The following is a 57671-nucleotide window of genomic DNA, read 5'->3' on the forward strand; positions in this document are numbered from 1 at the left end:
CGACGGCAGAAGAAGATACCAGCGAGCTGGATGATATGTGGCAGCGCTTCAAGTTCAGCCTGGCGTTGAGCTTGCCGTTATTGGTCATGACCATGGGTGATATGTTGCCTGGGGTTTCTTTCCATGGCATCTTGGGTATGACGGCCTTCAACTGGCTGCAGTTCCTGCTGGCGACACCAGTCGTGCTATGGGCTGGCCTGCCATTTTTTGAACGTGCACTGGCCTCTTTCAAAACCAGGCATTTAAACATGTTCAGCCTGATAGGCGTGGGTACAGCCGCAGCTTATCTGTTCAGCCTGGTGGCGCTGCTACTGCCAAATGTTTTACCTGCGGCCTTCAAGATGAATGGCATGGCACCGCTGTATTTTGAAGCAGCGGCCGTGATCATCAGCCTGGTTTTACTGGGCCAGGTACTGGAACTGCGGGCGCGCTCGCAAACCAATGCGGCGATCAAGGCCTTGCTGGGCTTGACACCGACGACCGCGATACGTATTGCAGCCGATGGTAACGAAGTTGAAATTGCACTGGATGAAGTGCAATCAGGAGATAGTCTGCGCGTCAAACCTGGTGCGCACATTCCCGTCGACGGTGTATTGCTCGATGGCCATAGCAATGTTGATGAAGCTATGCTGACAGGCGAACCGCAACCGGTCAGTAAACAGGCTGGCGATAAAGTCAGCGCTGGCACCATCAACCAGCAAGGCAGTTTCAGCATGCAGGCGCAGCGCATAGGAAAAGATACTTTGCTGGCCAGCATCATCAACCTGGTGAATCAGGCGGGGCGTTCGCGCGCACCGATACAAAAGCTGGCTGACCAGGTATCTGGCTGGTTTGTGCCTGGGGTGATTGCTGCAGCCATACTGGCATTCACCGTATGGGCTATCTGGGGGCCGACACCCGCACTGGTCAATGGTTTGATGGCGGCAGTATCGGTATTGATTATTGCCTGCCCTTGCGCGTTGGGCCTGGCGACACCCATATCAGTGACGGTGGGTATAGGCCGCGGTGCCCGTGACGGAGTCTTGATCAAGGATGCCGAGGCACTGGAGAGATTGGAAAAAATCGATACCCTGCTGATAGACAAGACTGGCACGCTGACCGAAGGCAAGCCGACATTGCAAAACTTTAGCGTTGTCGCTGGCGAGTCTGAAGCTGATTTGCTGGCCTTGGCCATGGCCCTGGAGCGACGCAGCGAACATCCGGTTGCCCAGGCCATCGTCAGCTATGCAGAATCACATGGCAGCAAAGCGGCAGGCGTCAGCAATTTCACTGCCATTACCGGCAAAGGTGTCAGTGCCAGCCAGGATGGCAAAGAAGTCTTGCTGGGCAATCCGGCGCTATTGAAAGAGCATGCGGTAGACATTACGGGCTTTGCCCTACAGGTCAAGGACTTGCAGACGCTGGGCCATACCGTCATGCTGATGGCAGTCAATCAAAAAGCCGTGGCCTTGCTGAGCGTGGCAGACAAGATCAAGAGCAGCAGCAAGGAAGCCATAGCGCAATTGCAACAACAGGGTATGCAGGTCGTCGTCCTGACCGGGGACAATGCGATCACGGCACAAGCGGTGGCAAAGCAGTTGGGCCTGAATGATGTGCGCGCCGATTTGCTGCCAGCAGACAAGTTCCGCATCGTGCAGGAATTGCAGGCACAAGGACGAGTAGTTGCCATGGCAGGTGATGGCATCAATGATGCACCGGCACTGGCGCAGGCCGATGTCGGTATCGCCATGGGCAGTGGCACCGATGTCGCCATGCACAGTGCCCATGTAGTACTGGTGAAGGGGGACTTGCGCGGCATAGTCAAGGCACGATCCCTGAGCAAGCAGGCCATGAAGAATATACGGCAAAACCTGTTTTTTGCCTTTGCCTATAATTTTGTGGGCGTGCCTGTCGCAGCCGGTCTCTTGTATCCGTGGTTTGGAATTTTGCTCAGCCCCATGATTGCCAGCGCAGCGATGAGTTTGAGTTCAGTCTCAGTGATCAGTAATGCGCTGCGTTTGCGGCATGCCAAACTATAGTATGTGCTAGTCAGGAACAGGTAAAATAGGCGCCTGTTTCTGCACCGCCTTTTTAACAAGAAGAATTATGCGCATTTCCTCCGTGCTTATCTGTCTCATCACCTTGCTCACCCTAGCTGCTCACGCTACTGACAAAAATAAGCAATCCGCCAGAAAGGCTCCCGAAAAAAAACTCAATGTCAGTGTCAGTGTCTACGCTGCTGGCGATATCGCTGAATGCAAAAAAAAACCTGCGAAAGAAAGCATGGCCGCAAGGACGGCAGAACTGATCGCTGCCGGCCTCGACAAGGACAGCACAGCCAGGGCCATTACCCTGGGTGACAATACTTACCCCATAGGCAGCCCTGAAGAATTCAGCAGATGTTATGAGCCTACCTGGGGGCGTTTCAAGGACAAGACCCTGCCTGCGCCAGGCAATCATGAATATGGCATGCCCAAGGCGCTGGGCTATTACAATTATTTTGGTGAACTGGCAGGCCCCGACAGACGCGGCTACTATGCGACGCGTTTGGGCAAATGGCTGGTCCTGTCACTCAATAGCAACCTCGACGAGACCCAGATGGAAGTCCAGTTGAGCTGGTTGAAAGAGGAATTGGCGGCCAACAAACTAAAATGCACGCTGGCCTTCTGGCATCATCCTGCCTATAGCTCGGGTGGACATGGGAATAATAAAAACATGCAAGATGTATGGAAGATCTTGAGTGCAGCCAAAGCCGATATCGTGCTGAGTGCCCACGATCACAATTACGAGCGCTTTGCCCCACTCGATGCAAACGGAGACAGGGACGATAAAAATGGCATACGCAGTTTTATCGTCGGCACCGGTGGCGCCAAACTGACCCCCATGTTTATCGCCAAGGGGGTAACAGAAATACGCGACAATTCCACGCATGGTGTATTGAAACTGAGCTTGCATGAGAAGTCCTACGAATGGGAATTTATGCCTGTCCCGGGGCAAAGCTTCAGCGACAAAGGCCAGGCTGCCTGTCATTGATACTCACCGCCAGCGCCAGCTTACAGGGGACGTAATTTAGGCAAGCCATCCGCTGCTTTATCTCCGTCTGCGACTATCTGCTCCAGCAAAGCGCGCATGGCTTTGACTTTGCCTGCGCCGAGCAGCTCACTTAAGCGGCTTTCAAACTCTTGATGAAATGCATGGGCCACGTCCATCAAGGCCAGTGCGCGCGGTGTCAGGTGCAGCAGGCGTACTCGCGCATCATGCGCGTCATCCTCACGCTGGACATAGGCTTTCAACACCATGTCATTAATGATCTTCAGCGCACCTTGTGGCGTCATTGCCAGGCTGTCTGCGACTTGCTTCAGGTTTTGTGGATTATTTTTCAGCAAACGAAAAACATAGCCAAAAGAGCTTCCTATATCGGCATATCCCTGTTGCGCCAGATGCTGGTGTAATTGCTCTTTAAAACTGCCAAAAGCCAGATTCAGCAGCACTCCCAGGTCAGTATTTTCTTGCATGGTAATTTAATTCACCTTAACTTATAATCTTCGGTGAATTATATCACGAGAGAAGATTATGAATCTGATCGAAGCATCATCCGCCAAAATTTTTACCATGCATGACGCCACGTTTACCGGCCTTGCCTCACCCAGCCGTGGCTCTCAGGAAAATTCAGCCTGGATGGTTGAATTGAGTTCCAGCAAACCCGGCACCCCTCATGAACTGACACGAGAAGAGATATTTATCTGTCTAGCAGGTTCTGCCGCAGTGAGCATGGGAGAAGAACATCGCAGCCTGAGTGCCGGGGCCTGCCTGATCGTACCGGCGCATACGCGATTCTCTCTCCGCAAGACCAGTGAAGAGAATTTCCGTGCCGTAGCGATATTGCCCGTGGGTACAGAGGCAATACTGGAGAATGGCCAGGCTTTCGTACCTCCGTGGGCGCTCTGATGCGTCGCCATATACAAAACATATTAGCTTGATAATATCAAGTGCATCCGGGATATGAATTGAATGATACCGCCCATATCAAATTCAGATAATGATCCCGGATTTTTTTGCACTATACTCAAGTACGGCCCAACGACTTGATGGCATTGCTGCGTCATTCGTGATTTCCCGCGCCCGCCAGGCGCATACTGGAGTCGTCATGCATATAGAAGAAACCCTCAGGCTGGATTTCAAGGACGTTTTGATACGTCCCAAGCGTTCCACCCTCACCTCCCGCTCCCAGGTTAATCTGGAACGCGAATTCGTTTTCCATCATTCCCGCAAGACTTATCACGGCATTCCCATTATTGCTGCCAATATGGATTCCACTGGCACCATGGAAATGGCCGCCGCACTGGATGCGCACCAATTATCCGTCGCCTTGCACAAGCACTATGATGAGGACGCGCTGGTCGAGTATTTTTCTGCCTTGCAAAAGAAATCAACTGCCTTCTATTCCATGGGTATCACCCGGTCTGATTTTGAGAAATTCTCGGCTGTCATGGCGCGTGCGCAAAATGCAATCGAATATGTCTGTATCGATGTGGCCAATGGCTATACCGAGGGCTTTATCAATTTTGTCAAAAAGGTACGTACCACTTACCCGCACCTGACCATCATGGCAGGCAATGTGGTGACTGGCGACATTACTGAGGAACTGATACTGGCCGGTGCTGATATCGTCAAGGTCGGCATAGGCCCTGGCTCGGTTTGCACGACCCGTAAGATGACAGGCGTGGGCTACCCACAATTGTCAGCCGTCATAGAATGTGCGGACGCAGCCCATGGACTGGGTGGCCAGATTTGCGCGGACGGTGGTTGCGTTGTTCCAGGTGATCTGGCCAAGGCCTTTGGCGCAGGCGCTGATTTCATCATGCTGGGTGGCATGCTGGCGGGGCACGATGAATGCGCTGGTGATCTGGTAGAGCGCGATGGGCAGCAATTCAAGCGCTTCTACGGCATGAGCAGCCGGGCTGCCATGGACAAGTATGCTGGCGGTGTCGCCAAATATCGTGCCTCGGAAGGCAAGGAAGTATTGATACCCTATCGTGGTGCAGTTGAAACCACCCTGCAAGACATACTTGGTGGCGTGCGCTCGGCATGCACCTATGTGGGCGCGCACAAGCTCAAGGAACTCACCAAGCGCACGACCTTTATCCGGGTAACCCAGCAATTGAATGAAGTGTTCGGAAAATCCTGAATCTTCTTCTCCATAAAATGTAGTTCAACTTCATCAAGTAAAACCAGCTTCGCGAGAAGTTGGTTTTTTTTCATTTATGATGTGATTTAAACGATTTAATTCATATTTGGCACAATTCCTGCATGGTTTTGTACAAACAAAGTATTTTTGATCCCTGAATTTTCATGATTTCATTCTGTTCTGTGATTTGAATATTGCTATGCAGGTATATCCATGGCAGGATAGCCGTTCGGATTTGTGAAAATTTTCGCAGCAGCGAACAAATTGGCAATGCACCAAAATAATGCAGGTTTGCACTGTTTTATGGCGCCTTGATAATTTCGCAGGGTATAGCAGCTTGCTTCGTTTAACTTTAACTTTAGCTTTAAAACGGTTTTTTGCCTGGAGTGATATGAAAACGGTAGTCCTTAACAAAACAGCGAAATTCTCAGCGCTGACATTCAGTCTGCTATCCAGTGCCATGCTGATGACAGCATGCCAAAAAAGTCCTGCACCGGAAGCCGTCGCCAGCGTCCCGGATGCGCCGGCCTCGAATGCAGCCATGCCGACTGGCCTGGTGAAAAACCCGGTGAAACACTCAGATACCGCAGACGTGACCAAGTGGATGGATATGGCATCCAACAAGACTGCAGCCCAGATAGCCAAGGAAGAAAAACTGGCAAAAGACGCGAAAGAAGCCAAGGAAGCAAAAGACGCTAAAGACGCCAAGGATGCAAAACTGGCAGCAGAAGCCAAGGCCCTGGCAGCCAAAACCAAGGAAGCGCCTAAAGTTGCCTCTGCCACGGCAGTTGCTCCTGCACCTGTACCAGTGCCAGTACCAAAACCGGTAGAAGTACCACCACCGGTAGTTGCTGCGGCTCCAAAGCCAGCGCCAGCCCCTGCTCCGGTAGAAAACTTGACACTGAAAGTCGTCTCCAGCGTACAACCTAAATACCCGAGCACGGCTGTCCGTGCTGGCGTCACGTCTGGCGTGGTCAGTGCACGCGTGCATATAGATACAGATGGCAAGGTTTCGCAAGTGGATATCGTCAAAGCCAATCCACCCAAGCATTTTGACAAGGAAGTGATCGCAGCAGCGTCACAATGGAAATATGCACCGATTTCCAAACCGCTGACAACCATGCTGGAATTTAATTTCAAGCTGGATAACTAAACAATAAAAACGATCAGGGGCAGTCTGATTTTGTATCAGACTGCCCCTTTTTTATTGCGCTGAATATTGTTTATCCCAGACGTAAAGCCGGACGCTGCTCCTGATTGGCGGCTTTTGCTTTCTTGAACTGAACAGCCTTGCTGGCAGCCCCCGCTTCTCCCATACCTGTCACCTTGAATACACCTACCACCTGATGCAAATTATCAGCTTGCTCCAGCAAGCTTTGCGCCGCTGCGGCGGCTTCTTCCACCAATGCGGCATTATGCTGGGTCACCTGATCCATCTGGGTGATCGCCACATTCACCTGCTCTATACCACGGCTTTGCTCGCTACCTGCCGCCGCAATTTCACTCATGATGTCGGCCACCTGTTTAACGGATGTCATGATCTGGCCCATGGTGGCACCTGTTTCATCGACCAAAGCAGAACCGGCATCGACCTTGGACACTGAATCATCGATGAGTTGTTTAATTTCCTTGGCAGCGCTGGCAGATCTTTGCGCCAGATTACGTACTTCAGAGGCAACCACGGCAAAGCCGCGCCCCTGCTCACCCGCCCTGGCGGCTTCGACTGCCGCATTCAATGCCAGGATATTGGTCTGAAAAGCAATACCATCAATAACACCTATGATGTCGACGATTTTGCGAGAGCTATCCTTGATCGCCCCCATAGTACTCACCATTTGCCCGACCACATTACCACCCTTGCTGGCAAAATCAGAAGAAGACATGACGAGCTGATTGGCCTGTGCCGCGCTGGCAGCATTGTGTTGCACGGTGGAAGTCAACTCTTCCATCGATGAGGCGGTTTCTTCCAGTGAGCTGGCCTGGTTTTCAGTACGCTCTGACAAGTCCATGTTGCCAGTGGCAATCTCGTTCGAGGCTGTGAAGATGGTGTCGGTGCTGGTCCTGACCTGGCTGACGATGTTGATCAGGCTCTGGTTCATATTCGACAAGGCTTGCAGCAATTCACCCGCTTCATCTTTGGAGCTGATCTTGATATCCTGGCGCAAATCTCCAGCCGCAATATTATTCGCAATCTCGACTGCATAGTTCAAAGGCCGGGAGATGCCTCGCACCAGCCAAATGCCCATGGCGGAAGCAAACAAGACTGACAAGATGATGAAGACAGCAGCAAAAACCTGGAAGCTGCGAAAGAAACTCTGGGAAGAGTCATACTCGGATTTACCCACATTCAATTGCAATTGTATGAGTCCGTCCATGGCTTCTTTCATCCCCACAAACAAGGGCTCGACTTTGCTATGAAATAACTTCGACGCAGCATCGATTTCTTTATTCTTTAGCGCGGCCAAAATCGGATTCAAACCCTCATCAAGGAATTGTTTTCGCCTGGTCGCAAACTGATCTGCCAGTACCTTTTCTTCCGGTGTCAGATATGTCGCCATGTATTCTGCCCAGACCTTGCTGGCTTCAGCCTTGCCCGCTTCGACCGCAGCGATGTGTGCGGGGATTTTTTCCTGGTCGTCGGTCATGGACTTGGCAACGATGACTTGATTTCTCATGATGAGGCGTATGACAGCGTCAAGTTGGCCTAGCGCCACCAGCCTGTCGTCATACACGGTTTTTAGAGAATTGTTGCTGGCATTGAGACTCAGATACCCGGCAGACCCTATGGACAAGACCAGCAAACTCAATAAAATAAAACTGAAAATGAGCTTGGTCTTGATGCGTATATCCTGAAACATAAAGCCTCCATAAACTTCGGATGAAACCTGGCTAGCCGAGACAAGTGTATTTCACTTTTGCATGAGCCCTGATATTCGGACAATACTGGCAATCAAGGCAGCATGAGTGGAAAGCGGATCAGGCTGGGCTAATCCGTGATTTGACTTTAAATGCTAAACGGCAATAACTCAAGGCCGGGCGAATAATTCCGCCGGGCTTAGGTTATTTTCCCCACAAAGTATAAAAGATTGTTTCCAGACAAAAATACTTCTATGCATACGCAAAAATTGCGAGAAATATGCGAAGAATTATGGAGTTTGATTTTCGGTATCCTGTGCCGCCAGCTTGCGCAGCACCTGGGCGGCAGCCATCAGGCCAAAGGACGCCGTGACGACGATGGAGGACCCGAAACCGGCGCAGTTCAAGCCTGTTATGCCATTAAGAGCAGCACCAGTCTCAGCACCGACTTCGCAGACTTCGGCAGTTTCTGGCGTGCTTAATGCTTCCATGGAAAACACGGCATCAATCCCAAATTTACTTTTTGCGCCGCGCGGGAAGCCATGGTTTTGTCGCAATCGCTTGCGCACCAGTGCCAGCAGAGGTTCTTGCTCGGTGCGTGAGAGATCACGTATTTCTATCTTGCCCGGATCAGTTTGCCCGCCTGCAGCACCTATGGTGATGAGGGGGATGGCATGCTGACGGCAATAAGCAATCAGGGCGGTCTTGGCTTTGACATTGTCGATAGCGTCAATCACATAGTCAAAACCGGGCTGGCCCAGCATGGCATCAAGATTGTCTGGCGTCACAAAGTCTTCTACTTGGTTGACTTTGCAATAAGGATTGATGAGTGCAATACGTTCAGCCAGTGCCGTGACCTTGGCTTTGCCTACAGTGTCGGTATTGGCCTGTATCTGGCGATTGATATTTGATTCGGCCACATTGTCGAGATCTATCATGCTGATCTGTCCTATCGCACTGCGGGCCAGTGCTTCTACTACCCAGGAGCCGACGCCACCTACGCCGATGACACAGACGTGCGCACCCTTGAAACGCTCCAGTGCAGCTGCACCATATAAACGGGCGATGCCACCAAAACGGCGGTCAAAATCGATATCGACTACTTCTTGCATAAGAAAATTGTGCCCGCAGGCTGTACATGAATAAGCAGGCGCTATTTTACTTGATGCAGCGTCAGACTGAATTTTAACGGCCAATTTGACGCTGCAAATCAGAAAACAGGGAAAATACCCAGGGTCGCGTCGCCATCAACAAGGCCACGCCCTGTCGTTGCTCAGATGACAGACTGGCATCAATATCAGCCAACTCATTGAACTCGGTCAGCAAGCGCCCCATTTTTCTTTGCAGGACAGCAATCGAAGCAGTACTGAGTTCGCGGGTTTCAAAGCGCAAGACTGCCTGCTCATTCTCAAAATCACTTTGCAAGAATTCTTCCATGACCTGGGCCTGGTATTTTTTGCGTATAGGGCCGTCTGCGCGCCATTGCAGAGTGGTATGGGTCAGTAATTTGATACGGTTTTGGGGATGCAGTTCGATCAACTCCAGTCTCTCCAGGCCCATCAATAACTGCAAAAGTTCAGTTTCTACAATATCAAATTTCTTGGAAATCTCTTTGACTTGCCATTGATTGAGCAAGAGATAAAACACGCCCAACAGCTTGGGTTGATCTGCCAGCGTTTGCTCTTGCTTCTCCGACAGCTCGGCCTTTAATTCTTGCTGCCCACGCGCCAATCGGGCCAGTTCCAGGAAATCCAGTTCCAGTAACTGGCATATCGCTTCCAGCCTGCGCACGGTAAATGTCGATTCCGAAAACAGGCGTTTCACACTGGCTTCGCTGATTTGCAAATGCGCCGCCAGTTGTGCATAGGTCAGACCCTTTTGTTTCAAGTGCTTTTTCAGGGCTGTCGTAATTTGCTGGGTCAGGTTCATGTAGCCCTTAATGTTTACATTGGTTTACGTTGGATTATGCTGGTCTATGCTGAAAGATAAATGACGTTGAGTATTAAAATATAATACTAATTTTTATTAGATTGTATATCAATACCTTAAATAACAAAATGCAGTCTTCAGCCACCAGGAGAAAACTGCATGTCTACACAACACCCCTCACCCATTGTCAACGATATTCATTCCGCCATGAACCTCACCAGTGTGAGCAAAATAGTCGAAGTACGCGATCTTGCCCATCTTGCGGCAACTCTGGCTGAGGCAAGAAGTAGTGGCAAAAAAGTCGCCATCAGTGCTGGCCGCCACGCCATGGGTGGGCAGCAGTTTGCCCAGGATGCCGTCTTGCTGGATATGCGTTGCATGGACAAAGTATTGGCCTTCGACCGCAGCTTGGGCATAATCACGGTCGAAGCTGGCATACAGTGGCCCGCCCTGATCGACTATCTGGAGGCGGCGCAAAAAGACGGCCTGAGACAATGGAGCATACGGCAGAAACAAACGGGGGCAGACAATCTCAGTCTAGGAGGCTGCCTGTCGGCCAATGTGCATGGACGTGGCTTGCAAATGTGCCCTTTCATCGATGATGTAGAGAGCTTTAGCCTGCTGGATGCTCAGGGCAGATTACAGCATTGCAGCCGTGACAACAATAGCCACTTATTCAGGCTTGCCATCGGTGGCTATGGCATGTTTGGCATCATCACCAAAGTCAGCCTGCGTCTGGGTATCCGACAAAAAATGCGGCGCGATGTCAGCATGATCTCACTGGAGGATTTGATGCCTGCGTTTGCGCAGCGTATTGCAACTGGCTATGCCTACGGTGATTTTCAATTTGCGATAGACCCGGCCAGCCCCGACTTTTTGCAGCGCGGCGTATTTTCCTGTTATTGCCCGGTAGCTGACTCCAGCAGCATACGGGAAGAGCATGCCCTTAGCGATGAGCAATGGCAGCAATTGCTGGTACTCGCCCATGTAGACAAGAGCAGCGCCTTTGAATGCTATGCCCGACACTATATGAGCAGCTCTGGCCAGATTTACTGGAGTGACAGGCTGCAACAAACCACTTATCTGGACGGTTATCACAACAAGATAGACAGCCTGCTTGGGCATCACGGCTCGGAAATGATAGGCGAATTATATGTGCCCAGAGCCGAGCTGCAGGCCTTCATGCGTGATGCGGCTCTGGATTTCCGCCAGCATGGTGTTGACCTCATTTACGGCACGGTGCGTTTGATAAAAGCAGATACAGAAAGCTTCCTGCCCTGGGCCAGGCAAGATTATGCCTGCGTCATCTTTAATCTGCATACGGAACATAGTGAAAGCGGCATGGCAGCCACGGCAGCAGCTTTCGGCAGGCTCATCAATTTAGCGATACTAAGGGATGGTAGCTTTTACCTGACTTATGGGCGTTATGCCACAGCAAAACAAACCCGCCATTGCTATCCCAATTTTGGAAATTTCCTGACTTATAAACGCCGTTTTGACCCAGAATTACTATTCCAAAGTACCTGGTTCCAGCACCATGCAGCCATGTTTGCATCATCACTGGAGCAGGCAGCATGAGGGCTGAGCAAGCCAGCAACACCGCCCTGGTCGTTGCCGCTGGCGTGCAAATACTGGCGCGTGATCCAGGCTATCTGAGCCTGGTACCCGGTCCCATGGCCGCACATGGGCAGCGCTTGTTACGGGCCAGCCACCCGCGCTTGTCGAGGCTGATTAACCGTCACTGGTTCCGTATGCTGGCCTATGCGGCAGAACAAATGACCCTGCCTGGCATCTTGCAACACTATATCTTGCGCAAAATAGTCATCAGGGATTATGTCGCGCAAGCCATATCAGCAGGTGCGCGCCAGATCATCTTGACCGGGGCAGGCTACGATAGCCTGTGCATGGAACTGGCGGCACAATATCCAGACTTGAACTTGATAGAAATCGATCATCCGGCAACACAAGCTGTGAAGCGTGCCGCGACAGGTATGTCAGATGCAAATCGTATCCACTATATTGCTGCTGAACTAGGCAAGCATTCCCTGAGAGAAGTATTAAGTAAATGCCCATACTTTGATGCAAATTTAAAGACCCTGTTCATTGCAGAAGGCTTGCTGATGTATTTAACGATCAACGATGTTGCCCGGCTATTGCAGCAAATGCGGTCGGTTGCAGTCGATACCTCCTTGATTTTTACCTGGATGGAAATCCAGTCAAATGGTAAACCCAATTTTCGACCTGCCAGCAAGATCATTGATTTCTTCCTCAAGAAGAAATCCGAGCCATTTTTATCGGGCATGGCGCAAGAGCAAGTCTCAAATTTTTTGCAACAACATGGCTATTGTCTGCAGGACATGAAAGAAAGTGCTGAAGTCGCCCAGCAAGCGTACAAGATCAAACCTGTGGCTGGTGAATATATTTGTTTCGTCGAAAATCAGCAGGTCTGAATTTGATATGACGCAAGCACGGGCAGGCTGACTATTGCATAATAGGCATATCAACCCATGCAAAGTGAAAATGAATACCTTATTCGATACTGCCCCAGGCTTTGACCAACCAATAGCCGTACTCAAGCATTGCCATGACCGCATACGCAAGCAATTGGCGACGATGAGCAAGCTACTGGATCACTTGCCAAATCATGGTGCCGACAAGGATGCCCAGCAGGCTGCACAGTCTGTTTTGAATTATTTTGTCAAAGCAGCCCCTTTGCATCATGAAGATGAAGAAATCAATCTATTGCCTGAACTGCAAATGACTGCCAAGGACGAAGATGCTGCGCTACTGGCCGGCCTCTTGCCCAAGATTCTTAGCCAGCATGAAGACATGGCAGCGCAATGGCTACAACTGGAAAAGCAGCTAAGTGCCATTGCTACAGCAAGTGCGGCGTCCTTGTCTGCAAGCGAAGTACTGGACTTTCAAGCACTGTATAGCGAACATATGCAGATAGAAGAAACACAAATCGCTCCCATGGCAAAACGCCTGTTTTCTGAAGCACAGATGGCAGCGCTGGGCGCAGCGATGAAAACCAGACGCGGCATCACTGCTTAAAACATAGCAAAGTTTTCAATACTTCATCAAGGAAAATCATGTCCGTAGCTGATATCCGTACCGACTACAAAAAAGCCAGCCTGGCTGAATCTGATGTAAACAGCGATCCCTATAGCCAGTTTGCCAACTGGTTTGAGCAGGCTTTGAAAGCCGATGTGCCAGAACCAAATGCCATGGCCCTGTCCACCGTCGATACTGCAGGTCGTCCCAGCTCACGCATCGTCCTCATCAAGGAGTTCGATGCACGCGGTTTTTCCTGGTTCACCAATTACGATAGCGCTAAAGGCCAGGATCTGGAAAGCAATCCCCATGCTGCTCTCCTGTTTTTCTGGATACCGCTGGAAAGACAGGTCCGCATAGAAGGTCGCATAGAAAAACTCAGCGATGCTGAAAATGATGCTTACTTCAACAGTCGCCCTTTAGGCAGCCGCCAGAGTGCCCTGGCATCGCAACAGAGCCAACCCATTGCTGACCGTGCCGTACTGGAGCAACAACTGGCTGCCGTCGTGGCAGAATTTGGCAATCACCCACCGCGCCCTGCCCATTGGGGTGGGTATAGACTAGTGCCAGAACGTCTGGAATTCTGGCAAGGCCGCAGTTCGCGCCTGCATGATCGCATCATCTACACCAGGACTGAAGATGGCTTGTGGGAAATTTCTCGCCTGCAACCTTAATCCCTGCAGCAGCTCTGGCTACCGTCGCCCCAAAACACTGGCAAGGCGATAGCCAGCAAGCCAATTTGGCATGGTGGTTTACAGACCGTGTTATTCTCGGTGTTTTTATCCACACACCGAAGTCCATGCCTAAGAAAAAGATCTTGTTATTAAGCGTTTCCGCTGGTGCAGGTCACAAGCGTGCCGCCGAAGCCATACAGGCTACCGCCGTGCAGCATGCTACCGATACTGAAGTCTTGCATCTGGACGTGATGGATTTTGTCACAGCGGGTTTCCGTAAAATCTATACCGACTTCTATATCAAGCTGGTCAACAAAGCGCCGACCTTGTGGGGTTATCTCTATCATGCCAGCAATGAAGCGCAGTCTGACAGCACCATGGAAAAACTCAGGCGCGGCATAGAGCGATTAAGTTCCCGCCCTTTGCTGCAAGCCATTGCCGACTTTGCCCCAGATGTCATCGTCTGCACCCACTTCCTGCCAGCCGAAATGCTGTCCCGCCTGTTGCGCAAGGAAAGACTGCATTGCCCGGTCTGGGTACAGGTCACCGATTTTGATTTACACAGGATGTGGGTGCATGAACACATGGCCGGTTATTTTGCTGCCAGCGAAGAAGTGGCTGACCGCATGCGTATCAATGGTATCGCCGCTGACCATGTTCATGTCACGGGTATTCCTATCATGCCAGCCTTTACACAAGACCTGGACAGGAAAACCTGTGCTGCTGAATTTGGGCTAGACCCGGCTTTGCAAACCTTCATGCTCATGGGAGGTGGTGCTGGCCTGGGTGGGCTCGATGAAGTAGCCGAGCGCCTGTTGTCATTGCCTGGCAATTTCCAGCTCATCGTACTGGCGGGTAAAAATGCACCTGCCTTGCAAGCCCTGCAAAAACTGGCACTACGCTATCCGGGCCGCTTACTGCCGCAAGGTTTCACCGACAAAGTCGAGCGCCTGATGGCCTGCGCTGATCTGGTGATTACCAAACCGGGCGGACTGACAACCTCCGAATGCCTAGCCATGGGCTTGCCCATGATAGTCAACTCACCTATTCCAGGTCAGGAAGAACGCAATGCCGACTTTTTACTGGAACAAGGCGTGGCCCTGAAAGCCTATGATGACATCAGCCTGGCTTATCGCCTGAACTACCTGTTGCAACATCCCGATAAATTGCGCGACATGCATGTCAAAGCACAGGCCCTGGGCCGCCCACAGGCAGCCAGGGATGTTTTACAAACCATACTGAGTAAAGCAGTTTGAGGTCTGGTTTGATGATGAAACCTGCAAATTCACTCCTGTCTTTTTTACTCTGCCTTGCTTTTGCCTGTGTGCTTGCGCTATTTTTTGCCCAGGTAGAAATCCAGATAGAAGGCAGCGCTGGCTGGGCAGCCAATTTGCCGACCTGGCGCATAGAAAAGCACTGGCTGCTGGATATCTTCTGGGGTGGCCGCGCCATGACGGGTTACCATGCCTGGGTTTTCCCTTTCATCAGCCTGTTTTTTCATTTCCCCTTTGCCATGATGCAGCAGTGGAGCTTGAAGCTGGAATGCCGTGCCATCGCCAGCATCATGAGTTTTTGGGTAGTCGAGGACTTTTTATGGTTTGTCATCAACCCCGCCTATGGTATCTCACGCTTCAACGCTCATGATGTCCCCTGGCATATCCACTGGTTGCTGGGCGTACCTACCGATTATTGGGTGGGATTTATTGGTGCCACTTTTCTCTATATTTATTCGTATAAACAACATGCTCAACAAGATCAAGAAAATACCAAATAAGTATGCCAACAATGTCCTGATGACATTGACTTGTGCTGCCTTGCTATTGGCCCTGCCTGCCTCCTATGCGCAAGACGGCCGTCCGGCCGAATGGGCTACCCCCGTAGCCGAAGCGAAAAACCTGTATCGCGTCAATCAGGACTTCTACCGCAGCGCCCAATTGGAAAGCAAGGATGCCGCCTTGCTGAAGTCTCTGGGTATCAAGACCATAGTCAGTTTGCGCTCCTTTCATTCGGATGACAGTTTGTTCAAAGATAGTGGCATCAAGCTGCAGCGCATAGGCATCAATACCTGGAATATCAACGATGCAAATGTCATCACTGCCCTGCGTGCCATCAAGGTAGCAGAAAAAGATGGCCCGGTACTTTTGCATTGCATGCATGGCGCTGACCGCACCGGCCTGGTAACAGCCATGTACAGAATCCTCAATCAAGCCTGGACCAAAGAAAAAGCCCTGGAAGAATTGATGCAGGGTGGCTATGGTTATCACAGCATGTGGAAGAATATTCCTGAATATTTGAAAAAAGTGGACATAGAAAAAATACGCGAAGGTGTGAATAAACCATGAAACATATTGCTTTTTTACTTGGCCTGGCGTTTAGCTTGCCATTTGCTGCCAGTGTGCAGGCAGCACAACTGGATGCCAGCAAATTCAGTGAGGCCGAGGTCCAACTCATTGACCTGACTAAGCCAGACAGCAGCGGCAAGACTTTTGCCGCAGGCACAATACTCAATGCCCCGGTCGCCAAAGTATGCGCAACGATACAGGCTTATGAAGAGTATCCCAGCTTCATGCCAAATACTGCCAAAGCCAAAGTCACGCGCCAGCCGGATGAGTCTGCCCTGGTGGATTTCACCCTGAATTTGCCGCTCGGCAAAGTCAAGAAATACCGCCTGAAAATGACGCCTAAAGCCAGCGCCACGACCTGTAACCTGAGCTGGAAACTGCAGCCATGGGAAGGTTTGAAACAAGAAGAAACTATCGCAGATACTGCAGGCCACTGGGACTTGACAGCAGTGGCTGGCAACCCCAACAAGACTGTCGTCAAGTATCAAGTGTTTACTGATCCTGGCCCTGTGCCCATGGGGCTGGGCTGGATCGTTGATAGTATGAGCAAGGATAGCATCCCGAAAATGATGGATGCACTCAGGAACAAACTGCGCTGAACCTGGCAACTAAAGCAGAAGGGGGAGATCAATGATCTCCCCCTTCTGCTTTAGTATGCACTTATTACTTGTCCTCCACGGTATAAGCTGCCTTGGGATCTACTGTTGCAGGGTCCCCTTGTTTTTCAGGGATTTTAAAACCGGCATAAGTACCCGCACTCATACCCAGCAAGGACAGGATATTGCTGTCCAGGTTAGGCATATTAAAATGCTGCACCACATAGATCAGGAACAGGAAGCCGATCAAGACATTGAATACCAGCATTTGAAAGCGATGCAAGGTCAAACCTTGCGAATCGCTGAGAATATCATAGAAGAAACCCTTGCTTTCGCCTGGCTGATCTGGCTTGCTGGTATCTACGCCAGCAGCAGTCAGGTAAGTGGCACTGCCTATGCCAAGCAAGCCCAAAGCCTGTGCAGAAATCGTAGGTATGCCCTCTGCAACTATGCATAGCCAGATGTAAGAGGCCAGCACAATAAAGAACCACCATGCCATTTGTACCCGCGCCATACTATAAGTACGCTGCCCTACTGCGCTGGAGTTACTGTCACGCAGCAAGCCAGACTCTCGCCCAAGTCGAAACAGGGCATAGCCAACGACTGCAATAAATCCAAAGCCCAAAATAATATGGGCTGGTTTGAGCATTTGAAAATGCACGGAACCCGTCACCAGGACAGGGCCGACACCTGCTTTTTTAATACTGACATTGAAAGGCAGATCACGGTGGTAATCGTGACGCAATTCTTGCCAGGGTGACCCTAGCAAGGCTTCTCTTTCAGATAAAAAGCTGCCTGAATCAGTTTGTGGCATTTTAAAGACCAGCTTGTTCATAGCGGGGTCAGGGTCGCAATCAGTCAACTTCCTTAGGCTGAGTACCCCATTGATACGCAATTCAACCAGAGGGAGCATATCGCTGGTGGGCAAAGTGTCGCATATATTAGGGGCGGCAATGGTAATTGACTCACCGCTCAAATCCACCTCTTTCGTCGGCGATGTTACGGGCAAAGTCTTGGGCTCATTGGCCAGCACCAAGCTGGAACACAAGGCCAGCGCGCAAAACAGCAATTTTTTCATGGTCAGCGACATTTTCTCTCCTTCAGTTTGGCATTGGGGTTACAAACAAGGCGCGCTCGGCTGCGCGGCGCGTGACCAGGCCCTGCAAGGTTTTTCCTCCAGCCTGGGTCCAGCGGCCAAACTGGTCAGCCGCCCCGGCCCTGTCATTGGCATTGAGTTTTCTCAATAAAGTGGAGCTACGTAAATTGCCTATGCCCAGATTAAAAGTAAAGCTGGTCAGCGCCCCGAACTCATTGTCATTCAAAGACACTGTCACGACTGACAAGACATCCCTGCCAGCATTCATCAAGTCTGACTGCAACAAACCGCTAGCCTGCGCCAGGCTAATGCCATTTGGGTAAAGGGCCTTGACTTGCGGGCTGTCGGCTTCTCCTTTCATGAACCGCCCCTGATAAGTAATAGCATGGCCCCAGCCTATGGTCCAAATATTGACAGGGTCAAGATAAGGGTCAATATTGCCGGTGGCTGGATTACCGTCAGGTATACCTTCAAACCGCTTGACCAGATCGACTGTCGCCGGATTCACGTCACGAAGTGCCATTTCTCTCTCCCTGTTATTGGCATGGGTGGGGCATGCAAGTATGAAAAATCCAGAGAAGACTGCATCCTCAGAGCAATATTCGCAGGCAAACACTTGACACGCTGGTAGCTGCAAAGAGGATAGTATCAAATAAATATGACTTTTTTATAACTCTGTGACTATTATTCACCTGGACTGTGGCGAGTAAGCTATTTTGGTGGGATGTGTGCAGATAGAAGTCATGTTGACAGGCGAAGTGAGGGGTGGAATCCACAACACGCCACAGACGCGCGCACCAAAATGCCTGGGCACTTTGGTGCGGGGCAAGAGCAGACTAGGTAATCAGTTTGCTGGCAAACATCTTCCTGGCTTTGGCAACTTTAGGTGCCACCACGAAGGAACAATAGCCTTGCTCTGGATGTTGGCGGAAATAATTCTGGTGATATTCTTCCGCAATATAAAACATGGGAGCCTGACTGACTTCAGTGACGATGGCATCATCCCAGACCATGGCCATTTCCTTGACGACTTGTTGTGCCAGGGCTTGCTGCTGTGTGTCGTGAAAAAAAATGACAGAGCGATATTGCGTGCCTACATCATTGCCTTGACGATTCAAAGTCGTAGGATCATGGATGGTGAAGAAAATTTCCAGTAAATCCCTGTAGCCAACGATGGCAGGATCAAAAGTCAGTCGCACCACTTCTGCATGCCCGGTTTTGCCGGTGCAGATTTGCTCATAGCTGGGTTGATGGACACTACCACCGGCATAACCGGATTCAACTTTCAATACCCCACGAATTTGCTGGAATACAGCTTCAGTACACCAAAAACAGCCGCCTCCCAGGGTGGCAAATTCAGTCGATGTCGTGCTCATGGTTTTCTCCTTGTTTATACAGTAGCTTAGTCTGTATAGAGATCATTTTCTTACATTTATGAAATCTTTGCCTGGGACTTAACAGACTTCTTGTAAGTAAATGAAACCTGGCGGCATCTGACGGCGTCAAAGCACCGTGGTCAACTCTTCCCGCTCTGCTGCCAGCTCTATCTCTGCCAAAAAACGTGTGCTATCCCGATAGGCGACACTATGATTCAAGCGTTGATATTGTCCCCGGATTTCCAATACAAAACTGGGAAAACCCTGAGCGCCGACCCGGTGCAATAATTGATGGGCTGCCCCGGCCTGTGCTGGTAAATGTGCTTGCGCTCTGACATAACTTTCATTGAAAGCCACAGCGTTCAAACCCAATCCGGCAGCCAACTGGTTCAACACATAAACATCACTGATATCTGCCGCATCAACATAATGCGCATGCTGAATTCTCTCCAGCATGCGCAAAGCCGCCAGACCTGATGCATCTGCCTGGCTCATAACGGCAGCAGCTGATGGTACCGAGTAATACTTCAACTCATCTATCTTCCTGACCCTATCCAGATACGTCTGGCCAAAAGCCACGCCCGACAAAGTAGCAATATGCTGGTCAGCAGCAATAATGTGTTCGCGATAGCTGGGCGGGATGACATTCGGCTGGGCAAATAGCAAACCCGGATGAAACACCAGCGGCAGCTTGTCACCAAAATGCGCCTGCACTTGCTTTAGCAAAGGGCTGGCCGCATAGCACCAGCCACACAGGGGGTCAAAAATCATATGTAGTTTGATGCTCATGTCTTGCTCCTGTTCTTGAATAATTGCCGCTATTCTAGGCAAGTAACAAGTATAGAAAAAGCGCGTATGATGGAAAGCATCTTTCGACAAAACAGAATAATTACTCTTATATTTTTCGAATAATGCATTTTGATCAACTACGCCGCATGGCCTTGTTTGCCCAGGTAGTGCGCTATGGCTCTTTTTCCGCCGCCAGCCGGGCACTCGATCTGGCAACCTCGGTGCTCAGTACTGCCGTCTCCCAACTGGAAATTGAGCTGGGAGTACGCCTGCTGCACAGGACCACGCGTCGCCTGTCTCTGACCGAGGTTGGGCAAGAGTACTACCAGCAATGCCAGTCCATGCTGGCAGCGGCAGAAGCAGCGCAGGAGTTGATTGCAGAAAGCTCGGGAGAAATCGCTGGCCGCCTGCGTATTTCTGCCGCCTCTGATGTGGCAGAAAACATTATCCTGCCAGCCCTCCATCCACTCACCAGGTCACACCCAAAATTACTACTGGACATACAAGTCGCAGACAATATCGTCGACATGGCAAGCCAGCAAATTGATTTATCCATACGCTCAGGCTGGATGCGCGATTCATCCCTGGTGGCCCGCAAACTCTCTGATTTACACGAAGTCCTGGTCGCTTCGCCTGCTTACCTGAAAAAATCAGGGATACCGCAGAGCCCGGAAGATTTGAGTCTATATCAAATTATTGCCATGACACGCCTTAATGATCCCACCATACTGCCTTTGAAAAATGCAGATGGCCTGCTGGTCAAAGTCAGCTTGACAGCTTCTGCCATGACTGACAGTGTGCGCCTGTTAACCCATATGGCTGTCCAGGGCATGGGTCTGGCACGCTTGCCCAGCTACGCAGTCAGCCAGGATTTGCGCTCTGGCCGACTGATGACGGTGCTGGATAACTGGCAACTGCCAGGAGCCGGCATTTTCGCGGTAACTTTGAAACGTGGTTTGCAACCGCAAAAAGTAAGGGCGGCGATTGAGGCACTGACGCAGTATCTGAATCCAGCTTGAAACAGAACTCATTCTGCCACGATCAAAAACCTGCCAGAACACAGAATTGGTTTCATTACTATTACTTACACTTGGCAAACAGCCAAAATCCTGATCGTCCATCATTTCGTGCTATCTTTTTCCTGTCACGGCATTGAATATACCGATTCAACTCCATCAAGAAGACAACGACTAGCAACACTGCCAGCCCCCCTAGATCATGAAAAGAATAAAGCTTTCTACCGCTAATCCCCCTTCACTTGAACACTTAACAGCAGCCGGCAAAAAAACAGGCGCTCACTATGCATCTGCCATGCTGATCTTGCTCTTGACTGCCTGTGGAGGCAGCAGTAGCTCGCCAGAATCTCCCACAAGCAAAGTCGCCGTGGTAATGCCGCCGCCTGCAGGGACGACAAACCAGCCTGGCATGCAACTGGATGAGCCGCTGACTTTCGAGCAATTCAGGGCACTGAATAAAAATGCTCCCAAGCTGCACCAGCCCGTCCCTGCACCCCTCACCACCCTGCCGCCCTTGCTGCTGGATACGCAAAACCGGGAAATGATCAGAAATGCCTACAATACCCTGTACTCACAGTCAGATAATGTAGCGATGAACTGGACTGGCGACTACGCCGCAGGCAAGGCTGGCACTGTCAGCACGCAATATCAGGATGCCACCTTGTTACGCATCAATTTGATACGCGCCATGGCTGGTGTGCCAGCGAATGTAGTATTCGATCCAGTTTATTCAGCCAAGAGCCAGCAAGCTGCTTTCATGATGAGCGCGAATGGGCAGCTCTCGCATACACCACCGTCGAGCTGGAAATTCTATACTGCCGACGGTGCAGAGGCGGCTGGTAACTCTAACCTGGCCTTGGGCAATGCGGGGCCAGATGCGATCTCAAATGGTTATCTGGGAGATAGCGGAAGTAATAATGCGGCTGTTGGTCACCGCCGCTGGCTGCTGTATCCGCAGACACTGGCCATGGGTTCAGGCAGCGTGCCTGGATCCGCCTCGTCATCTGGTGCAGGCAATAATTCACTCTACTCTGCCAACTCATTGTGGGTGTTTGATAAGAATGCAGCTGCTCAACGTCCCAAGCTGCGCGATGATTTCATCGCCTGGCCACCCAAAGGCTATGTCCCCTACCCTGTGGTCTACGGCCGCTGGTCATTCTCCTACAAGGATGCTGATTTTTCCAATACCAGGGTGAGCATCAGCAAGGCTGGTGTCAGCATCCCTGTAAACATGGAAACTCAAGCCAAGGGCTATGGTGAAAACACCATAGTCTGGCTCTTACAGGGCACGACAGATGGCAGCAAGGCCAGCAAGCCGGCGAGTGACGAGGCTTATGAGGTGACAGTTTCTGATGTGCGTATCTCGGGGGCATTGCAAACATTCAGCTATAAAGTCATTGTTTTTGATCCGGATACAGCGACACCTGGCATAGACACTGCCCAGATCATTGCTGATACCAGCACCAACGTGAATTCTCCACTGACCTTCCAGATTAAACCAGTAGCGGATGCGTCCGGCTATGGCCTGAAGACGTATCGCAAGGCATCTCTGACGGACACCTGGACTGTCAAGAATGCCGCAGATAGCTGGACCGCCAGCACAGCCACCAGCTATTCCGCCTTTGGTAGCAATAACTTCATCCTCTTCCACGGCGACTTTGGCCTGCAGACACTGGGCTACAATAACAAGCTCTTGATAGCAGCAGGAAGCCAGGTCGAGTTTGATAAAACCACAGGTTATGCCACTCCCGGCGAATATTTGAGGGTGCAAGTTTCAAGCAATGACGGCGCCACCTGGTCAGACGTCTATTCAGAAAAAGGTACGTCCAGCCCACAGGCGAGCAGCCATATCAAGGTGGACCTGGCTAAATATGCAGGCAGCAGTGTCAACTTCCGCTTTGCTGTCACGCTGGATTCTGGCGCATCCGTGTACACCATGCCCGGCGTCTCGGGCTGGCAATTCAATAACATCAAGTTTGCCAATGTCGTGCAATTGGTGGATGAGCAAACTGGCTTCATCAATGGTAATCAAGGCAGCACCAGCCTGGTGTTTTCCAAAGCGGGCGATTATCTGGCGATAGGCCGCAGCCAGTATCAGGGACGCTTCTTTTCCGACTGGGGGAAACCTTACCTTTTTACAGTCACGTCCACAGGCTTTGACGGCAATCTGGCGAACTATACTATCTCTAAAACCACAGGTGGCTATGCCATTACTGACAAGTCAGGCAATAGCGCGAGCCAGGTAGCGCCCACTTCTGCACGCATCGCCTTCAAGGATGTGACCGTCGCATTTGATGTCGAGGGTAAGCCAGGACAAGCCTACCGCATCTACCAGGCGGCATTTGGCCGCGTGCCTGACCTCACAGGGTTAGGCTACTGGATCAAGGAAATGGACAAGGGCAGCAACCTGAGCAGTGTGGCAGCGAGTTTCATGCAGTCTGCAGAATTCAGAACCCTGTACGGAGCCACTAATCCTTCAACAGATAGTTTCCTGACTACCTTATATAGAAATATCCTGGGTCGTCAACCTGACCAGGCCGGTTTTGATTACTGGAAGACAGAGATACAAGCCAACCGTATCACCCTGCCTGGGGTACTGGCAAGTTTTACTGAAAGCCAGGAAAACAAGCTCAAAACAGCAACAGCTACGCAAAATGGCATTGCTTATATCCCCTACCTGCAATAGCAAAAAGGGCATTAGTTTCAAAAAAACAAATGTGGCAAGGTATTAACGAAATTGCATGACAGCTTGCCGGCAAATTTGGCAAGCTATCCATGCAATTTAGAATGAAATCAGGCAAACGTGAAAAAATGTAACTTCCCAGACTAAAGATTACACAAACTTACACAAGAGAAGTGCAGTAAATAGTTGGTATACGACTAAAATATTTCACTCGAATTTACTGCAGACGACAACATGCTCGTTGTCCAGCAAACAGTCAGTTAAATACCCGCCGCATTCATAATAAAGATCATGGATAGCAGGGTTTAACTAGTGAAATTACTACCGCCTTGCTTTTCAATAAGAACACCATGCTAATTGACGTTATCAAAAACGGCTTCAGAACCATCTTCAGAATGCGCCATGAACGCGAATTGCCACCACCTGGTCCCAAACCGGCATTCGGCAGCACCGTCGTCTACAAACGCCTGAAGATGCAACTGATCGTGCCTATTGATTATGAACAATGGGATTGGCTGACAGAAAAAGGCTGGCGCACTCTGGACATGCGCTCCAATCGCCGCCGTTATTTCAAGGTACCGCGCAAAGCAGTCATACGCCTGCTGCATGCCAATGAAACTGAGCGCGAAATCTTGCTTTTGCAAATCCTGGAGCATCGCTATGACAGGTCGCGTCTGCATTGATAGCAAGTAGAACATGGTGTTATTGCAATAAATTTTGCATTTTATATAAATCATCTTGTCACGGGGTTAAGAAAATGAATTTTAGCAAGCCTGCATCATTCATTTTCTTTTACAGCATCGGTAAAAATTAAAATCCTGACAATACTCAAGCAGGCTGCAAGCAGTTAAAATGCCAGCATGCAAAATACAAGTAACGACGCTGAGGTTCAGAACGAAGACGATCTCGCTCTGCAGACCTATTTCAAGCCTGGTATTACTCCCGAAGACGTTTCCGCTGTATTCCCCCTGAAGCGCGCCCAGCCTGTATTGCAGGCTTTTACGGCCTTGTTTCATGGTGGTTTCAACAGCGTATTGCTGCGCCTGCTGGTTTTGCGGGAATTGGCAGCGGATGTGGAAACACCTTCACTGAGCCGGGCGGATATCAATGCCAAACTCGGTTATCTCGAAGCAGACGCTTTGGAGACGGTATTGTCACGCCTGCGCTCCACTGGTCTCTTGATCTGGGATGCCAGCCAGTCGGTCTACCGCATTGCACCAACCGCGCGCAATGTGCTGGCAGCGATAGAGTCCTTGCTGCAAGTCGAAGAAAACAATGACCAGGCCGAGATGAGTTATATGCTCACCCAGGTTGCCGGTGCACAGGCCGTGGGTGGTGTCTCGGTAGAGCAATTGCATCATTTGCTGGGCCGCCTGATAGAGCTGACCGAAGAATTCTCGGATGCGATTGCCTCAGGCTCAGAATTCCAGTTGCGCACTGCCCAGCAAAAATGGCATACCGCCTGTGACTGGGTGGAAAAAGGTTCGCAAATTATCCATGCCATCACCAATGACAGCCGTGCCGATGCAGCAACTCACAGGGCAGCGCAAGCCATAGGCCGGGCCCAGAGTGCCTTGCTGAATATGCAGGGCATGTTCTCAAGGGCCTTGAACCAGATTGAGCGCCAGCGCGTGCACCTGGGTCAGTCTGGCTTGTCGACGACTGATATCAAAACCTGGCTGCTGCAAAAAGATGATCTGGCGGCACTGGCTGATGATGCTCTGGCAAAACCGGTGACACCGATGTTTATCACGCCTTCAGAAATGATAGATGTGGCCGAGAGTGAATTGCTGAGCCACCGCGTGTCTGCGCTTGCTGGTGCCTTGCCTGCCGGTGAAAATGCCCCATCGATTGCCAATGATGATAGCGATGCCTTGCATGAACTTGATCACTGGCTGGCCTTGCTGACTGAGGCCGATGCATCGGAAAAACCTATCTCGCTGCAGGATATTTTATTGCCGTCGAATTTTTCGATTGCCTCTTACCGCGCCTCCATGCTGCCTTTGCTGGGGGACGCCAATGAATCCGCCTTGCAGGGGGCAACCGGGATACTGGCACGCCTGCCACTGGTTTTTAATTCCAAAGACAAAATGCACAAGGTGCATGATGAACATGTAGCGGCAATGTCGATTGCCAGTCTGAGTGCGCCCGATGCAGCAGTTACTGCACCTGCTGCCCAGACTACACGCAAAGTGAAGCCACCTGCACCCGCCGAACCATCTGAGCAATCTGCACCATCTGTAGAGACAAGAGAAACACCATGATCGAAGATGCACAAATCCTGATCGCCCGCTTGCTGGCTCACCAGACCCTGCGCCGTGAAGACAAGCTGGTCAAACGCGCCTTGTCGGATGAATTGTTCCGTACCGAGATAGACACGCGTCTGAAAGCCTGCGGTATGAAGTTTGTCGATAACGTGTATGCCGACTATGTCACCCTGGCTTTGACACGCGATAGCGAGTCCAAGGTATTTGGCACCAAAGAAACCTGGCAGAATAATAATTTTGGCCTGGCTCGCGATGGCGTGGCCTTGCTGGTGGTCTTGTGGTCCTTGATTATTTTGCCCAAGCGTGAACGCCAGGAAGCCCATCAACTGGCAGAAGAAGACCAGAATGATATGTTTGGCAAAGACAAACCCATGCCGCGTGCAGAAGATACCTCGATAGGCATCTCTTACCGCGCCCTGCTGGCAGACTTTGGCGAAAAGCTGGGCAAGAAAACCCGTATGGACATGAACCTGGGCCAGTTGGCGCGTGTAGGTTTTATCGAGCGCAAGGCAGACCTGATTTTGGAAGGTCCGCTGCTGGATTTGCTGATGGATACCGACACCCTGAAAGACCGCATCATCAATGGGGCGCTGTCAGATATTTTCCAGATTCCGGTACCACGTACACCAGCCATCATCGCACCTGTTGTGGAAACTGAAGCTGAAACAACTGACATCATTGCTGAAGCAAATGCCGTCAATGATACAGACGCCAATCCCGACATTAATACCGAAAAAGAATAAGCACCATGTTTCATATCAAATCGCTGGAACTTGTCCATTGGGATTATTGGCAACGCATCAAGAACATCCCTCTCGATGCAAAGATCATTACTATCGCCGGACAAAATGGCTCAGGTAAAACAACGCTGCTGGATGCTCTGCGCACCCTGTTTGGCCTGGAATGTTCCATGGGGCGTTCATATAAGCATTATGCCCGCCACTCTGGCCAACAAACGGCATGGATACGTGCTGTGGTGGATAACAGCGCCGTAGGACCACAGATTTCCAACCGCCCTTTCCGCATGTCTGGTTTGTATGAAGATGAAGTCACCCTGTTCTGCAAAATAGAAAAAAATGGCGGTGACTGGAAGCGCCAGTACCTCATGCGCAGTGGCAAGACCGAGATAGAAGAAATACAGGAAGCCAACGACTGGCTGGGCGTGGAAAGCTACCGCAAGCGCCTGGCACATGCAGGTTTATCGAATGCCATGGGCAAGGTATTGGCGCTGGAACAGGGAGAGACAGACAAACTCTGTGAATACGCGCCGCGTCAATTGCTGGACCTGGTGTTCCAGGTGTTTGGCGACAAGGAAGTACTCGATGCCTATGATGACGCCAAGCGCCATCAGCGTGATACTGAAACTGAATTGCAGCGTTTTGAAACCGAGCTGGAAGGTGCAAAAACCAATCTGGAAGGCTTGCGCCTGCGCGTTGCCAATTACCACCAGTATGAAAGCCTGGGCAAGGAAAAACGCGATCTGCAAGAAGAGATATTGCCCACCCTGCAATATCATGAAGCATTGGCACAGGCTGGCAGTACCAGCCAGGCACTGCGTGCCAGCAAGCGCTTTTTAAAGACACAAGACCTGGCACTGTCTGACCGCCGCCAGCACCTGGCGCAGCAGGCGCAGCAAGTGTCGGATGCCAAACAGGCAGAAGCCGCACTGGAAGCAGAAGAATCGTCGCTGCGTGAAAAGCTGGGACAGATTAATAGCAAACTGAAGCCACAGGAAAGCCTGCTGGAACAAAAAGCCCGCCTGCAAAAACTGGCTGCGGAAGCAGACGCCGATGTCGCCAATATTGCAGATGATCTGGAGAAAAAAGAAGCCGAGCTGTCACGCCAGAAACTGGAACGTGATGCACTGACCCAGCGCATCGCAGGCGAAATGGAAACCATCGCCGCCTTGCAAGGCAAGTCTGCCCTGCCAGATCCAGAGAATGTGCGCCAGATGCGCCGTGCACTGACAGATGCCAATATCCCGCATTGCATGTTGCCGGAGATCGTAGAAGTCACTGATCCCAAATGGCAAGCCGCAGTGGAAGGTGTATTGCGCGGTTACACCTCGGTCATCTTGCTGGACAAGGCAACGGACGCCTCTGCCGCTTACCGCATAGGTGAGAAGCAGCGCTACAACCACTTCATCGTGCCTGACCGCATCAGCGCGCCGGTGGTCAAGGACCAGAGCCTGCTGTCTGTCGTCAACTTCACTGGCCAGGCACCGGGCTGGCTGATAGAACAGCTGCAACGCATCGATACCGTGGGTTCGATAGAACTGGGCATGAAGTTGCCGAAGAATCAGGAATGGATTACGCCTGACGCCTACCATTTTGAGCGCCGTGGTGGCCGTTCACTGTTTGTCGAAGTATCTCGCTATCGCTTTGGTAATGCAGGCCGTACCCAGCGTCTGGAAGCCTTGCTGAAGTCTTTGCCACGCCTGCAATCGCAAGAAGATGTGCTGACCATGCAGATCAGCAAACTGGCAGGTGACATCAGCGCCTACAAGGCGCGCCTGGCCGGTGTGGATGCGGCAAAAGAACTGAGTGCCCGTCATGCAGAATTTGAAGAAGCTAGTCGCAACACCCAACCGCTGAAACAGCAGCGCATGGAAGTAGGCGGTCGCCTCGGTGAAATCGCACCTTTGCTGAAAGCCGCTACCGAACAACGCTCGATCGCCCACCTGAAATGGGAGCAGGCCAAGGCAGCGATTGCCGATGCCGAAGCCCAATTGCGCACCTCAGAAAAACGCCATGCCGATGAGCGCAAGGAACAGTTTGAAACCCTGCGCGCCATGCGTGATACCTGGCATACCCTGCCGCATAACTGGAAGCGTGCCTCACACCGCAAGGAACTGGTGGCAGAACATGAAAACGTCCACCAGATAGAATTGCGCATACGCAGCCTGACGAATAACCTGGCGCGCGATGACTGGGAAACCGATTCCACTGTGGTCGACCAATACACCCGCTTGAACGCCCTGCTGCAAGGTCGCCAGGCAGAAACCGATGAGCGCCGCTACCAGAATAATCGTGCGATAGAAGCCACGGTAAATGCCCGCGCTGCCTATATGGACAGACTACGCTTCACGATCAAGTCTTACAGCAAGAACATCAAGCAACTCGGTGAGCTGGCAGGCATAGAAGTGCATACCGATCCGGTTAAACTGGAAAATGACGACATACAACTGGCCCAGGCTGGCTTGCATGTACGCTTCAAGTTTGACGGCAAAGGCCCGATAGGCATGAACGACGGCGAAGCATCCGGTGGCCAGCAAGTCATGAAGTCATTGATCTTGCTGATAGGCTTGCTGAAATCTGACGATGGTTCCGGTGGCTTTGTCTTCATCGATGAACCTTTCGCCCATCTGGATATACGCAACATCCAATTGGTCGGTGAGTTCCTGAAGAATACCGATGCCCAGTACCTGATGACCACACCGCTGACGCATAACACGGATGTGTATGATCCTTCTGAACTGACACTGATCACCAGCAAGAAGAAAAAAGATACAGAATGGGCACAGCCTATTTTTGTCTTGCAGAGAAAAACCGAGAAGAACAAGGCTGCCAAAGCATGATGAATATCAACAAATTGCTCATTCTAGGAGCAGCGATTTTTTCTATACACGCTGTCAGCGCTGGAGACATACATCAGTGGCGCGATAAAGATGGTCGCCTGCATTTTGGTGATCAGCAAAATGCACCCAGTGGTAGCAAAGTTATTCTCAATTCACCCAAGACAGATGACAGCCAGGCCAACCCAGCAGAGGCAGACAAAGGCAATCAGGGAAAAAACCCGGGGACAGCATCTGCACAAGCTTCCCATCCGCCAGGATACTCTCGCATGAATGATGCGCCCTATGAGAAAGGTGCGCCTGCTGGCATGGCGCCAGAGAAATTGGCGCAATGCACCGGGATGGTGCGCGAGCATTTCAGCCATGAAAATTCGCCTGGTGAAATTCGTGCCTTTTTCGTCAAACTTGAATCTGTGTGCCCGAAAACCGGATTCATTTGCAAATCATATAAGCTAAGTCCACAGAAAAACCTCTGTGAACCAGTTCAGTACAAGGATGGAAAAAATCAAGTCAGCCACCAGGAATACAATTCCTAGTCAGGACAAGTATCTGTCTGGCATCTACGCGAACACCGTCCACGCAGTTAAGCTACTGGATTGATGTGAATACTCTGCCTGGTAAAAATCAAGATAAGAAGCGATACCACAATATGGTCACATAGATTGCTTACATCCGTTTGCCTTTGTTTGTTATTAAAAAAATAATTTTAAGACAAGCATGCTTTGGTATGAGTTTACATTGCCGCCAAGTTGGCTCAGACTCTCGCCAGAAAATCATCATCCCATTCCCCAAGCAATCGCTGGAAAAAAAACATGTTAATCAATTGCGTCACTTACCAGGAAGGTCGCAAACTGTCCGATATACCCGTGGCAGAAATCAGCGACTATGTGCAACAAAAGGACCGGTTTGTCTGGGTAGCCTTGCGCGATGCCTCGGATGAGGAGTTGCAAGAAATGCAGGTTGAATTTGACTTGCATGAGCTGGCAGTAGAAGATGCACGCCATGGCTATCAAAGACCAAAGATAGAAGAATATGGCGATTCCTTGTTTGCCGTGATTCACACTGTAGAAATGCTGGAAGGCGAACTGAATATAGGTGAGCTCAATCTTTTCGTCGGTGACAATTATGTGTTGTCGGTACGCAACCGCTGCCAGCAAAATTTTCTGGGTGTTCGCCAGCGCTGTGAGAGAGAACCGCATTTGCTCAAGCATGGCTCGTCCTTTGTCTTCTATGCCCTGATCGATGCGATAGTGGACCGCTACTTCCCTGTGGTAGAAGCCCTGGAAGAAGAGCTGGAACTAATCGAAGAACAAATCTTCACCAAGGGTAGTGAACGGGCAAATATCCAACGCCTGTACCAGTTGAAACGCAAGATCATGATAGTAAAGCATGCCGTCACACCTTTGATGGAAGCCTGCGGTAAACTGTTTGGTGGCCGGGTACCAGGCTTGTGCGTGAATACCCAGGAATACTTCCGTGATGTCTACGATCATTTGTACCGTATCAATACCTCGATAGAAACCATACGTGACACTATCAGTACGGCGATACAAGTGAATTTATCCATGGTTGCCATAGACGAGAGCGAAGTCAACAAGCGCCTGGCTGCAGGTGCGGCAATTTTTGCGGTACCGACTGCGTTTGCTGGTATCTGGGGTATGAATTTCAAAGCCATGCCGGAGCTAGAATGGCATTATGGCTACCCCATGGCAATTGCCATCATGGTCACAACTTGTGGCTACTTATATTACCGTTTCCGTAAAAGTGGCTGGTTATAGCAAGTTCGCCACATGGGTTGAGATTATCAATTAAGCACTAAAATAACAATTTTTCGCTATAAAATAAGCATTTACAAAACCTGCCCCTCCAATTTTCCATCATCAACAAGATACTCAAATGAAGAAACTACTTAGCTTCCTCTTTCTGACTGCATGTACTTTTAGCAGCCACGCTCAAGATTATGTAGACAGTGTTGCAAAAAAGACTTGTGAATGCGTAGAGAAAATCCCGCAAGACTTACAAAAAGATGGTGCATATGCCCAGGTCGGTGTCTGTATGTTCCAATCTTTTAATAAGCAGGAAAAAGAATTCTTTCAAAAAGAATTCAATCTGAGCTTCACCAATGGAAAAGATGGTGAGAAAATAGGTGGCATACTGGGTGCGAGCATGATGACTCAATGCCCAAACGTCATTATGAAAATGTCGGCAGTAGTCAACAAAGGTGTTGTTTCAGGTTCGGCGTCTGGCGTCATCAGCAAAATAGACAGCGACTTCTTCGTCATGTTTTCTTTACGTGAACGGAATGGCGTCACCAGCAAATTTATCTGGCTGAATCAAATCCCTTCCAAGATAGACTTACCCAATACCTATCAGAGCCTGTTGGGTAAAAATGTAGAATTCAAATATGAAAGCAGAGATATATTTGATCCAAAAATAGGCGAATACCGTCAATTCAAGGTATTAACTGACATCAAGTAAGCCGTCCTATACCCGCCTGACAGCGGGTATCACATGGTATGTACATCGTTAAATGCGCGATCGGCCAAGCAACAATTCTTTCACGCTTTGCAAATATCTGATGCGCTGCTCATTCAACTCCAGGATACACAGGTAACGCCGATGCCCAGTACCCGTTCCACCGGCAGCCAGGCTCGCCTGTAACTCGCATTGCTCAGCACGATAAAGCAGATATTGTCTGCTTGATGAGAGCAATTTACCCTTCACCCTTGCACGATTTCCTGCCGTATCGTCCCACCGTCGCACCGTAACCAGCACATCTGCTTCAAGCTGGCTGAGCGCAACATCGCTTTTCACGACGCGCTCCTCCAGGCAGGTGCGCGCATCGGCCTGTCCGCCTATATAAAAACAATCCTCACCCGAAGCAGCGCGCTGTGCCTGCGCCGCTGTAGTCAAAACTAAGGAGGATAAAAATAACAGGCATGGTAATAAACGCATATTGATCATCATTGAGTCAGGTAATTCAAGGGTCGCTTGCAAATAGCAGCGCTCACGGAAACTTTTATATTATAAAATCTACACTTTGCGTATGCTAATTTGCCCTGTCTGGCAATAAAGCAATATTGCAATCATCAGACTCCATCATCAAAAAAACAGAGAGCAAACTTATGGGCCTGGATATAGGGGCTGCCGCAGATGTGGCGGCAGAAATAGTATTAGTGAACGAAATAGAAAAAGCCGGGCATCATACGACTGGCACAGATGCGCATGCCTGTGCCAACTGCGGCACCGCTCTGCAGGGTGCATATTGCCATGCTTGCGGGCAATCTGCGCACATCCATCGTTCTTTATTGCATTTGATAGAAGAACTCTTGCATGGCGTATTCCATTTTGAAACCAAGGCATGGAGAACAATACCTGCCCTGATCTTCTCACCAGGCAAGCTGACCCGCAATTATATTGCTGGCCAGCGCACCCGTTATGTCTCGCCCCTGGCTTTGTTTTTGTTCTTGATCTTCCTGATGTTTTTTGTGTTTTCGTTCACTAGCAACAATCCGCTGGGCAGCATTTCTGACCAACCACAAACCCAGGCCGGTATCAGCATGGCTTTGAAAAAAAACCAGGAGAAACTGGGATTGCTGCAAGCCGAGCGTGCAAAACTCCCTAAGGATGATGCCAAACTGGAAAACCTGAATGAAGAAATAGCCGACCTGGAATTTGAAATCACGGGGCTGCAAAGCTCGTTAAAGCTGCTGACCAAACCCGTAACAAAGAAGAATGAAGAAAAAGCTGAGGGAGATACAAATCAATGGGCAGAGATTGCACAAAAATTTGACCATAAACTAGATGGAAAAAATGTCAGTTTTTCATCCCCACAAGTAGAGAAAAAAGTCAGGCACGCGCTCAAAACACCTGAACTGACCCTATATAAAATAAAGAGTAATGCCTCAAAACTGTCGTTTTTGCTGATGCCAATTTCACTACCGTTTTTATGGCTGTTATTTGCATTCAAGCGCCGCTATGGAATGTTCGATCACGCCGTATTTTCATTGTATTCCTTGTCCTTCATGGCCTTGCTGTTAATGCTGGTCGCGATCTTGAATACCCTGGACTTTAGTGTTGCAGCCGTTTTGCTCTTTGTCCTGGTACCGCCCCTGCATATATTCTGGCAATTGCGCGGCGCTTATCAAATAAGTATTTTTGCCAGTTTGTGGCGTACCTTCGCATTATTGCTGGTCGCCGTATGCTCACTACTCATTTATATATTACTGATTATAGGCCTTAGCGCCTGAGCATCTGCTTGCCGGGAAGCCTGTTCCAAACGCCAGTTGAATCAACAGGTTTCCCAGATAACCTGATTACGGCCATGGCTCTTGGCTTGATATAGTGCCTTGTCAGCGCGCTCGAGCAAACGGCCAAGACGGTCATCTTCTGTTCTGTAAACGGCAATACCTATGCTCACAGTCAGAGAAAAAATCTCACCGGATGCTGCGTTCAAAGGCATGGATTGTATGTGTGCCCGTATACGTTCGGCGACCAGCAAAGCCTCAGGGCGGCTAGCCTGTTGCAGCAATACACAAAACTCTTCCCCACCCAGGCGTCCAAATAAATCGGATTCACGCAACTCCACTTTGACGGTTTCAGCAAAATGAACCAAGGCCTGATCGCCGCATTGATGGCCATATTTATCATTGATGGTCTTGAAGAAATCCAGGTCCAGCATCATTAAAGTCATTTGGGTTTGATAGCGCTGACAACTTTTGAAGATATGTTCGGCATGTTCCAGGAAGGCGCGCCGATTGGCGATGCCAGTCAGGGGGTCGGTCGTTGCCAGCCTTTGCAACTCTCTTTCCAGCATCTTGCGTTGAGTCACATCGCGGCATATGCCTTCTACCCCGGCATATTGGCCATCATCATCAAATAGTGCCTGGCTATTGACCGAGATATCAATGATACGACCATCCTTGCTAACCATCTGGCCAGGAAAGTCATTGACCATGCCATGCATCATGATTTCTTTTTTGAATGCATCCCTGTCCGAGGCCCTGGGATACAGTGCTTCAGCGGGCTTGCCTTCGATTTCTTCTGGTGCAAAACCCAGTATCTTGTGAACAGCAGGACTGACTTTTTGCACTATGCCATGGACATCTGTGCGGTAATACACATCTTGCATATTTTCAAACAAACGGCGGAAATTGAATTCACTGAGACGTAATTGTTCTTCCATCTCATTGTGCTCAGTCATGTCCATACCGCTAATCATGACAGCGTCCCTACCCTCAAATTGTACGGCGCGGCTAATCACCAGCAGCATGCGAAAATTGCCCTTGCTGGTACGCACACGAAATTTGCTATTCGCGTTAGCCCAGTTATCACCCTGTTTTTTTAAACGCCCTTGCGATCTTGGCTGATCCAGCGGGTGGACAAATTCATCGACAGCCCGGTTCAACAATGACTGCTCGTCACTGGCTTCCAGTAAATGGACGGCAGCGGGATTGAGCTTGGCCAATTTGCCATCAACGACGATTGCAACAGCAACCGGCAAGATGTCAAACAAGTAAGCGTAATAATTGTCTTGGCTCAAAAGTATTCCGATCACGACTACACCCCAAGTCAAGTGCATAGGGGTTCCTCGTCTCATTCTACTGCCGGGCACAAGGGAGTAAAGTAATAAAATGCAAGTTTGTGCAGAATGTTTTTACTTCGCAATGATGAGCCAGGGGCTGATTGATGTCTTTGAACAGGATTTGGACAAATACCTGACACTTTTATCTTGATCTTTCTGATGTCATCTGGCTGTCAAATGAAACGCTTAGTGTATGCTAGCCCGCAGGCCGTTAGCTATCATGAACGGCTTTTCTTATTGACTTAACCGATAACAAAACATGAAGAATACCTTGCCATTTTTGCCAAGCGCAATGCGCCGACTTCTTTTGCTGACATGCCTCACGGCGTCGACAGTCCTCCCTGCCTTACCAGGCTACGCCGTTGAAAAACCGGCAAAAGCCAAGCTGCTGGTGGTGCTGGTGGTCGATGGTTTGCCACAAGAACAAGTTGTACGCTATCGCGATCAGTTCGGCCAGGGAGGCTTTCGCCGCTTGCTGGACCAGGGTGCCTGGTTCTCGGATGCCCATCAGGCGCATGGCGTCACCGTGACAGCCGTTGGCCATACTGCGGTGCTGACAGGTGCTTACCCTTACCAGCATGGCATCATCGGCAATAACTGGATAGACCCTGTCACACTGGAGTCCATCTATTGCACTGAAGACAATCAACATACTTATATAGGCGAAGAAACCAAGCCCAGTGACGGTACATCCCCCGCCAATTTGCGCGTCAGTACTTTAGGTGATGAGTTGCGCTACTCGAATGGTCAACATAGCAAGGTCCTTACCGTTTCCGGCAAGGACAGGGGTGCGATTCTGCTGGCAGGCAAGACAGGTACGGCTTATATGTATATGAGCAAGACCGGTAATTTTGCCAGTTCCACCTATTACATGAAGGACCACCCGCAATGGGTGCAGCAATATCAGGCAGCAAAACCGCAAGACCGTTTTTACGGCAAGGAATGGCGTCCCTTATTGCCGGATGCGGCCTATGCAGCAGATGCTGATGATGAGCTGGTCATCAATCAAAAAGAAAAAGACAAGCGTTTCCCTTTTGTGTATACCAGCAAGTCAGGCAAACCTGATGCTGATTACTACAAAGACTTGTACACCGGCCCTTATGTCGATGAATTGACACTGGACTTTGCCCGTGCTGCGATAGAGGGTGAAAAACTCGGCCAGAATCCCGTTGGTGTTACTGATGTATTGGGTGTCAGCCTGTCCAGCCATGATTATGTCAATCATAGTTTTGGGCCAGAAAGCCGCATGTCGCATGACCACCTGCAAAGGCTGGACAGGATGCTGGCAAATTTCTTTAGCTATCTGGATAAACGTATAGGTCTGGAAAATACCATGGTGGTGTTGACAGCCGACCATGGCTTCTCGAATGTGCCGGAATTTGCTCAATCCATCAAACGCGATGCCCAGCGCCTGGATAGCAAAGCGATGACGGCAGACCTGAACCAGTATTTGTCTGAAAAATTTGGACAAAAGGATCTGGTCAGCAAATGGTCTGCACCGAGTTTTTTGCTCGACTACAAAATGATAGAGCAAAAAAAACTGAAGCGCGAAGAAGTCGAAAAAGCTGCTGCCAGGTACTTGCTGGGCTTGCCAGGGATAGCAGACAGTTTTACCCGCACCCAGTTTGAAAATGGCAATCTGCCGCGTACCCGTATCGGCACTCTGGTACAACGTGCCTGGCATAAGCAACGCTCTGGTGACATCATGGTGATCGCCAAACCTTACTGGTATTTTGGCAGCGAGGCACATGGCACCTCTCATGGCTCCCCCTATATCTATGACACCAATGTACCACTGATTTTGATGGGCAAACCATTCAAACCAGGTGCTTATGGCGAGTATGCAGAAGTCATGGATATTGCCCCCACCCTGGCCCATTTGTTAAGGGTGCGCCCACCCTCAGGTTCGGAAGGCCGTGTACTGACCGAGATATTGCGCTGATCAACACGCCCTGGCACAGCACGAAAAAAAACCGCATGACAAAATCATGCGGTTTTTTTATTTCAAATAAGCGGCTTACTTAGCTTGACGGTAATTGTTCAACATCGGATAGCTTTTGGCATACAGAGCAAACAATAGAGCTGCCAGTAAAGCGAAACCAGCAAAGAAGAACATCTGGAAAGCTGTGACACTCATGCCAGTAGACTTGATTTGCTCGGTGACAGCTTCACTCTTAACGCTGGAGTTCGCCAGCAAGACCCACAGGTTACCAATGGTGACTGACAGATTCCAGAAGCTCATGATGACCCCTTTCATCGCCAGTGGTGCCTGGCTATAGGCAAATTCCAGACCCGTTGCAGATACCAGCACCTCGCCAAAAGTCAGCAAGGCATAGGGCAGGATTTGCCAGGTGATGGTCAGGGCATTGCCGCCATCGATGGCCAACTGCATGAAGCCGACCACGATCCAGGCCACACCAGAGAAAGCGATACCCAGGCCCATACGGCGCAAAGCGGTCAATTCCACACCACTGCGTTTCAATAAAGGATACAAGACCAGGTTATTGAAAGGGATCAGCAACATCACCAGCAAAGGATTCAAGGCCTGCATTTGGGCAGACTGGAACCAGGAAGGCTTGGCCATCTGGTCAGCCTGCAAGACCCAGGTTGATGCCTTTTGATCAAACAAGGACCAGAATGGTGTCACCAGGGCAAATACCACCAGGATGCGCAAGACTGAACGCACGCCATCAACGGCTACATCTGGATGCACGCCGCGGGCACGTTCCAGTTGCAACCAGGCACCCATGCCTCCAAAACCCAGTACCAGCACCAAAGCCAGACACAGTGCAGCAACGATACCGATTTTCGGGATCAGGAACAAAGAACCTACCGCCAGCAAAGCACCTGCCACAGCTATGAAATAACCATTCCTGGCCTGACCCGGCACATCGGTAGTCAGTGCAGTGCGCACTACATTCAGGAAAGAATGCGGGTCATGCGGTGCCGGCGGCACATGGATATACTTGGTACGGCCCGACCAGAAAATGATAGTGGCAATCAACATCAGCACGCCGGGAATACCAAAAGCCATGCTGGCCCCCAATTGCTTGAGAAAAATAGGCATTAACAGGGATGCAAAGAAAGAACCGAAATTGATAATCCAGTAAAACCCATCAAATACTTTTTGCGCCAGCGAACGATTCGACTGGTCGAACTGGTCACCAACAAAGGATGTCACGAGAGGCTTGATCCCGCCCGATCCCAGGGCAATCAGGAATAGGCCCGTATAAAAGCCGTTTCGATTATCTTCAAAAAGCGCCAGACAGGCATGGCCGCAGCAATACACCAGACTCAGCCAGAACACCGTATTGTATTTACCAAAAAAACGATCAGCCAGCCAGCCACCCAGCAAAGGGAAGAAGTAGACACCAATAACAAAAGTATGGAACACTTCTTTTGCCATGCCAGCACGCATGTTTTCTGGCATCGACAAGAGCAAGCTGGTAATCAGGAAAGGCGTAAGGATATTGCGCATGCCATAAAAGCTGAAGCGCTCACAACCTTCATTGGCGATGATATAAGGTATTTGCTTAGGCATCTGCGCTTTTTCAGCGCCATCCATAGCCACGGATTGAGTCATTCGTCTCTCCTGTTCAATTGTTTTTTTCACAGCACGAGCAAGCCAGCTTTTGTGGAGTCAGGATTGCTTTTTTTCTAGGATGATGGATATGTTCATCCAGCATATAAATGAGATATATCTGGAAAAACAGTGGGCGAAGTATCCAGATTTGTGGGTGGGTAGTCAAGCCTGAAAAGCCTGGATTTTAATAGCGAAAACTGAACTTACAGTTGTCAATTGCGACTGTGGCGAAAAATAGTGATATGAAGCTATCAAAACTTGCCATGCCTGCTTTAGGTGATCTCGCTGCAAGCCATATGGGCGCTCACTTTGTGCAGTGCAAAAATAAAAATTCTCATGAGTTGATGCGATACAGTTATGAGTCAATCTTGCAAAAATAAATTTTTCATTGATTCAAAAAACTCTGAAAAAAATGCCCGCTTACAAAGCGGGCATTTCATTTTCTATCGTAGTATCAGACCGCAGCAGGTTTGCCACTGATCAGGCGCCAGGCCCGGACAGGCAGGCGGAACAGGAAGCGCAGCATGACCAGGGTCAGCAAGGCCTCAATAAAGGTAGCGATGAAAGCAAAAAAAGTATTCCAGCTTGATTCGCGGCGACGGAACTTGGCGATCATGCGATCGTGGCTGATTTCTATACTGTCATAGAAAGTCGGCACTACCAGCAAGGTCAGCAAGGTCGAAGTAATGGTCCCGCCTATGATGGCAATCGCCAGGGGACGGTAAAACTCACCGCCCTCACCCAGGCCTATGGCTACCGGTAACATACCGGCAATCAGGGCAAAGGTGGTCATCAAAATCGGCCGCAGACGCTTGCGCCCGGCATACATAAGTGACTCTTCGCGGTCATAGCCTTCTTCTTCCCGTTTCCTTGCGCAGTCCAGCAAAAGAATCGCATTCTTCGCCACCAGGCCCATGAGCATGATGATGCCGATAAAGCTCATCAGGTTCAGCGTGCCCTTGGTCAGCAGCAGGGCCACCACCACGCCTATCAAACTCAAAGGCAGTGACAGCATGACGGCAATAGGGGCCGTGAAAGAACCAAATTGCATGACCAGAATCAGGTACATCAAGCCTATGCCTGACACCAGGGCGATCGTCATTTCAGTAAACAATTCTTTTTGTGAACGTGCAGCACCGCCCAGTTCTATGCCAAAGCCAGTAGGAAAGTTAATGGCATTGGCAATTTTCAGGGCCTCGGCTGTCACCTCACCTGGAGAGCGGCCCTGGGCATTGGCTGACACGGCTATCATGCGCTTGCCATCGGTATGCTGTATCTTGGCTGGTCCCTTGCCCATGGTGATTTTGGCGATTTGCTCGAGAGGCACCATCTTGTCGCTACCAGCTACGGCTATCGGCAGGCGTTCTATGTTTTCAGCACTGATGCGATCCTCAGGATGCAAGCGCACTGCCACATCGCGGGCTTCACCAGTAGGGTCAACCCAGTCACCGATTTCCACGCCAGCAAAAGCGACTCGCAAAGCTTGCGCCGCATCATTGACCGAAATACCCAGGGAATTGGCCAGGCCACGATCCAGCTCTATCTGCAATTCATCTTTAGGGTCTTGCTCAGACAAACCGACATCGACCGCACCCTTGACCTTGCTGAGTTTGTCCATGAAGTCATTGGCGATTTCCATGAGCTTGCGTGAATCCGGGCCTGAGAATTGTATTTGTACCGGTTTGCGTCCACCATTTTGCAAATCATCTTGCACCACATATTCAGCACCGATGATACTGCCGACTTTTTTGCGCAACTCAATGGCGATCTCGATGGCGGAGCGTTTTCTCTCAGTACTCTTGCCTATGTCTATGTAGACCCGCCCACCGGTGCTATTGATGTAGCTATTGGTGACCTTGGTTTCCTTGATAGTACGTGCCAGTTCGGCAGCTTTTTCCACTTTCAGCCTGCCATATTCGAGGCTGGAGCTGGAAGGGGTGCGTACATCAATCAAGATCGTGCCATTGTCTGCTGACGGCAAGAAGCTGGTGCCGCCCATGGTCGCATGCAAAGCCAGTGCACCGACAAAAGTCAGGCCAGCAATCAGGGCCATCCAGACACGATGGTGCAAGGCCCAGGCAATCACATTGCCATAGCGGTCAGCCTGATGGTCAAACCAGATATTGAATTTGGCCAATACCAGGCTGATGCCACGCTTGGGTTCCAGGTGATGCCCGACCGGGTCGCCCCAATATGCAGACAACATCGGGTCCAGCGTGAATGAAATAAACAGACTGACCAGTACGGAGCTGGCGACCGTCAGCGCAAATGGCCTGAACCACTCACCGGAAACACCGGGCATGAAAGCCACAGGAATAAATACGGCAATAATCGAGAAGGTAGTGGCAGCCACAGCCAGGCCGATTTCTTTGGTGCCATTGCTGGCAGCCGTGCGCCGGTCCGATCCCATTTCCATATGCCGCACGATATTTTCCCGCACCACAATCGCATCATCGATCAAGACACCGATCGCCAGCGACAAGCCCAATAAGGTCATGAAGTTAAGGGTAAAACCGCACAACCAGACGGCGATAAAAGCTGCAATAACCGAAGTCGGCAAGCTCATCGCCGTAATCAAAGTGGAACGCCAGGAATTGAGGAAGACGTAGACCACGAAAATCGTCAGCACTGCACCAAACATCAGCGACTCGATGACGTTATTAAGGCTGCTTTGCGCATCCTTGCCACCATCCTGGGTCACTTCCATCTTGGTGCCGGCAGGCAGGGTTTTGTTGATTTGCTCGACCATGGTCCGTATCTTGCCAGCCACGGTAACGGTACTGGCATCACGCGAACGTGTCACAGAAATACCAACGTTAGCCTGGCCATTGCGCATACTAAAGCCATTGATCTCGGCAAAGCTGTCGGCAATATCCGCCACCTGCGCCAGCCTGACCAGTTCATTGCCGCGACGCTTGATGACGATATTCTGGAATTCTGCCGGGGACTCTATGCGACCGATCAGGCGTATGCTTTGCTCATCGAGCCTGCCCCTGACTTTGCCTACTGGTGCTGTGGTATTTTGATTGCGCAAGGCTGTCACGACTTCAGCGACAGAGACATTGTATTCACGCAGTTTTTGTGCATGTAACAAGACACTCAGTTCACGCTTCAATGAACCATCCACAGTCACCGTCGCTACCCCATCGACACTGCGGAACTTATCAGATAATTCATCTTCCGCCATGCGTGAAATTTCTGCATGACTCAGTGCGTCTGAGGTCAGGGCGATTTGCATGATAGGCTGTGCCGAAGGATCGCGCCGCTCAAGTATGGGCTCGCGCATTTCCACCGGCATTTTATAGCGTATGGCAGCAATCGCATTCCTGACCTCGTCCGAGGCTTCAATCATATTCTTGTTGAAGTTGAAGACGATGGTGATGGCGGCATTGCCTTCATTGGCGGTAGAACGCACCTGGTACACGCCAGTAATACTTTGCAGAGATTTTTCCAGGCGATTGATAATCTCGCGTTCCACCGTTTCTGGCGATGCACCTGGATAAGGGATGCTGATCAGAAGCACCGGCTCTTCCACGTCAGGAATCTGGTTGACCTTGAGTTTTTTGAGCGCCAGCAAACCTATGCACATCAGGGTGATGATGATAACTATCATCGCGACCGGGCGCTTGATACTGAAATCAGAGAGGAACATGGCTTATTTCCCGGCTGGTGCAGAGGCTGCTGGCACTGCAGCGGCGGTCGTTGGGACATTGACAGGCACCGAGGCTATCATCTGCACTTTTTGCCCATCAATCAAAGTGGAAACCGGATTGCGCACAACTTTGTCGCCAGCTACAAGACCACTGCGCACTTCAAAGTCACCACGGCGTGGATCACGCTCACCAATCACGATACTGATCTTCTTCAAAATACCATCCTTGACGCGCCAGGCATAAGCCTTGTCACCGTCGCGCAGCAAGGCTGTATTCTTGATCATCAAAGTCTGGGTGGTGCCGGTCTCTACATTGCCTTCGGCATACAGACCAGACACACGCGGCGGATTATTGTCTGCAAAGGCCACCAGTACTTCGACCTGGCGAGTGGTGGCATTGGCAGCCATATCAACGCGCTTGACTTTGCCGGTAAAACTTTGCTCACCATAACCATTGACGCGGAAACTGACGGCCTGGCCTATCTTGATATTATTGACTTTGTCGGCCGACAGCAAACCTTCAAAACGCATACTGCTAGGGTCAATGACCTTGACCAGCTCCTTACCTATCTGAGCCGTATCACCAGCAGACACTTTGCGCTCACTGACGACACCATCAAACGGCGCGCGCACTTCTGTGCGCTGCAATTGCTGACGGGCCTGTACAGAACGGGCTTTTGCAGCCACCAGATCACTTTGAGCATTATTGCGACGGATTTCGGCATCTTCCAGTTGCTGGGTCGATGTCATGCCAGAAGCACGCAAGGTTTTCAGGCGCTGGAACTGGCGCTCAGCCTGCTCCAGGGTTTGCACCGAAGCACGCGCGGCTTCTTCAGCCGAATTCAGGCTATCACGGATGGAAGTATCATCCAGACGCACTAACAAATCACCACGTTTGACCGTCTCCCCATTTTCTTTCAATACTTGCAAGACGACAGTAGATAGCTCCGAACGCAAATCAGCTTTGCGTTCTGGTTGAATTGAGCCAGTAATCACAGGGCCGGATGACAAGGCGCTATTTTGTATCACTTGCAAATCTTCTTCCGTCACCATCAAAGCTGTGGCGGCCGCCTTGGCACTCGCACTGGCTTTAGCCGGGTCCGATTCCTTGCCATCTTTTCCTCCCTTGCTACATGCCGTCAATGCCAGGGCAAGGGAAAGAAAAATCAGACTGGGTCGCAACATGTTAAGTCTCCGTATATTTATATAATGGCAGGCTACTAAGAACCTGATTTGTAACAAAAAGTTCCAATTCTTGCCAAGTATCCATGAGCATGCATACTAGTGTCAATCATGCATTAACAGCCAGCAACACTATGCGTTTCAGGGTGAATTTCTTGCATTCCCGGCACAAGTCCGGTAGGCTCCCGCCTCTTGCGTACTTACCAAGCTGCTTATTGTGTCTGTTATTGTGTCTGCACCCGCCTCACCGCCTGTCTTACTGATTGTTACTGATGTTTTTGGCAATACACCAGCCATTGCCAGCTTTGCACGTCAATTCCCCTTGTCTAGCCTGATTGCCTCGCCTTTTGATGGCGAGCAAATACAATACCCGGCAGAAACCCTGGCCTACCATGCGTTTATCGCTCAGGGCGGAGTAGCGGCATATGCAGACAAGCTGGGTTCATTAATACACACTCACCAATCCAGCCTGCGCTATGCCATAGGTTTTAGTGCCGGTGCCAGCGCCCTGTGGCTTAATAGCGTCAACCCTGCAATGGCCAATCTGCAGCAGGCAGTATTGTTCTATGGCTCACGCATACGCGATCATCGCGATGTGCAGCCAGTCTGTCCAACCCGCCTGATATTTGCCGAGCAGGAAGCCGCTTTTGAACCGGCAGAACTGGTCAGTGATTTGCGCCAACGCAACCATGATGCAGAATTGGTCAAAGGCAGTAAACATGGCTTCATGAATCCTTATTCCGCCGGTTTTTGCCTGAAAACCCAGGAACGCTACATGAAAGAATTGCTGGACCTGACACAAATCAGTGTCGCAGCCTGAATGGCGTATTGCTAATAGCCAGCTGGCAAGATTGAGTTTCACCCTCTATTCCCCTATACTTCGCACGCGTGACACAATCACCGCCTTGTGTTTTTGATTACACCAACCAGTGATCAGGGACCGTTTTATTTGCATGACAACACTACCACTTATTTAATCACTTTTTTGCGGCACCAGTGCATCTGCCTGATCTGGCAGCTCGTCTGGTCGAACCGCGCGGAGCCATAAGCATGACCGCTTTTGTATTTAATGAAATCAATTTCGACGACCACGAACAAGTCGTGTTCGCATCTGAAGCCAAATCCGGCTTGAAAGCCATTATCGCTGTCCACAACACCAATCTTGGCCCAGCCATGGGTGGTTGCCGCATGTGGAATTATGCAGATGAAGCTGAAGCTGTACGTGATGTATTGCGCCTCTCGCGCGGCATGACTTACAAGAACGCCGTTGCTGGCCTGCCTATAGGCGGCGGCAAAAGCGTTATCATAGGTAATCCAAAAACTGACAAGACCCCTGCCCTGTTTGAAGCCCTGGGTGAAGCCCTGGAGCGCCTGGGTGGCCGTTATGTCACAGCAGAAGACGTAGGCACCAGCCCGGCTGATATGGCCAATGTTGCCAGCAAAACCAAATACGTTGCCGGTCTGGGTGACCGCGGTGACCCATCCCCATATACCGCACTGGGTTGCTTCGTGGGTGCCCAGGCCGCAGTCAAACACCATTTCAAACGCGACAGCTTTGATGGCTTGACCGTGGCCCTGCAAGGCCTGGGCCATGTAGGCTATGACTATGCGCGCCAGTTGAAAGAAGCTGGTGCCAAACTCATCGTCACTGACATAGACCAGGCTGCACTGAAACGCGCGCAAGAAGAACTGGGCGCAGAAATCGTCGCCATCGATGCTATCTATGATGTACAGGCAGATATCTATGCACCATGTGCCCTGGGTGCAACCCTGAACCCGGACACCCTGTCACGCCTGAAAGCCAGGATCGTCGCTGGTGGTGCCAATAACCAGCTGGCTACACCAGAGATGGGTGAAATCTGTCGTCAGAAAGGTATCCTGTATGCACCCGACTTTGTCATCAATGCCGGTGGCATCATCAAGGTTTGCTATGAATACCTGAACACACCAGAAGATGGCATGGTCGCCCACGTGCGCCGCATCGGTGAAACCCTGGCAGAAGTATTTGCCCGCGCTGATGCAGAAGGCTTGCCAACCAGCGTCATCGCTGATCGCATTGCTGAAGCAAAATTCAAGAAATAAAAGCCCTCACTGATCCGGGCTCAAAAGCCACCAGACTGTTGTTCTGGTGGCTTTTTTATTTCTTGCTTTGTATCTGCCGTAATCGCAAACATCTGTATCTACTAGCCAAGGCTTAATACACATACTCTATCTGGAAGGCAGGTTTCCTTATCCAACCGGAGAATATGAATGACGATGTTATCGAATATACGCATGCTGACCCACTACAAAGCATGGGCAGATGATAAATTTTTTTCCATGCTGAGCACCTTGCCTGAAGAAGAGGTACTGCGCCCACGCCTGACACGCTTTGGCAATATGCTGCATACGCTGAACCATGTGTATGTAATAGACGATGTCTTCCGCGCCCATTTACTGGGTCAAAAGCATGAGTATCAAGACCGCAATACTGCCACCACGCCGCCACTGCACGAACTGTGGAATGCATCAAAAAAGATGAATGAGTGGTACCGCAATTTCACCAAAGACTTGACTGAAAACGATCTGGAGCGCGTCATCCATTTCAATTTCATAGGCGGTGGCGAGGGTGTCATGAGTTGCCAGGAAATGCTGTTGCATGTCGTCAACCATGCTACCTACCATCGCGGTTTTGTCGGTGACATGATGTACCAGGCCAAAGTCATGCCGCAATCAACTGACCTGACCGTGTTTGTCAGGGACGTGCTACGGGCCTGAAACTTTTATGTGAATCCCAGGTCAATTGAGTGTGTGCTTGAAACGCATTGCTTTCAAGCTTAAACTCATCGCTGTCCTTAGCCCCTGAAAATCATGACCATACTGACTACTGCTCGCCTGCGCCTGGAGCCGATGACCGATAGCCATTTTGAAGGACTGTTCCACATGAACAGACAGGCAGAAGTCATGCAATACATCACCGGCAAACCCGACACACCTGAAGATACCCAAGCCATGATAGAACGTGTCAAGGCCCGCTGGATAGAGTATGGATTTTCCTGGTGGAGTTTCATAGAACTCGAGAGTAATGAAATCATCGGCGCAGGCTGCATACAGCATTTGGGCCGTGACCCGGCCAATCCCCTGGAAACAGGCTGGCGTTTGCGCAAGGAAAGCTGGAACAAGGGCTATGCCTCAGAAGCCGCACGGGCCATGGTCGCTTTTGCCTTTGAAAACCTCAAGTCAGAGTCCTTATGCGCCGTCTGCCACCAGGACAATTATGCATCAGCCCATGTCATGAAAAAACTGGGCATGCAATATCGTGGCATAGAACGCTGGTATGACATGGATACCGCGGTCTATTCCATGGACAAGGCAGTATGGCTGGCAAAAAATTTCTCCAAGCTTTAAGCCCAGCTGTCTGCATCTCATCAAATGACAGACCAGCGTCTGTTCACGTCTCGAATAATTAAGACTTACACAAAATTGTCCCGGTAAGGCCTTGCTGAAGAAAGCACCCTTGCGAGGCTGCTTTGTTGCGCCTGCATATGACATGTTGTATGCAGCCCACGAATACACGTAGCAAGGAAGACAGCGCTTCACTAGCGAATTTTGCTAGATGCGTGAGCTGACGGGCCAGCTCGCGCAGTTTTGTGCAAGCCCTAGTAATGTTTTATTGAACACTATTACGATTAGGATGTACATTACGTCATTATCAAAACACAAATACTGCAAGCCTTAGGGCATGCTCAGGAAATGGATGCGATATGACAGATTTTTTGGCAGTCCCAATTCGTCTGGATGCACTTCACTTGAAGGCCCCACTTTCTGTTGTCAACGCAAAAGCAGATTTCACGCGCATGCCTTATTGGAATGGCGAACATGAAGTCAATCCGGATGTTGCAAACATCAGCGAAGATCTGGCATCGTATCCGTTTCAGAACCAGACCCTGGTGCTTCCTCCCGGGGTACATCTTCATTGGGCCTTGCCCGACGCTTTGGCGCACGGCAGCAGCAAGGTCCCCCCAGGGTGCAAGCAAGCCATGTTATTTCCGGCAGTGCCAAACAGGTGGCTGGTGACGCGCCTTCAGAATGATAAAAAAGACAGGCAATGGGTGGTGGAAAGCGATTATTTACACCCGGACAAAACCGTTCCCCTGGCACCCGATGGCAAAAGCCTGCACAGCATAGCCATCCCCTTTCCCTATGACAGGCAAAAAGGGGAGCGACCGTTTCGCTACCTCGGACGGGTACGCCCAGAGAAAGAAAACGACGCTGCGCCCGAATATCTTGCAAGCAAGAACTATCGTTTAACCGCCGTGGGGTATCAACCCAATCCTGACAAGGGAAACAATACAGCGCCTCCCACAGGCGGCTTGGGCGAACCCACATTTGCTGCACTGTATTCCAATTGCCTGAGCGTGTTCGGTTTTTATGATCACGAGTTGCCCAGCGAAACCAGCGGGATCACCTACGAAATCATAGGTTGGTACAGCGACACTGATCATGACTGGCTTAAGAGTGAGGCAATGACCGCAGCCCTGGAGACAGCTCGCCAGAATCTGCAACAACAAGGTCAAGCCATAGATGAAGCGCTGGTACTGAAACAGGCACTGAAGACAGCATTCAATTGGGAGATTGGGGACACGCAAGCGGCATTGCCAAAGGCAACAATTTTCCATGCACGGATGGGCATGGACAAGAAAGCCGATGCCTTCAAGCCAGGCAATGTGAGCGTTGCCATGGGCAATACCGCCACCGAAGCCTTGTCGGCGCTGCTGGCAAATGACGCACGCCTTCATCAAATAACAGACAACCTCGAAGCCAAGCTTGAGGCCTTGCATTTGTCTGAGAGCATAGATCATTTGACGCTGGACATAGGGCCGAAATTCCAGCATGCAAGGCATGATCGCGGGTTTTCCTCCATTAGCGGCGGGACGGTATGGGGCATACGCGTGACCGATGCCAACGCCAAGAAAACACTGGCATTCAGTAACGCCGACCCAGCCGCCGACCTGGCGAAAGAACCAGATTTGCTCAATCAACTCAATCTGGCACAGCGCGAACTCGATCATGCCATCTGCGAACTGGACTGCATGCAAAAGCAGCTTTATGCAGACTGGTACAAATACATGCTGTGCGCTTATCCACCAGGCGATGCACGTGACGATTACTCGGACATTGACGAAGTGCGGTTTTTTATCGAACAACACCATCTTGTCCTTATCGCGGAGAAAAAAGAACAAATCACTGGCCTGACTACAAGCCGCGATCATCTCCAAAAAGAACTCGAAGGCCTGCTGCAAACACCAAAACAACTACAGCCCCGGCCAGGAATGCGATTTTATCGCCCCAACGAGCCGGTATTGTTGATTGCCGGCGATGGGCTGCGCATGAGCAAGCGCCACTTTCAAAACGGCCCGCATCCATGCCAGGTTTTTACGAAGGACCTGGACTTGTCCAACATCGATACGCTCTCTGCTCTCATTGGTCAATTCAAAGGCGGCACGCACGAAGACCCGCCGGGAACATGGCATGCATTCTCGCTCGATTGGCGGGTGCAGATGCAAGCGGTGCAAGAGATGAACAATCTTTCTGCACATAGCCGCCATTATGATCCTGATTTTATTCTGAACACTTTTAAGCTTGACAAGGATCAGGTGGAGTTGAGCACTATCGCAGGAAAAGGTGAAGCCGGACCCGCCGCGAGTATCTATACGGGCAGCAGTTTGCTGACGGGCCACGCCAAATTCAAGCTATCCGAGCGTATCAACGCTTTCTTGTCGCTACGGCTGCTGGCAAAATATTTCCAGGATAAAGCCATCCCGCAAAAAGAGCGCACCAACGATTTTTTCGAAACCCATGTCTATGCCATCAAAGAATGGTATGACACGAAGAAATCAGACCCCAAGATTGCTGACCCTGTTGTCGATACCATGCTCCAGGTTGCCTCGGTCATTGACGATGCGCAGTTCAACGTGCTGGCCCAAGCGCTGAATGGCTTTAACGAAGCCCTGCTGATGCACAAGCAGACCTTTCAACTGCCACTGGACGAACCGCTGGGGTTTGCAGATGCCAAAGCATTCACGCATAGCGTGAAGCAGGCGGTTGGCTCAAACACCTGGGTGGCGCCACAAGCACTGGATGATTTTCAATTGATACGCAGCGGCGGCTTCAAAGTGCTTGATTTGCGCCTGGTGGATACCTTTGGGCGGGTACAAGACCTGGACGTGAAAAACTGGCTGGCGAGCGAATTGATGCCGCCATCAAGGGAGCCGGGCTTTTTTTCGCTGCCACCCCGCCTGGCACAGCCAGCACGGATATTTTTCCAATGGCTGGCGGGTGACAATGGCGAAGTCGAAATGAATTCGCATCCCGCAACGACGCCGGTTTGTGCCTGGCTCATGCAAAACCAGCTGGACCAAAGCCTCATGGTCTACGATGCCAGCGGCAAGGCGCAAGGGGAGCTTGACAGGGATTTCAAGTGGACATACGCACCGGGCGCAAAACCAGTCACGCCAGAAAAACGCCCCAAGTATCTGGGTATGTTAGTAGACAACCTGATCAGCAAGGCACCCGCCAATTTTTTTAAACAACTTGATACAGCGCTGGAGCACATACACCCGGCACGTTCGTCCGAGCATGAAGCCCTGGCACTGCTGATAGGGCGGCCGATTGCTGTGGTGCGGGCAAAATTGAAACTGGCGCTACAGGGGCAACCGGCAATCAACCAAAGTTGGGACAGCTTCCGCGCTGATCTTGAAAATTTTTTCCAAAGCGATGGCAAGCAGTTTGAACGCTCAAGCGACGGCATCAGCAAAGTGAAATTGCAGATTCGTCTTGGCGACAGCCGGCAATTGAACGACGGGCTATTGGGGTACTGGATAGAAGACAAGGATGGTAACTATGGCGCATACCAGGCGGGTAATGACACCTGGATAGAGCGTTGTGTCGCCGACGGCGAAGTCAAGCTGACCATGCTGCTGGACCCGCGCGGCGTGGTGCATGTCACATCCGGGATTTTGCCTGCCGAGGTACACGACATTGCACCAGATCACTATGCACCAGCACTGAAAGCGATAGAAGCATGGTTCTTGACCGCCCCCATCCTGAGCCAGGCAAGCAAGATTGCCTTGCCCCTGCCTGCCGAAACCGATCACAAGTGGTCGTGGATAGGCAAGCGCGAGGCAAACGAGTCAAGCCCGATAGAGCCAGCCAATACCCAGGCGAATTGGGCCGGGCAGCTGGAAATTCAAGAGGGTTGGCTCAAGCTGAGCACCTCAGACGCTGAAAAATAAACCACTTCCATTGACAAGAAAGCGATCCAATCATGGCAACTGAGAATAAGCTGGCCCAGTTTCGCAAAAGCTACCCTATTGATTTCACGCTGTTCGATGACGACGATCAAGCAGTCATGGTCATTTCCGAAGATACCGACGACTGGGGATTACATTTAACGATTACCAATACCTCATCGCAAGACATCAATATGATTGCCGGATCAGGTGAGGTATCAGCCAGCAATTACCATTTTGCTTTACAGTTTCGCCCGGGAACGCTGTCCAGGCGCACACTGGAATTACTCAGTAGCGCAGCTGTTAGCAAGGTCGTCAGCACAGCAGACTGGAAGTTGGCACAACTTGCCAATCAGACTGGAACGAATGCACCAGTCAAGCTTTATTTCCTTTACACGGGAAGCAAGAACACGCTTTCAGTAGGGGAAACACGTTCGATCAAGCTCGCTGGTCTCAGCGCTGCGCCGGGCAGCGGAGCACGCGGGACACAGGTTGAATTGATTCCACATCAATTGCAATCACCCGACAGTACAGCGATTACCGGCAGCCGCACGCAATATATGCATGTGACAAATCATAGCGGCAGAAAAAACATACCTTTGCATATGAGTATCATCGAAGGCAATCGCGTGCAGAACGGCGTTGAGTCAGCAACGATCACGCTGCGCCTTACCAATATCTACAAGGCCAAGGATGTCAGCACATCGACGATAGTATTTCGCAAGGGCGATGATAATTACCCTGCGACCAAACTGGTCTTGTCATGTGACACCGGTGTTGATGCATGGGATCTTGGAGCTATCATGGGAGTCGGCGTTCCTGATGGTGTAGAGAGAGTACCGCCCCCCAAAACAGGCGAAACAGCAAGCTGGGAATTCAAGTTTACCAAGGACTATGCTCTTGAATACAAAAAAAGCATAGACCTGATGATCACCATCAATGTATCAGCCGAACCCGGCAATGCGAACCTGTATCTGCACTACGACAATATTCCTGGCTACTGGGATGGGCAATTTGTGTGCAACATAGAAAAAGGACCTCTCCTCATCAAGGATGGAAACGTGGGTATTGGTGGCCCACCATTAGAAATCGAAGATGCCAATAAGCAGAAGTCAGCTGCAAAACTGGGGGTGACCGGTCCCGTCAAGATGGATTTTGGTAACAATGGCAGCCTGGTATTTTTAGGCAACAATGATGACTATCCAACCATGATGGTACTGGGCAAATATTTCCAGATCTGTAGTGGCAACTCTGGAACTTATGGAGGCAATATTCAGAAATTGGCCTTGCGCACAGACGAGCTCACCGTTCCGGGCAGTATGGTCATGGGGAGTATGCCTGATAAGCATATCCCTACTGCCAAGTTAGAGGTTCATGGCGATGTCAAAATGGATTTTGGCGCGGGTAGTGAATTGCATTTTCAAACTAATGACAATAGTAACCCAGGGATATTTGTAGGCTCGAAGCTGGCCGATGGTACTCAAAAAAAGAGCAATAGCCTCACGATTGCAAATGCCTATGTCAATGACAAAAGGGAAAGAGTCTTATTGGAAAATATCTCACTGAATACCCAAAAGTTGACGGTTACGGGTGATATCGAGGTCACAGGTGCGATCAGGGGTAGCGGTGGAGCAGTAATCATCAAGGGGGCAACACAGCTCGTGGGGAGCAGAAAACTGAATGTCAAGGAGACATATTACAAAAACGAGTGTGTCAGCATTCTCGATAAGGGTATTTATAGTCTTGGCGGCCCCCCTCTTCAGGCCGGTGCAAAGCGCTGGTACAGATTCTATATTATCGTCTGGGACTGTTGGAACGGTACGGATACTAACTCAAGCAAAGGAACCAAGGTAGAAATAATACATAAGGAAGATAAAACAACCAATTTCGTTGGTAAAACCGAAGTGTTTGTCCCTGCCGTTTGGGGTGACACCGCTGGTCAGTATAAGGGGCAGGCCTATTCAAGTCTTTTCGAAGTTTCCAATACAAACTGGATAACAGACATCCAAGTGAAAAGCGAATCGCGAACAGCAGTTAATGCAGCCTATTTATACGAGCTTTGGGTCGAGTACTTTGATGTCTTCTAGCTGGATCATGGGTGCCAGATTGTTCCTGCCTGTTTTCATCTCACTCCATGACAAGTCCATGGGTGTGCTTGAGGAAATTTTTGACAGTATCAGTTTCCAGGCAAAGCATTAGCATGGTTCCGTGTATTTGCTTCTTAATCTGAGGGGAATGTTGAGATGGAAGATGTAGCCGTAATTCTGTTACCAGGAATACTTGGAAGCCCACTGGAGAACAAGATCACTCACGAGGATATCTGGCCTGTACACAGCACAGGTCGGACAGTATGGACAGGAGGGTCGCATACAGCAACGAAAGTGAAGCTGTTCGTAGACGACCTCCAGAGGATGAATAGTGTTACGAAAGTGCTTAGACCAACCAAATGGGAAGAAGCCAAGGTGGACCTTGTCGCCCCAATCTACCACGGCTTTGTAAAACTGCCTGCCAACGAACGTCTTGACAAAGAGGGAAAGCAACTTTGTTTCACACCACATGTCTACGTATTGAACTACGACTGGAGCGTCTCAACCATACTCAATATCACTGATATCAAGGCTGCAACCTTATCAATCATGAAGGCCGCATGTCATGACCATAACGCGACGAAATTCATGTACGTCACCCACAGCATGGGTGTACTCGCCGCCCTCGCAACTGTGCTTGGTGGTGGTCTTGCAGACGACATTGATTTTGCAGGAATAGTCGCCGTTGCAGGGCCAATCCCAGGTGCTCCCGAAGCCCTCATGCGCATGATGAGAGGATTTCCATCTCCTAGCATCATCAATTATGAAAAAGCCATTGCAACTAAATTGCTAGCCAACAACGGCTGGAAATTCTCCATGCTTGCCCCTGTCCTCCCCGGGTTTGCTGATCTGTTGCCGTGGAGCGAACTGGATCGTGATTTAGAGACGGAAATTGAAAATATCATCAACTTTCACTTCAACCCGGACAAGCCGGTCAAGCGAGGAGCGGGCATGTGGTCGTATAACGAGCGGTCTTGGTCGGAGGCAAGTGATTGTCGTGCCAACTTAATAAAAAAAATGAAGAGCAATATCAGTGAAGCACGGAAATTGCACTTACTCATTCGAAACAAGCAGTATGATTTGACCATCTTCAACAGACTCTTCGGTGTTTGTCTGAATGGAAAAGACACCATACAATCAATGAATTTCGTCAATTTGACAGGCGTCCCAAGCCTGCGCGGTAAGCGGAGCGGAAGCCTGAACATTCCAGACGAATTGAAAGACACCTATACCTCAGCCCAAAAGGGTGACGGCACAGTGACACTAGGCGGGCAGAGGTACAATTGTTCAGCCTCTATTAAAGTCCCCGGAGGCATAGATCATGCCGACGCATTCGAGAATAAAAATGTATGGCCATACATCCACACCGGGATGAATTGGATCTACAAACACAAAATTTAACCAGAGGCTGAGCACAATGGACTTCGAACAACTTCAGAAGGTGCTCCGCTCATCGGACGATACGCTTGATCTCTGGGCAAACACGGTAGAGGACGATGCGTTCAAAACGGCATTTGAGCGCGTGTGGGGCACACATACTGCAATCAAGATACAGCAGCAAGACTTCAAGACGGGGGACAATTCCATCAGCTTCGGAGGAAAAGCCACGCTGCCAGAAATAAAGCATGTATCGGAAATAGCCCTTGCTGCGTTTGAGTGCCAGATGAAAGCCAGTTTTTCCCTGGAAGATGATGGCAGTGTACATGCTCTGCTGGACTTTTCGTTGGATCAGCCTCTATCAAAGGTGTTTCGCTCACTCCCTGACGCTTTTGAAGCAGCGACCTACGATGAAGGGGAGGAGCATCCGCCCGAAGCACCAGGCGATCAGCCCCCCGTGCTCTGGAAAGAAATCCTGCAACACGTCCACATCGTTTTCAGCACACACGACTGCAATGCGAATCTTTTCTTCGACCCAGGCAGTGGCGAGATTCAGCTAGCTCAGGAAGGTAGCGCGATCCAACTTGCTCAGGGGCTCAATCTCCTTGCGTCCTGGACACCGGACGGGAAGCTCGCCTTGGAGACGAATCGCTCGCCTCGCCCAATCTGGGGTTCTATCGTCATGCCAGGGACGCTTGATACGACATGGCCCTCGGACACGAAACCCTGGGAAGCCCGGCAGTTGCCGCCAGGCATACATGTACAGGCTGCGCTAAGCGGCCCCGTGGATCTCCCGGCAGGAATTACCATTGAACCGGCGCAATTTCGGTTCTACACGCCACTCACCAGGGAATGGTTACTCGGTCATACCAATCTTGCTCCTGTGATGGCCTATGTTGGCAAGCTGAAGTTCGACCACAACAGCAAAGAACTTATCGGCCAAGGGGTGCTCGCCGCAGAAACCTGGGATGATTTCAATACCAATGTCCAGATAGAATGTACATTCGACAAACTGCCTTTGGCTAAGTTGGAAGACTTATGGGGTGAAACCAAGCTAGAATTGCCCGAGGGTTTATCTGCACTTGAACAGCTCACCCTCAACAAGGCCATCATTCGTCTCGTCAAGGGAGCAAATCAAGCTAAGCATGAAATTGCCGGGTTTGCCTTCGTCATAGCACTTGGTAAACTTGCGAATTGGCCTATCGTCAAAGGCAAGATCGATGCCTCCATAGACGAAATCCGGGTATTCATAGACTACCGCAGCGGCACAGGTCTGGACGTGCGGGGGCGCTTGTCTGGCAGCGTGTCCACTCTCGGCACAAAGAATTTAATGGCAAGCATAGATCTTCCAGGTTTTGCTGTCGAGGCTCGTCTGACCGAGCCATATCAACTGGACTTCAACCATATGTTTTCTTCAGGCGGCCTGCTGGAAGGCTACCCGAAATTTCGATACGACTCAATCACACTTAGTCAGCTCAACCTGAGCCTGAATCCCGAGCCGCTGGAATATAACTTCTCCATCGTCGTGAACAAAGACATGGTAGTGCCAGGCAATGACAGCGATGCCAAGTTTTCATTGATGTTCGATGTGAGGCAAAACAGATGGATGCTGGCAGGAGTAGCCATTGGTCAGGAAGCAGGAATCCCGCTTGGCCGTATGCTGGAGCAATTGGCGAAAAGAATCGAGTCGTTCCCGCCCAACCTCACACTGCCAGATGTACTGGACAGCTTTGAGTTGATCAGCTTCGAGGTGGCGGTGGCGAAAGTTGCTTCGTGCAGGTTTTCCTGCACCGGCCAGATAAGCATTGAGGGTAAAAAAATTCAAGCCGGCGTCAATATCGACTTTGCCAAGGACGAGAAAATCTACAAGGGCTGGTTGTCACTAGGCGAACATATGTTCTCCTTCACATCACAATCGACTGCGGCAAAAGACCAGATACCTGCATCAAGCGAATTGGTCGCTGCCTACAAGCATTGGAGTGATGAGGCCCTGGGTCTGGGCGACATGATGGGGGGGCTTATCGAGGAAGAAGAAACGAGAAAGCACCTCAACACGCTAAAAATCAACTTGAAAAACGCCTTCCTGGCGCATACCAAGACCAATACCCTGCCGGCACAAGACTCTGGCAAGTATCTTTTTGGTATGGACCTGGGCGCAGAACTCAAATTTACTTCCCTTCCCCTGGTCGGAAAATATTTCAACCAGGATATAGGCATACGCAACCTCCAGGTCATCTACGCGCAAAAACCATTCACGGCAGAAGATGTGGCAAGGATCAACCCCTCACTGCCACAAAACATTGGGCAAAAAACGGCGGATACCCCGCGCCCCCCCTCAGGGGGTGCTACGGCAAATCCTGCCCAACAAATCGCCCTGGCGCAAGGCCTGAACATTGCGGCAGACTTGAACCTGGGTTTTGCCGCACCTCCGCTTGCCTTTCCCATGAGCACGCAAGCCTTGCCCGCAGGTGCGACACCAACCGCAGCGCCTCCTGACAGTGCCATCTGGCTCAATATCCAAAAAGCAGTAGGCCCCATCCATGTCGAGCGGATTGGTGTCGAATATCGCCAATCAAAGATATGGGTGCTGCTGAGCGCCTCCATGACTGCAGCAGGATTAAGCATCTCGCTGGACGGCCTCGGTTTTGGTGTAGCTCCCTCCACACGTGAAATCGACGTTTCATTACGCGGCCTGGGCATAGATTACAGCAACGGGTTTGTCGAAATTGGTGGCAATTTCCTGAGATTGCCGTCCAAAGATGCAAGTGCCTCAACTGAATACAGCGGTGCAGCCATCATCAAGGCAAAAGTCTTGACCATCAGCGCACTTGGCTCGTACACCATCATCAAGGATGAAAAAGATCCAGCCAAAGAAGATTCATCGTTTTTCATTTACGGCCTGCTCGATTACCCCATCGGTGGCCCGCCATTCTTTTTCGTCACAGGTCTTGCCGCCGGATTTGGCTACAACCGCAACGTGGTCGTGCCCCCGATAGAAAGACTGGCGCAGTTTCCACTCATAGAAGCGGCGCAAAACAAGACTGATGCCAGCAAGATGCTGGCGATTCTGCAACGTGCCAGCGCAGCCATCCCTGCCACAGTGGGCCAGCACTTCCTCGCCGCTGGTGTGATGTTCAGCTCATTCAAGATGGTCGAGTCAACCGTACTGCTCACCGCTGCCTTTGGCAAAAAACTTGAGTTGCACCTTCTGGGCTTGTCGACCATGCGCATTCCTTCAGCGGAGCTTGGCAATGACCTGCCAGCTGTCGCTGAAGTCGAATTGGCGCTCAAAGGCAGTTTCATTCCCGATGACGGATTTTTGGAATTGCGGGCGCAACTCACCCCCACTTCATATCTCTTTTCCCGGGATTGCCACTTGACTGGAGGATTCGCGTTTCTGTGCTGGTTCAAGGACAGTGGCATGGCAAAAAACGGGGATTTCGTATTGACGCTGGGCGGCTATCATCCGCATTTCCAGGTGCTCAAACATTATCCCGTGGTGCCACGACTCGGTTT

45 protein-coding genes (2 of these 45 running past the window's edge) are annotated in these 57671 nt (G+C 50.5%); 32 read left to right on the plus strand and 13 right to left on the minus strand.

Translation table 11 applies throughout. The annotated features are described in order from the left end of the window. Both ACO0LC_RS08805 and ACO0LC_RS08810 read left to right on the plus strand, forming a co-directional pair. Nucleotides 1-2018, plus strand: the 3' portion of a protein-coding gene (locus ACO0LC_RS08805) for a heavy metal translocating P-type ATPase (RefSeq protein WP_423002281.1). The gene continues 556 nt to the left of window position 1, outside the view; the window shows 2018 of its 2574 coding nt (coding positions 557-2574); the start codon falls outside the window, past its left edge; the stop codon is at nt 2016-2018. Between the two features lie 67 nt (nt 2019-2085). Next, nucleotides 2086-3012 carry a metallophosphoesterase family protein gene (locus ACO0LC_RS08810; RefSeq protein WP_423002282.1) on the plus strand — a complete coding sequence of 309 codons (927 nt, stop codon included), beginning with the start codon at nt 2086-2088 and terminating at the stop codon, nt 3010-3012. A gap of 20 nt (nt 3013-3032) precedes the next feature. Here the strand turns inward: ACO0LC_RS08810 and ACO0LC_RS08815 are convergent, their stop codons facing one another. Next, nucleotides 3033-3494 carry a MarR family winged helix-turn-helix transcriptional regulator gene (locus ACO0LC_RS08815; protein WP_423002283.1) on the minus strand — a complete coding sequence of 154 codons (462 nt, stop codon included), beginning with the start codon at nt 3492-3494 and terminating at the stop codon, nt 3033-3035. A 58-nt stretch (nt 3495-3552) separates the two neighbouring features. On the opposite strand from ACO0LC_RS08815, the gene ACO0LC_RS08820 reads away from it, so the two are divergent. The 3 genes from ACO0LC_RS08820 to ACO0LC_RS08830 all read left to right on the plus strand — a co-directional run bounded on the left by ACO0LC_RS08820 (nt 3553) and on the right by ACO0LC_RS08830 (nt 6320). Then, nucleotides 3553-3927: a cupin domain-containing protein gene (locus tag ACO0LC_RS08820; RefSeq protein WP_423002284.1), complete on the plus strand. Its 375-nt coding sequence runs from the start codon at nt 3553-3555 to the stop codon at nt 3925-3927. A gap of 199 nt (nt 3928-4126) precedes the next feature. Beyond that, nucleotides 4127-5167: a GMP reductase gene (locus ACO0LC_RS08825; protein ID WP_423002444.1), complete on the plus strand. Its 1041-nt coding sequence runs from the start codon at nt 4127-4129 to the stop codon at nt 5165-5167. Nucleotides 5168-5558: 391 nt separating this feature from the next. Further along, nucleotides 5559-6320: an energy transducer TonB gene (locus ACO0LC_RS08830; protein WP_423002285.1), complete on the plus strand. Its 762-nt coding sequence runs from the start codon at nt 5559-5561 to the stop codon at nt 6318-6320. Nucleotides 6321-6390: 70 nt separating this feature from the next. On the opposite strand, the gene ACO0LC_RS08835 is transcribed toward ACO0LC_RS08830, so the two are convergent. From ACO0LC_RS08835 to ACO0LC_RS08845, 3 genes are all read right to left on the minus strand, one after another. Further along, on the minus strand, nt 6391-8025 hold the full coding sequence (locus ACO0LC_RS08835; protein ID WP_423002286.1) for a methyl-accepting chemotaxis protein: 1635 nt from the start codon (nt 8023-8025) through the stop codon (nt 6391-6393). Between the two features lie 288 nt (nt 8026-8313). Next, nucleotides 8314-9135 carry a tRNA cyclic N6-threonylcarbamoyladenosine(37) synthase TcdA gene (gene tcdA, locus ACO0LC_RS08840; RefSeq protein ID WP_423002287.1) on the minus strand — a complete coding sequence of 274 codons (822 nt, stop codon included), beginning with the start codon at nt 9133-9135 and terminating at the stop codon, nt 8314-8316. Between the two features lie 73 nt (nt 9136-9208). Beyond that, nucleotides 9209-9952, minus strand: a complete 744-nt coding sequence (locus ACO0LC_RS08845) for a helix-turn-helix domain-containing protein (RefSeq protein WP_423002288.1) — start codon at nt 9950-9952, stop codon at nt 9209-9211. Nucleotides 9953-10111: 159 nt separating this feature from the next. On the opposite strand from ACO0LC_RS08845, the gene ACO0LC_RS08850 reads away from it, so the two are divergent. The 8 genes from ACO0LC_RS08850 (at nt 10112) to ACO0LC_RS08885 (ending at nt 16621) form a co-directional block, all read left to right on the plus strand. Next, entirely contained in the window at nt 10112-11530 is a 1419-nt protein-coding gene (locus tag ACO0LC_RS08850; RefSeq protein WP_423002289.1) for an FAD-binding oxidoreductase, read from the plus strand. Beyond that, complete coding sequence (locus ACO0LC_RS08855; RefSeq protein WP_423002290.1) at nt 11527-12402, plus strand: class I SAM-dependent methyltransferase; 876 nt, start codon at nt 11527-11529, stop codon at nt 12400-12402. Before ACO0LC_RS08850 ends, ACO0LC_RS08855 begins: the two co-directional genes overlap by 4 nt. A 70-nt stretch (nt 12403-12472) precedes the next feature. Continuing rightward, nucleotides 12473-13006 carry a hemerythrin domain-containing protein gene (locus ACO0LC_RS08860; protein ID WP_423002291.1) on the plus strand — a complete coding sequence of 178 codons (534 nt, stop codon included), beginning with the start codon at nt 12473-12475 and terminating at the stop codon, nt 13004-13006. A 38-nt stretch (nt 13007-13044) separates the two neighbouring features. Then, the gene (gene pdxH / locus ACO0LC_RS08865) at nt 13045-13680 is read left to right on the plus strand and encodes a pyridoxamine 5'-phosphate oxidase (protein ID WP_423002292.1); all 636 of its coding nucleotides are present in this window, start codon (nt 13045-13047) and stop codon (nt 13678-13680) included. Nucleotides 13681-13805: 125 nt separating this feature from the next. Then, nucleotides 13806-14936, plus strand: a complete 1131-nt coding sequence (locus ACO0LC_RS08870) for an MGDG synthase family glycosyltransferase (protein ID WP_423002445.1) — start codon at nt 13806-13808, stop codon at nt 14934-14936. Nucleotides 14937-14947: 11 nt separating this feature from the next. Beyond that, nucleotides 14948-15454: a hypothetical protein gene (locus ACO0LC_RS08875; protein WP_423002293.1), complete on the plus strand. Its 507-nt coding sequence runs from the start codon at nt 14948-14950 to the stop codon at nt 15452-15454. Beyond that, complete coding sequence (locus ACO0LC_RS08880) at nt 15423-16022, plus strand: dual specificity protein phosphatase family protein (RefSeq protein ID WP_423002294.1); 600 nt, start codon at nt 15423-15425, stop codon at nt 16020-16022. Before ACO0LC_RS08875 ends, ACO0LC_RS08880 begins: the two co-directional genes overlap by 32 nt. Continuing rightward, nucleotides 16019-16621: a hypothetical protein gene (locus tag ACO0LC_RS08885; protein ID WP_423002295.1), complete on the plus strand. Its 603-nt coding sequence runs from the start codon at nt 16019-16021 to the stop codon at nt 16619-16621. Before ACO0LC_RS08880 ends, ACO0LC_RS08885 begins: the two co-directional genes overlap by 4 nt. Before the next feature lie 64 nt (nt 16622-16685). On the opposite strand, the gene ACO0LC_RS08890 is transcribed toward ACO0LC_RS08885, so the two are convergent. The 4 genes from ACO0LC_RS08890 to ACO0LC_RS08905 all read right to left on the minus strand — a co-directional run bounded on the left by ACO0LC_RS08890 (nt 16686) and on the right by ACO0LC_RS08905 (nt 19879). Then, nucleotides 16686-17708 (minus strand): hypothetical protein, encoded by a 1023-nt coding sequence (locus ACO0LC_RS08890; protein ID WP_423002296.1) that lies wholly within the window; start codon nt 17706-17708, stop codon nt 16686-16688. A 10-nt stretch (nt 17709-17718) separates the two neighbouring features. Further along, nucleotides 17719-18237, minus strand: coding sequence for a lysozyme (locus ACO0LC_RS08895; protein WP_423002297.1), 519 nt, complete (start codon nt 18235-18237; stop codon nt 17719-17721). 313 nt (nt 18238-18550) lie between these two features. Next, nucleotides 18551-19090 (minus strand): peptide-methionine (S)-S-oxide reductase MsrA, encoded by a 540-nt coding sequence (gene msrA, locus ACO0LC_RS08900; protein ID WP_423002298.1) that lies wholly within the window; start codon nt 19088-19090, stop codon nt 18551-18553. A 126-nt stretch (nt 19091-19216) separates the two neighbouring features. Further along, entirely contained in the window at nt 19217-19879 is a 663-nt protein-coding gene (locus tag ACO0LC_RS08905; protein WP_423002299.1) for a DsbA family protein, read from the minus strand. Between the two features lie 122 nt (nt 19880-20001). Here ACO0LC_RS08905 and ACO0LC_RS08910 point away from each other — a divergent pair, with 122 nt between their 5' ends. The 9 genes from ACO0LC_RS08910 to ACO0LC_RS08950 all read left to right on the plus strand — a co-directional run bounded on the left by ACO0LC_RS08910 (nt 20002) and on the right by ACO0LC_RS08950 (nt 31897). Beyond that, nucleotides 20002-20898, plus strand: coding sequence for a LysR substrate-binding domain-containing protein (locus ACO0LC_RS08910; protein WP_423002300.1), 897 nt, complete (start codon nt 20002-20004; stop codon nt 20896-20898). 199 nt (nt 20899-21097) lie between these two features. Further along, a complete protein-coding gene (locus ACO0LC_RS08915) occupies nt 21098-23581 on the plus strand; it encodes a DUF4214 domain-containing protein (RefSeq protein ID WP_423002301.1) in 2484 nt (827 codons plus the stop codon). A 347-nt stretch (nt 23582-23928) separates the two neighbouring features. After that, a complete protein-coding gene (locus ACO0LC_RS08920; RefSeq protein WP_423002302.1) occupies nt 23929-24261 on the plus strand; it encodes a hypothetical protein in 333 nt (110 codons plus the stop codon). A 177-nt stretch (nt 24262-24438) separates the two neighbouring features. Further along, the gene (locus ACO0LC_RS08925; RefSeq protein ID WP_423002303.1) at nt 24439-25842 is read left to right on the plus strand and encodes a hypothetical protein; all 1404 of its coding nucleotides are present in this window, start codon (nt 24439-24441) and stop codon (nt 25840-25842) included. Continuing rightward, complete coding sequence (locus tag ACO0LC_RS08930) at nt 25839-26588, plus strand: hypothetical protein (RefSeq protein ID WP_423002304.1); 750 nt, start codon at nt 25839-25841, stop codon at nt 26586-26588. Before ACO0LC_RS08925 ends, ACO0LC_RS08930 begins: the two co-directional genes overlap by 4 nt. A gap of 5 nt (nt 26589-26593) precedes the next feature. Further along, nucleotides 26594-29422, plus strand: a complete 2829-nt coding sequence (locus ACO0LC_RS08935; RefSeq protein WP_423002305.1) for an ATP-binding protein — start codon at nt 26594-26596, stop codon at nt 29420-29422. Beyond that, nucleotides 29422-29955: a DUF4124 domain-containing protein gene (locus ACO0LC_RS08940; RefSeq protein ID WP_423002306.1), complete on the plus strand. Its 534-nt coding sequence runs from the start codon at nt 29422-29424 to the stop codon at nt 29953-29955. Before ACO0LC_RS08935 ends, ACO0LC_RS08940 begins: the two co-directional genes overlap by 1 nt. Before the next feature lie 276 nt (nt 29956-30231). Continuing rightward, nucleotides 30232-31197: a magnesium/cobalt transporter CorA gene (corA, locus tag ACO0LC_RS08945; protein ID WP_423002307.1), complete on the plus strand. Its 966-nt coding sequence runs from the start codon at nt 30232-30234 to the stop codon at nt 31195-31197. A gap of 118 nt (nt 31198-31315) precedes the next feature. Next, complete coding sequence (locus ACO0LC_RS08950; protein ID WP_423002308.1) at nt 31316-31897, plus strand: hypothetical protein; 582 nt, start codon at nt 31316-31318, stop codon at nt 31895-31897. A 48-nt stretch (nt 31898-31945) separates the two neighbouring features. Here ACO0LC_RS08950 and ACO0LC_RS08955 read toward each other — a convergent pair whose 3' ends face one another. Then, complete coding sequence (locus ACO0LC_RS08955) at nt 31946-32383, minus strand: lysozyme inhibitor LprI family protein (RefSeq protein WP_423002309.1); 438 nt, start codon at nt 32381-32383, stop codon at nt 31946-31948. A 161-nt stretch (nt 32384-32544) separates the two neighbouring features. Here ACO0LC_RS08955 and ACO0LC_RS08960 point away from each other — a divergent pair, with 161 nt between their 5' ends. Next, nucleotides 32545-33669, plus strand: coding sequence for a DUF3667 domain-containing protein (locus ACO0LC_RS08960; protein ID WP_423002310.1), 1125 nt, complete (start codon nt 32545-32547; stop codon nt 33667-33669). Nucleotides 33670-33710: 41 nt separating this feature from the next. Here ACO0LC_RS08960 and ACO0LC_RS08965 read toward each other — a convergent pair whose 3' ends face one another. Beyond that, entirely contained in the window at nt 33711-34961 is a 1251-nt protein-coding gene (locus tag ACO0LC_RS08965; protein ID WP_423002311.1) for a sensor domain-containing diguanylate cyclase, read from the minus strand. A 334-nt stretch (nt 34962-35295) separates the two neighbouring features. On the opposite strand from ACO0LC_RS08965, the gene ACO0LC_RS08970 reads away from it, so the two are divergent. Next, nucleotides 35296-36945, plus strand: a complete 1650-nt coding sequence (locus ACO0LC_RS08970; RefSeq protein ID WP_423002312.1) for an alkaline phosphatase family protein — start codon at nt 35296-35298, stop codon at nt 36943-36945. Nucleotides 36946-37020: 75 nt separating this feature from the next. Here the strand turns inward: ACO0LC_RS08970 and ACO0LC_RS08975 are convergent, their stop codons facing one another. The 3 genes from ACO0LC_RS08975 to ACO0LC_RS08985 all read right to left on the minus strand — a co-directional run bounded on the left by ACO0LC_RS08975 (nt 37021) and on the right by ACO0LC_RS08985 (nt 43423). Then, a complete protein-coding gene (locus ACO0LC_RS08975) occupies nt 37021-38586 on the minus strand; it encodes an oligopeptide:H+ symporter (RefSeq protein ID WP_423002313.1) in 1566 nt (521 codons plus the stop codon). Nucleotides 38587-39040: 454 nt separating this feature from the next. Further along, entirely contained in the window at nt 39041-42238 is a 3198-nt protein-coding gene (locus ACO0LC_RS08980; protein WP_423002314.1) for an efflux RND transporter permease subunit, read from the minus strand. Nucleotides 42239-42241: 3 nt separating this feature from the next. Then, nucleotides 42242-43423 carry an efflux RND transporter periplasmic adaptor subunit gene (locus ACO0LC_RS08985; RefSeq protein WP_423002315.1) on the minus strand — a complete coding sequence of 394 codons (1182 nt, stop codon included), beginning with the start codon at nt 43421-43423 and terminating at the stop codon, nt 42242-42244. A 226-nt stretch (nt 43424-43649) separates the two neighbouring features. Between ACO0LC_RS08985 and ACO0LC_RS08990 the strand changes: the two genes are divergently transcribed. The 8 genes from ACO0LC_RS08990 to ACO0LC_RS09025 form a co-directional block, all read left to right on the plus strand. Then, a complete protein-coding gene (locus tag ACO0LC_RS08990) occupies nt 43650-44240 on the plus strand; it encodes a hypothetical protein (RefSeq protein ID WP_423002316.1) in 591 nt (196 codons plus the stop codon). Nucleotides 44241-44470: 230 nt separating this feature from the next. After that, nucleotides 44471-45502: a Glu/Leu/Phe/Val family dehydrogenase gene (locus ACO0LC_RS08995; RefSeq protein WP_423002317.1), complete on the plus strand. Its 1032-nt coding sequence runs from the start codon at nt 44471-44473 to the stop codon at nt 45500-45502. A 168-nt stretch (nt 45503-45670) separates the two neighbouring features. After that, nucleotides 45671-46177 (plus strand): DinB family protein, encoded by a 507-nt coding sequence (locus tag ACO0LC_RS09000; RefSeq protein ID WP_423002318.1) that lies wholly within the window; start codon nt 45671-45673, stop codon nt 46175-46177. Between the two features lie 93 nt (nt 46178-46270). Next, nucleotides 46271-46807 (plus strand): GNAT family N-acetyltransferase, encoded by a 537-nt coding sequence (locus ACO0LC_RS09005; protein WP_423002319.1) that lies wholly within the window; start codon nt 46271-46273, stop codon nt 46805-46807. A gap of 356 nt (nt 46808-47163) precedes the next feature. Beyond that, nucleotides 47164-50694 (plus strand): hypothetical protein, encoded by a 3531-nt coding sequence (locus ACO0LC_RS09010; protein WP_423002320.1) that lies wholly within the window; start codon nt 47164-47166, stop codon nt 50692-50694. Between the two features lie 32 nt (nt 50695-50726). Further along, nucleotides 50727-52778 carry a hypothetical protein gene (locus ACO0LC_RS09015; protein WP_423002321.1) on the plus strand — a complete coding sequence of 684 codons (2052 nt, stop codon included), beginning with the start codon at nt 50727-50729 and terminating at the stop codon, nt 52776-52778. Between the two features lie 156 nt (nt 52779-52934). Continuing rightward, nucleotides 52935-54179: a hypothetical protein gene (locus ACO0LC_RS09020; RefSeq protein ID WP_423002322.1), complete on the plus strand. Its 1245-nt coding sequence runs from the start codon at nt 52935-52937 to the stop codon at nt 54177-54179. Between the two features lie 16 nt (nt 54180-54195). Next, nucleotides 54196-57671 carry the 5' portion of a DUF6603 domain-containing protein gene (locus tag ACO0LC_RS09025; RefSeq protein WP_423002323.1) on the plus strand. 1084 nt of this gene lie beyond the right edge of the window, so only the first 3476 of its 4560 coding nucleotides appear in the window; its start codon is at nt 54196-54198; its stop codon lies off the right edge, out of view.

The organism is Undibacterium sp. JH2W, from assembly GCF_049340425.1.
In the GTDB taxonomy this organism is placed as follows: domain Bacteria; phylum Pseudomonadota; class Gammaproteobacteria; order Burkholderiales; family Burkholderiaceae_D; genus Undibacterium.

Bases quoted from the DNA above. Each gene is read 5' to 3' on its own strand.
- ACO0LC_RS09020 (WP_423002322.1), top strand. From the start codon at position 52,935: ATGGAAGATGTAGCCGTAATTCTGTTACCAGGAATACTTGGAAGCCCA.
- ACO0LC_RS08970 (WP_423002312.1), top strand. From the start codon at position 35,296: ATGCGCCGACTTCTTTTGCTGACATGCCTCACGGCGTCGACAGTCCTC.
- ACO0LC_RS08845 (WP_423002288.1), bottom strand. From the start codon at position 9,952: ATGAACCTGACCCAGCAAATTACGACAGCCCTGAAAAAGCACTTGAAA.
- ACO0LC_RS08905 (WP_423002299.1), bottom strand. From the start codon at position 19,879: ATGAGCATCAAACTACATATGATTTTTGACCCCCTGTGTGGCTGGTGC.
- ACO0LC_RS08830 (WP_423002285.1), top strand. From the start codon at position 5,559: ATGAAAACGGTAGTCCTTAACAAAACAGCGAAATTCTCAGCGCTGACA.
- ACO0LC_RS08825 (WP_423002444.1), top strand. From the start codon at position 4,127: ATGCATATAGAAGAAACCCTCAGGCTGGATTTCAAGGACGTTTTGATA.
- ACO0LC_RS08960 (WP_423002310.1), top strand. From the start codon at position 32,545: ATGGGCCTGGATATAGGGGCTGCCGCAGATGTGGCGGCAGAAATAGTA.
- ACO0LC_RS08950 (WP_423002308.1), top strand. From the start codon at position 31,316: ATGAAGAAACTACTTAGCTTCCTCTTTCTGACTGCATGTACTTTTAGC.
- ACO0LC_RS08815 (WP_423002283.1), bottom strand. From the start codon at position 3,494: ATGCAAGAAAATACTGACCTGGGAGTGCTGCTGAATCTGGCTTTTGGC.
- ACO0LC_RS08880 (WP_423002294.1), top strand. From the start codon at position 15,423: ATGCTCAACAAGATCAAGAAAATACCAAATAAGTATGCCAACAATGTC.
- ACO0LC_RS08820 (WP_423002284.1), top strand. From the start codon at position 3,553: ATGAATCTGATCGAAGCATCATCCGCCAAAATTTTTACCATGCATGAC.
- ACO0LC_RS08860 (WP_423002291.1), top strand. From the start codon at position 12,473: ATGAATACCTTATTCGATACTGCCCCAGGCTTTGACCAACCAATAGCC.
- ACO0LC_RS08985 (WP_423002315.1), bottom strand. From the start codon at position 43,423: ATGTTGCGACCCAGTCTGATTTTTCTTTCCCTTGCCCTGGCATTGACG.
- ACO0LC_RS09010 (WP_423002320.1), top strand. From the start codon at position 47,164: ATGACAGATTTTTTGGCAGTCCCAATTCGTCTGGATGCACTTCACTTG.
- ACO0LC_RS08940 (WP_423002306.1), top strand. From the start codon at position 29,422: ATGAATATCAACAAATTGCTCATTCTAGGAGCAGCGATTTTTTCTATA.
- ACO0LC_RS08890 (WP_423002296.1), bottom strand. From the start codon at position 17,708: ATGTCGCTGACCATGAAAAAATTGCTGTTTTGCGCGCTGGCCTTGTGT.
- ACO0LC_RS09015 (WP_423002321.1), top strand. From the start codon at position 50,727: ATGGCAACTGAGAATAAGCTGGCCCAGTTTCGCAAAAGCTACCCTATT.
- ACO0LC_RS08915 (WP_423002301.1), top strand. From the start codon at position 21,098: ATGAAAAGAATAAAGCTTTCTACCGCTAATCCCCCTTCACTTGAACAC.
- msrA (WP_423002298.1), bottom strand. From the start codon at position 19,090: ATGAGCACGACATCGACTGAATTTGCCACCCTGGGAGGCGGCTGTTTT.
- ACO0LC_RS08910 (WP_423002300.1), top strand. From the start codon at position 20,002: ATGCATTTTGATCAACTACGCCGCATGGCCTTGTTTGCCCAGGTAGTG.
- ACO0LC_RS08925 (WP_423002303.1), top strand. From the start codon at position 24,439: ATGCAAAATACAAGTAACGACGCTGAGGTTCAGAACGAAGACGATCTC.
- corA (WP_423002307.1), top strand. From the start codon at position 30,232: ATGTTAATCAATTGCGTCACTTACCAGGAAGGTCGCAAACTGTCCGAT.
- ACO0LC_RS08995 (WP_423002317.1), top strand. From the start codon at position 44,471: ATGACCGCTTTTGTATTTAATGAAATCAATTTCGACGACCACGAACAA.
- ACO0LC_RS09000 (WP_423002318.1), top strand. From the start codon at position 45,671: ATGACGATGTTATCGAATATACGCATGCTGACCCACTACAAAGCATGG.
- ACO0LC_RS08855 (WP_423002290.1), top strand. From the start codon at position 11,527: ATGAGGGCTGAGCAAGCCAGCAACACCGCCCTGGTCGTTGCCGCTGGC.
- ACO0LC_RS08935 (WP_423002305.1), top strand. From the start codon at position 26,594: ATGTTTCATATCAAATCGCTGGAACTTGTCCATTGGGATTATTGGCAA.
- pdxH (WP_423002292.1), top strand. From the start codon at position 13,045: ATGTCCGTAGCTGATATCCGTACCGACTACAAAAAAGCCAGCCTGGCT.
- tcdA (WP_423002287.1), bottom strand. From the start codon at position 9,135: ATGCAAGAAGTAGTCGATATCGATTTTGACCGCCGTTTTGGTGGCATC.
- ACO0LC_RS08870 (WP_423002445.1), top strand. From the start codon at position 13,806: ATGCCTAAGAAAAAGATCTTGTTATTAAGCGTTTCCGCTGGTGCAGGT.
- ACO0LC_RS08875 (WP_423002293.1), top strand. From the start codon at position 14,948: ATGATGAAACCTGCAAATTCACTCCTGTCTTTTTTACTCTGCCTTGCT.
- ACO0LC_RS08835 (WP_423002286.1), bottom strand. From the start codon at position 8,025: ATGTTTCAGGATATACGCATCAAGACCAAGCTCATTTTCAGTTTTATT.
- ACO0LC_RS08975 (WP_423002313.1), bottom strand. From the start codon at position 38,586: ATGACTCAATCCGTGGCTATGGATGGCGCTGAAAAAGCGCAGATGCCT.
- ACO0LC_RS08930 (WP_423002304.1), top strand. From the start codon at position 25,839: ATGATCGAAGATGCACAAATCCTGATCGCCCGCTTGCTGGCTCACCAG.
- ACO0LC_RS08885 (WP_423002295.1), top strand. From the start codon at position 16,019: ATGAAACATATTGCTTTTTTACTTGGCCTGGCGTTTAGCTTGCCATTT.
- ACO0LC_RS09005 (WP_423002319.1), top strand. From the start codon at position 46,271: ATGACCATACTGACTACTGCTCGCCTGCGCCTGGAGCCGATGACCGAT.
- ACO0LC_RS08955 (WP_423002309.1), bottom strand. From the start codon at position 32,383: ATGATCAATATGCGTTTATTACCATGCCTGTTATTTTTATCCTCCTTA.
- ACO0LC_RS08810 (WP_423002282.1), top strand. From the start codon at position 2,086: ATGCGCATTTCCTCCGTGCTTATCTGTCTCATCACCTTGCTCACCCTA.
- ACO0LC_RS08920 (WP_423002302.1), top strand. From the start codon at position 23,929: ATGCTAATTGACGTTATCAAAAACGGCTTCAGAACCATCTTCAGAATG.
- ACO0LC_RS08980 (WP_423002314.1), bottom strand. From the start codon at position 42,238: ATGTTCCTCTCTGATTTCAGTATCAAGCGCCCGGTCGCGATGATAGTT.
- ACO0LC_RS08850 (WP_423002289.1), top strand. From the start codon at position 10,112: ATGTCTACACAACACCCCTCACCCATTGTCAACGATATTCATTCCGCC.
- ACO0LC_RS08895 (WP_423002297.1), bottom strand. From the start codon at position 18,237: ATGGCACTTCGTGACGTGAATCCGGCGACAGTCGATCTGGTCAAGCGG.